Annotated in this window: 53 protein-coding genes and 1 pseudogene (1 of these 54 running past the window's edge); 29 read left to right on the forward strand and 25 right to left on the reverse strand. The window is 70.7% G+C overall.

The window, feature by feature from the left end; translation table 11 throughout:
* Positions 1-260: 260 nt before the first annotated feature.
* Entirely contained in the window at positions 261-1,391 is a 1,131-nt protein-coding gene (locus ADK36_RS07330; protein ID WP_053196799.1) for an adenylate/guanylate cyclase domain-containing protein, read from the reverse strand.
* Between the two features lie 98 nt (positions 1,392-1,489).
* Complete coding sequence (locus ADK36_RS07335; protein ID WP_048586844.1) at positions 1,490-2,359, reverse strand: biotin--[acetyl-CoA-carboxylase] ligase; 870 nt, start codon at positions 2,357-2,359, stop codon at positions 1,490-1,492.
* Positions 2,360-2,469: 110 nt separating this feature from the next.
* On the opposite strand from ADK36_RS07335, the gene ADK36_RS07340 reads away from it, so the two are divergent.
* Positions 2,470-4,092 carry an acyl-CoA carboxylase subunit beta gene (locus ADK36_RS07340; protein ID WP_048586843.1) on the forward strand — a complete coding sequence of 541 codons (1,623 nt, stop codon included), beginning with the start codon at positions 2,470-2,472 and terminating at the stop codon, positions 4,090-4,092.
* A 17-nt stretch (positions 4,093-4,109) separates the two neighbouring features.
* Positions 4,110-4,319: an acyl-CoA carboxylase epsilon subunit gene (locus ADK36_RS07345; protein ID WP_048586842.1), complete on the forward strand. Its 210-nt coding sequence runs from the start codon at positions 4,110-4,112 to the stop codon at positions 4,317-4,319.
* Here the strand turns inward: ADK36_RS07345 and ADK36_RS07350 are convergent.
* Complete coding sequence (locus ADK36_RS07350; RefSeq protein WP_048586841.1) at positions 4,316-5,446, reverse strand: SGNH/GDSL hydrolase family protein; 1,131 nt, start codon at positions 5,444-5,446, stop codon at positions 4,316-4,318. The two genes, ADK36_RS07345 and ADK36_RS07350, sit on opposite strands and share 4 nt — an antisense overlap.
* A 120-nt stretch (positions 5,447-5,566) precedes the next feature.
* Here ADK36_RS07350 and mmpB point away from each other — a divergent pair, with 120 nt between their 5' ends.
* Positions 5,567-5,695 carry a morphogenic membrane protein MmpB gene (gene mmpB, locus ADK36_RS50925; RefSeq protein WP_093747104.1) on the forward strand — a complete coding sequence of 43 codons (129 nt, stop codon included), beginning with the start codon at positions 5,567-5,569 and terminating at the stop codon, positions 5,693-5,695.
* A 31-nt stretch (positions 5,696-5,726) separates the two neighbouring features.
* A complete protein-coding gene (locus ADK36_RS07355) occupies positions 5,727-6,347 on the forward strand; it encodes a Maf family protein (protein WP_048586840.1) in 621 nt (206 codons plus the stop codon).
* Here ADK36_RS07355 and ADK36_RS07360 read toward each other — a convergent pair.
* On the reverse strand, positions 6,316-6,837 hold the full coding sequence (locus ADK36_RS07360) for a hypothetical protein (protein ID WP_078942548.1): 522 nt from the start codon (positions 6,835-6,837) through the stop codon (positions 6,316-6,318). The two genes, ADK36_RS07355 and ADK36_RS07360, sit on opposite strands and share 32 nt — an antisense overlap.
* A gap of 418 nt (positions 6,838-7,255) precedes the next feature.
* On the opposite strand from ADK36_RS07360, the gene ADK36_RS07365 reads away from it, so the two are divergent.
* Together ADK36_RS07365 and ADK36_RS07370 are read left to right on the forward strand one after the other, a co-directional pair.
* Entirely contained in the window at positions 7,256-9,028 is a 1,773-nt protein-coding gene (locus tag ADK36_RS07365) for an acetyl/propionyl/methylcrotonyl-CoA carboxylase subunit alpha (RefSeq protein WP_048586838.1), read from the forward strand.
* Between the two features lie 98 nt (positions 9,029-9,126).
* Positions 9,127-9,696: a TetR/AcrR family transcriptional regulator gene (locus ADK36_RS07370; RefSeq protein ID WP_048586837.1), complete on the forward strand. Its 570-nt coding sequence runs from the start codon at positions 9,127-9,129 to the stop codon at positions 9,694-9,696.
* 112 nt (positions 9,697-9,808) lie between these two features.
* On the opposite strand, the gene ADK36_RS07375 is transcribed toward ADK36_RS07370, so the two are convergent.
* Both ADK36_RS07375 and ADK36_RS07380 read right to left on the reverse strand, forming a co-directional pair.
* Complete coding sequence (locus ADK36_RS07375; protein ID WP_078916739.1) at positions 9,809-10,765, reverse strand: DeoR/GlpR family DNA-binding transcription regulator; 957 nt, start codon at positions 10,763-10,765, stop codon at positions 9,809-9,811.
* A gap of 166 nt (positions 10,766-10,931) precedes the next feature.
* Positions 10,932-12,395: an NAD(P)H-quinone dehydrogenase gene (locus ADK36_RS07380; RefSeq protein ID WP_267887391.1), complete on the reverse strand. Its 1,464-nt coding sequence runs from the start codon at positions 12,393-12,395 to the stop codon at positions 10,932-10,934.
* Between the two features lie 81 nt (positions 12,396-12,476).
* Between ADK36_RS07380 and ADK36_RS07385 the strand changes: the two genes are divergently transcribed.
* The 5 genes from ADK36_RS07385 to ADK36_RS07405 all read left to right on the forward strand — a co-directional run bounded on the left by ADK36_RS07385 (position 12,477) and on the right by ADK36_RS07405 (position 17,414).
* Positions 12,477-12,914 (forward strand): gamma-glutamylcyclotransferase, encoded by a 438-nt coding sequence (locus ADK36_RS07385; RefSeq protein ID WP_048586849.1) that lies wholly within the window; start codon positions 12,477-12,479, stop codon positions 12,912-12,914.
* 25 nt (positions 12,915-12,939) lie between these two features.
* Entirely contained in the window at positions 12,940-13,221 is a 282-nt protein-coding gene (locus ADK36_RS07390) for a hypothetical protein (protein WP_234329703.1), read from the forward strand.
* Between the two features lie 106 nt (positions 13,222-13,327).
* Positions 13,328-14,152 (forward strand): purine-nucleoside phosphorylase, encoded by an 825-nt coding sequence (locus tag ADK36_RS07395; RefSeq protein ID WP_048586834.1) that lies wholly within the window; start codon positions 13,328-13,330, stop codon positions 14,150-14,152.
* Between the two features lie 255 nt (positions 14,153-14,407).
* On the forward strand, positions 14,408-16,039 hold the full coding sequence (locus ADK36_RS07400) for a phospho-sugar mutase (protein ID WP_053196838.1): 1,632 nt from the start codon (positions 14,408-14,410) through the stop codon (positions 16,037-16,039).
* Positions 16,040-16,205: 166 nt separating this feature from the next.
* The gene (locus tag ADK36_RS07405; protein ID WP_048586833.1) at positions 16,206-17,414 is read left to right on the forward strand and encodes a membrane protein; all 1,209 of its coding nucleotides are present in this window, start codon (positions 16,206-16,208) and stop codon (positions 17,412-17,414) included.
* A 321-nt stretch (positions 17,415-17,735) separates the two neighbouring features.
* Here the strand turns inward: ADK36_RS07405 and ADK36_RS07410 are convergent, their stop codons facing one another.
* Positions 17,736-18,431 carry a PH domain-containing protein gene (locus tag ADK36_RS07410; RefSeq protein ID WP_048586832.1) on the reverse strand — a complete coding sequence of 232 codons (696 nt, stop codon included), beginning with the start codon at positions 18,429-18,431 and terminating at the stop codon, positions 17,736-17,738.
* 107 nt (positions 18,432-18,538) lie between these two features.
* On the opposite strand from ADK36_RS07410, the gene deoC reads away from it, so the two are divergent.
* From deoC to ADK36_RS07435, 5 genes are all read left to right on the forward strand, one after another.
* Positions 18,539-19,507, forward strand: coding sequence for a deoxyribose-phosphate aldolase (gene deoC / locus ADK36_RS07415; RefSeq protein WP_048586831.1), 969 nt, complete (start codon positions 18,539-18,541; stop codon positions 19,505-19,507).
* 5 nt (positions 19,508-19,512) lie between these two features.
* Positions 19,513-20,970, forward strand: coding sequence for an aldehyde dehydrogenase family protein (locus tag ADK36_RS07420; RefSeq protein ID WP_048586830.1), 1,458 nt, complete (start codon positions 19,513-19,515; stop codon positions 20,968-20,970).
* Positions 20,971-21,888, forward strand: coding sequence for an aldehyde dehydrogenase family protein (locus ADK36_RS07425; protein WP_048586829.1), 918 nt, complete (start codon positions 20,971-20,973; stop codon positions 21,886-21,888).
* A gap of 207 nt (positions 21,889-22,095) precedes the next feature.
* On the forward strand, positions 22,096-22,731 hold the full coding sequence (locus ADK36_RS07430; protein WP_234329704.1) for a uridine kinase family protein: 636 nt from the start codon (positions 22,096-22,098) through the stop codon (positions 22,729-22,731).
* A gap of 59 nt (positions 22,732-22,790) precedes the next feature.
* Positions 22,791-23,141, forward strand: coding sequence for a DUF6281 family protein (locus ADK36_RS07435; protein ID WP_048586827.1), 351 nt, complete (start codon positions 22,791-22,793; stop codon positions 23,139-23,141).
* Positions 23,142-23,334: 193 nt separating this feature from the next.
* Here ADK36_RS07435 and ADK36_RS07440 read toward each other — a convergent pair whose 3' ends face one another.
* On the reverse strand, positions 23,335-24,081 hold the full coding sequence (locus tag ADK36_RS07440) for a SigE family RNA polymerase sigma factor (RefSeq protein WP_048587508.1): 747 nt from the start codon (positions 24,079-24,081) through the stop codon (positions 23,335-23,337).
* Positions 24,082-24,347: 266 nt separating this feature from the next.
* Here ADK36_RS07440 and afsQ1 point away from each other — a divergent pair, with 266 nt between their 5' ends.
* From afsQ1 to ADK36_RS07465, 5 genes are all read left to right on the forward strand, one after another.
* Positions 24,348-25,025: a two-component system response regulator AfsQ1 gene (gene afsQ1, locus ADK36_RS07445; protein ID WP_031477770.1), complete on the forward strand. Its 678-nt coding sequence runs from the start codon at positions 24,348-24,350 to the stop codon at positions 25,023-25,025.
* Entirely contained in the window at positions 25,022-26,596 is a 1,575-nt protein-coding gene (locus ADK36_RS07450; protein ID WP_048587509.1) for a sensor histidine kinase, read from the forward strand. Before afsQ1 ends, ADK36_RS07450 begins: the two co-directional genes overlap by 4 nt.
* On the forward strand, positions 26,593-27,198 hold the full coding sequence (locus ADK36_RS07455; protein WP_048587510.1) for a hypothetical protein: 606 nt from the start codon (positions 26,593-26,595) through the stop codon (positions 27,196-27,198). Before ADK36_RS07450 ends, ADK36_RS07455 begins: the two co-directional genes overlap by 4 nt.
* A gap of 410 nt (positions 27,199-27,608) precedes the next feature.
* Positions 27,609-28,160: a VanZ family protein gene (locus ADK36_RS07460; protein ID WP_048587511.1), complete on the forward strand. Its 552-nt coding sequence runs from the start codon at positions 27,609-27,611 to the stop codon at positions 28,158-28,160.
* A 106-nt stretch (positions 28,161-28,266) separates the two neighbouring features.
* Positions 28,267-28,473, forward strand: a complete 207-nt coding sequence (locus tag ADK36_RS07465; RefSeq protein WP_048587512.1) for a PspC domain-containing protein — start codon at positions 28,267-28,269, stop codon at positions 28,471-28,473.
* Positions 28,474-28,527: 54 nt separating this feature from the next.
* On the opposite strand, the gene dnaN is transcribed toward ADK36_RS07465, so the two are convergent.
* Positions 28,528-29,694, reverse strand: coding sequence for a DNA polymerase III subunit beta (gene dnaN / locus ADK36_RS07470; protein ID WP_053196802.1), 1,167 nt, complete (start codon positions 29,692-29,694; stop codon positions 28,528-28,530).
* 129 nt (positions 29,695-29,823) lie between these two features.
* On the reverse strand, positions 29,824-31,098 hold the full coding sequence (locus tag ADK36_RS07475; protein WP_048587071.1) for an MFS transporter: 1,275 nt from the start codon (positions 31,096-31,098) through the stop codon (positions 29,824-29,826).
* A gap of 63 nt (positions 31,099-31,161) precedes the next feature.
* Here ADK36_RS07475 and ADK36_RS07480 point away from each other — a divergent pair, with 63 nt between their 5' ends.
* The gene (locus tag ADK36_RS07480) at positions 31,162-32,112 is read left to right on the forward strand and encodes a LysR family transcriptional regulator (protein ID WP_048587072.1); all 951 of its coding nucleotides are present in this window, start codon (positions 31,162-31,164) and stop codon (positions 32,110-32,112) included.
* 94 nt (positions 32,113-32,206) lie between these two features.
* Here ADK36_RS07480 and ADK36_RS07485 read toward each other — a convergent pair whose 3' ends face one another.
* Positions 32,207-32,962, reverse strand: coding sequence for a dienelactone hydrolase (locus tag ADK36_RS07485; RefSeq protein WP_048587073.1), 756 nt, complete (start codon positions 32,960-32,962; stop codon positions 32,207-32,209).
* Positions 32,963-33,138: 176 nt separating this feature from the next.
* Between ADK36_RS07485 and ADK36_RS07490 the strand changes: the two genes are divergently transcribed.
* The 3 genes from ADK36_RS07490 to ADK36_RS07500 all read left to right on the forward strand — a co-directional run bounded on the left by ADK36_RS07490 (position 33,139) and on the right by ADK36_RS07500 (position 36,033).
* Positions 33,139-34,302, forward strand: a complete 1,164-nt coding sequence (locus ADK36_RS07490) for an adenosine deaminase (protein ID WP_048587074.1) — start codon at positions 33,139-33,141, stop codon at positions 34,300-34,302.
* Between the two features lie 137 nt (positions 34,303-34,439).
* Entirely contained in the window at positions 34,440-34,814 is a 375-nt protein-coding gene (locus ADK36_RS07495) for a hypothetical protein (RefSeq protein ID WP_048587075.1), read from the forward strand.
* A gap of 202 nt (positions 34,815-35,016) precedes the next feature.
* Complete coding sequence (locus ADK36_RS07500) at positions 35,017-36,033, forward strand: sigma-70 family RNA polymerase sigma factor (RefSeq protein ID WP_048587076.1); 1,017 nt, start codon at positions 35,017-35,019, stop codon at positions 36,031-36,033.
* Here the strand turns inward: ADK36_RS07500 and ADK36_RS45940 are convergent.
* Positions 35,917-36,303 carry an STAS domain-containing protein gene (locus tag ADK36_RS45940; RefSeq protein WP_159029333.1) on the reverse strand — a complete coding sequence of 129 codons (387 nt, stop codon included), beginning with the start codon at positions 36,301-36,303 and terminating at the stop codon, positions 35,917-35,919. The two genes, ADK36_RS07500 and ADK36_RS45940, sit on opposite strands and share 117 nt — an antisense overlap.
* A gap of 171 nt (positions 36,304-36,474) precedes the next feature.
* Here ADK36_RS45940 and ADK36_RS07505 point away from each other — a divergent pair, with 171 nt between their 5' ends.
* Positions 36,475-37,395, forward strand: coding sequence for an AEC family transporter (locus ADK36_RS07505; RefSeq protein ID WP_048587077.1), 921 nt, complete (start codon positions 36,475-36,477; stop codon positions 37,393-37,395).
* A gap of 3 nt (positions 37,396-37,398) precedes the next feature.
* On the opposite strand, the pseudogene ADK36_RS45945 reads toward ADK36_RS07505, so the two are convergent.
* From ADK36_RS45945 to ADK36_RS07550, 9 genes and pseudogenes are all read right to left on the reverse strand, one after another.
* Positions 37,399-37,957 (reverse strand): annotated as a pseudogene (locus tag ADK36_RS45945) (Uma2 family endonuclease).
* A gap of 95 nt (positions 37,958-38,052) precedes the next feature.
* A complete protein-coding gene (locus ADK36_RS07515) occupies positions 38,053-39,330 on the reverse strand; it encodes a thymidine phosphorylase (protein WP_199830131.1) in 1,278 nt (425 codons plus the stop codon).
* Positions 39,331-39,429: 99 nt separating this feature from the next.
* Complete coding sequence (locus ADK36_RS07520) at positions 39,430-39,837, reverse strand: cytidine deaminase (protein ID WP_078916774.1); 408 nt, start codon at positions 39,835-39,837, stop codon at positions 39,430-39,432.
* Positions 39,834-41,108 (reverse strand): ABC transporter permease, encoded by a 1,275-nt coding sequence (locus ADK36_RS07525; protein ID WP_048587080.1) that lies wholly within the window; start codon positions 41,106-41,108, stop codon positions 39,834-39,836. Before ADK36_RS07525 ends, ADK36_RS07520 begins: the two co-directional genes overlap by 4 nt.
* Positions 41,105-42,229, reverse strand: a complete 1,125-nt coding sequence (locus ADK36_RS07530; protein ID WP_048587081.1) for an ABC transporter permease — start codon at positions 42,227-42,229, stop codon at positions 41,105-41,107. The genes ADK36_RS07525 and ADK36_RS07530 overlap by 4 nt, the downstream gene beginning before the upstream one ends.
* The gene (locus ADK36_RS07535; RefSeq protein ID WP_048587082.1) at positions 42,229-43,863 is read right to left on the reverse strand and encodes an ABC transporter ATP-binding protein; all 1,635 of its coding nucleotides are present in this window, start codon (positions 43,861-43,863) and stop codon (positions 42,229-42,231) included. Before ADK36_RS07535 ends, ADK36_RS07530 begins: the two co-directional genes overlap by 1 nt.
* A gap of 229 nt (positions 43,864-44,092) precedes the next feature.
* On the reverse strand, positions 44,093-45,142 hold the full coding sequence (locus ADK36_RS07540; RefSeq protein ID WP_048587083.1) for a BMP family lipoprotein: 1,050 nt from the start codon (positions 45,140-45,142) through the stop codon (positions 44,093-44,095).
* A gap of 387 nt (positions 45,143-45,529) precedes the next feature.
* The gene (locus ADK36_RS07545) at positions 45,530-46,582 is read right to left on the reverse strand and encodes a BMP family lipoprotein (protein ID WP_048587084.1); all 1,053 of its coding nucleotides are present in this window, start codon (positions 46,580-46,582) and stop codon (positions 45,530-45,532) included.
* Between the two features lie 347 nt (positions 46,583-46,929).
* Complete coding sequence (locus tag ADK36_RS07550; protein WP_053196805.1) at positions 46,930-48,150, reverse strand: M20 family metallopeptidase; 1,221 nt, start codon at positions 48,148-48,150, stop codon at positions 46,930-46,932.
* A gap of 1,028 nt (positions 48,151-49,178) precedes the next feature.
* On the opposite strand from ADK36_RS07550, the gene ADK36_RS07555 reads away from it, so the two are divergent.
* Positions 49,179-49,889, forward strand: coding sequence for a class I SAM-dependent methyltransferase (locus tag ADK36_RS07555; protein ID WP_234329705.1), 711 nt, complete (start codon positions 49,179-49,181; stop codon positions 49,887-49,889).
* A 13-nt stretch (positions 49,890-49,902) separates the two neighbouring features.
* On the opposite strand, the gene ADK36_RS07560 is transcribed toward ADK36_RS07555, so the two are convergent.
* From ADK36_RS07560 to ADK36_RS07575, 4 genes are all read right to left on the reverse strand, one after another.
* Positions 49,903-50,970 carry a hypothetical protein gene (locus ADK36_RS07560; protein WP_048586944.1) on the reverse strand — a complete coding sequence of 356 codons (1,068 nt, stop codon included), beginning with the start codon at positions 50,968-50,970 and terminating at the stop codon, positions 49,903-49,905.
* 261 nt (positions 50,971-51,231) lie between these two features.
* Positions 51,232-52,170, reverse strand: coding sequence for an N-acetylneuraminate synthase family protein (locus ADK36_RS07565; protein WP_048586943.1), 939 nt, complete (start codon positions 52,168-52,170; stop codon positions 51,232-51,234).
* Positions 52,171-52,183: 13 nt separating this feature from the next.
* Positions 52,184-53,488 carry an N-acylneuraminate cytidylyltransferase gene (locus ADK36_RS07570; protein ID WP_048586942.1) on the reverse strand — a complete coding sequence of 435 codons (1,305 nt, stop codon included), beginning with the start codon at positions 53,486-53,488 and terminating at the stop codon, positions 52,184-52,186.
* Positions 53,489-53,520: 32 nt separating this feature from the next.
* A complete protein-coding gene (locus ADK36_RS07575; protein WP_048586941.1) occupies positions 53,521-54,843 on the reverse strand; it encodes a DUF6716 putative glycosyltransferase in 1,323 nt (440 codons plus the stop codon).
* Between the two features lie 198 nt (positions 54,844-55,041).
* Between ADK36_RS07575 and ADK36_RS07580 the strand changes: the two genes are divergently transcribed.
* Positions 55,042-56,019 (forward strand): glycosyltransferase family 2 protein, encoded by a 978-nt coding sequence (locus ADK36_RS07580; protein ID WP_048586940.1) that lies wholly within the window; start codon positions 55,042-55,044, stop codon positions 56,017-56,019.
* Positions 56,016-57,035 carry the 5' portion of a polysialyltransferase family glycosyltransferase gene (locus ADK36_RS07585; RefSeq protein WP_048586939.1) on the forward strand. It continues 315 nt past the right edge of the window, so only the first 1,020 of its 1,335 coding nucleotides appear in the window; its start codon is at positions 56,016-56,018; the stop codon falls past the right edge of the window. Before ADK36_RS07580 ends, ADK36_RS07585 begins: the two co-directional genes overlap by 4 nt.

Consider the following 57,035-nt stretch of genomic DNA (forward strand, 5'->3'; position numbering starts at 1 on the left):
CCGCCCACCAACGCAGACCAGCCAGACACCCCGACCGACCCCGCCCCCCGGCCGACCGACGACAAGTCCCCCGACCCCACAGCCGGATCACCCCGACGAGGACTCAGTCTGCGTACCGGTCATCGGCCTGTGCGTAGACCGTCTGACCGACGGCAACTGAGAAACGCCGAGCACCGCATCGCCGCCAGGGGGCGCGGGGAACTGCGCGACAAGCCACAGCGCAATCCGCAGCCGGCCAACGACCACGGCCCCAACGGCGCTCACTCGCCCCCGCCGGACACCCTCCGCGTCAAGAGCCAAGGCTCCACCACGCCAAGCCCTCGCACCGGCCGCTGCCACATCGGCTGCAGCGCGAACCGGTAGACCGGGGGCTCCTCGCCCTCCTTCTCCGCGGCGGCAGCGGCCTCCGCCGCCTCCGCCTCCGACGCCGGCGCCTCACCCGTTCGGATGAGTTCCTCCGCGAAGGCGCTGTCGACGAGGACGGCGTCACGCGGCGCTATCGACGTCAGCCGGGAGGCGAGATTCACGGTCGTGCCGAAGACATCGCCCATTCGAGTGGTCACCGTGCCGAACGCGATGCCGACGCGCAGCTCGGGCATCGTCTCGTCGCCCGCCATGGTCTCGATGAGCCGCAGGGCGATCTCCGCGGCGACCGCCGCGTCGTCGGCCGCGTACAGGACCTCGTCACCGAGCGTCTTGACCAGTCGCCCGCCGCGCGCGGCCACCAGGTCGGCCGCCGTGGTCTCGAAGGCCTCGACGAGTTCGCCGAGTTCCTCCTCCTCCATCCGGCGGGTCAGCCGGGTGAAGCCGACCAGGTCCGCGAAGCCCACGGCCAGGCGCCGGTCGACCATCTCCTCGTCGTCGGCGGCCTGGATGACCCGCCCGGCCGAGGCGGCGAGCTGGCGGCGCCAGACGTAGACGAGGAACTCCTCCAGTTCGGGCAGGAGCAGCTCGATGATCGGGTACGTCACCTCGGTGCGCGTCATGCCCGGCTCCGGCGGCTCGGTCAGCCCCTCCAGGAAGGAGTCGATCTGCCACTCGGCGAGCCGCGCCGTGGTCTGTCCGGTGGACCTGGCCACCTGCACGGCCATGGCCTCGCTGAGCAGCCCCGCCTCGACGAGACCGGCGAGGCGCCGGAGCGCCAGTACGTCGGCCTCGGTCAGCGCCTTGGCCTGCCCGATGTCGGCGAACCCCATGGCCCGCCAGAACCTGGACGCCAGCTCCATGGAGACACCGGCGCTGCGGGCCGCCTGAAACGGTGTGTAGCGCCGCTCCGCACCGAGGATGAGGCCTTCGAGGCGCAGGGCGAGCGGATCGTCGCCGGATTCGGCGGCATGGGGGTCCACCCGGCCGTCCGCGCCCGTGCCGGAGCCCGAATCGTCGACGGTCACGCCTGCTGCCCTTCCGATCTGCCGCGGTCAGTAATCGACCGGCCTTCACTTTACGGCAGGTGTGGGCCACCTCACTCCGGAAGGCCGGGGAGCAGGACTCACACCGGCCGCAGGTGCACGATGTCCCCCGCACCCACGGGTTCCTGCACGCCTTCCCCGGTGGCCAGCACCAACCGCCCGTCACCGTCGATCGCGACGGCCTCGCCCTTGATCGACCGGTCCCCCGGCAGCTCGGCCCGTACGACCCTCCCCAGCGTCGCGCAGCCCGCCGCGTACGTCTCCTGGAGCTCGCTCACCACCGGGTCCCCCGCCGCGGCCCGCCACCGCCCGTACCACTCCTCCAGCGAGCGCAGGATGCCCCGCAGCAGGGGGTCCCGGTCGGTACTGACGGCCCCGGCGAGCGCCAGCGAGCCCGCCTGGGGCACCGGCAGCTCGTCCTCACGCAGCGTGACATTGATGCCGATGCCGATCACCACGCCCGCGTTCCCGGCCCGCTCCGCCAGGATCCCGCCGGCCTTTCGCTCCTCGCCACCGACGGTCACCAGCAGGTCATTGGGCCACTTGAGTGCCGTATCGACGCCCGCGGCCCGCGACAAGCCCGTCGCCACAGCGACACCCGTGAGCAGCGGCAGCCAGCCCCAGCGGGCCGCCGGCACCTCGGCCGGGTTCAGCAGCACCGAGAAGAACAGGCCCGAGCGGGCCGGTGCCGTCCACTGCCGGTCCAGCCGCCCCTTGCCGGCCGTCTGCTCCTCGGCGACGAGGACGGCGCCCTCCTCCGCCCTGCCCTCGGTGGCCAGGGCCACCAGGTCAGCGTTGGTGGAGCCGGTGCGCTGCACGACCTCGATGTCGCAGTAGAGCCCGCCGTGTCCGCCGTCCTTGACCAGCCCGCGCCGCAGCGCGGCGGCGTTCAGCGGCGGACGGTCCAGGTCGGACCAGCGGCTGTCGTCTGATGCATCTCGCGGCGTCATGCAAGCCACCCTAGGTGTGTGAAACGCCGCACTGCTGATTCGTAGGCCCCCCACTACTCTACGGATGAGTAACCGTCCCCCCTTTTGAGCAGGCAGGGAGCGCCATCCCGATGTCCGAGCCGGAAGAGCGTCACGAGATCCAAGAGACCCAAGGGATCGACATCCACACCACCGCGGGCAAGCTCGCGGATCTCCAGCGCCGTATCGAGGAAGCGACGCACGCCGGCTCCGCTCGCGCCGTCGAGAAGCAGCACGCCAAGGGCAAGTTGACGGCCCGTGAGCGCATCGAGCTCCTCCTCGACGAGGACTCCTTCGTCGAGCTCGACGAGTTCGCCCGGCACCGCTCCACCAACTTCGGCCTGGAGAAGAACCGCCCGTACGGCGACGGCGTCGTCACCGGGTACGGCACCGTCGACGGCCGCCCCGTCGCCGTGTTCTCCCAGGACTTCACCGTGTTCGGCGGTGCGCTGGGCGAGGTCTACGGCCAGAAGATCGTCAAGGTCATGGACTTCGCGCTGAAGACCGGCTGTCCGGTCATCGGCATCAACGACTCCGGCGGCGCCCGCATCCAGGAGGGTGTGGCCTCGCTGGGCGCGTACGGCGAGATCTTCCGCCGCAACACGCACGCGTCAGGGGTCATCCCGCAGATCTCGCTCGTCGTCGGGCCGTGTGCGGGCGGTGCGGTGTACTCCCCCGCCATCACCGACTTCACGATCATGGTCGACCAGACCTCACACATGTTCATCACCGGCCCGGACGTCATCAAGACCGTCACCGGCGAGGACGTCGGCTTCGAGGAGCTGGGCGGCGCCCGCACCCACAACTCCGCCTCCGGCGTGGCGCACCACATGGCCGGCGACGAGAAGGACGCCATCGAGTACGTCAAGCAGCTGCTGTCGTACCTGCCGTCCAACAACCTGTCCGAGCCCCCGGCGTTCCCGGAGGAGGCGGACCTCGCGATCACCGACGAGGACCGCGAGCTGGACACGATCGTGCCGGACAGCGCGAACCAGCCGTACGACATGCACGCGGTGATCGAACACATCCTGGACGACGCCGAGTTCTTCGAGACGCAGCCGCTGTTCGCGCCGAACATCCTCACCGGCTACGGCCGGGTCGAGGGCCGCCCGGTCGGCATCGTCGCCAACCAGCCGATGCAGTTCGCCGGCTGCCTCGACATCCAGGCCAGCGAGAAGGCGGCCCGCTTCGTGCGGACCTGCGACGCCTTCAACGTGCCGGTGATCACCTTCGTCGACGTCCCCGGCTTCCTCCCGGGCGTCGACCAGGAGCACGACGGCATCATCCGCCGCGGCGCCAAGCTGATCTACGCCTACGCCGAGGCCACGGTCCCGCTGATCACGGTCATCACCCGCAAGGCCTTCGGCGGCGCCTACGACGTCATGGGCTCCAAGCACCTCGGCGCCGACCTCAACCTCGCCTGGCCGACCGCCCAGATCGCCGTCATGGGCGCCCAGGGCGCCGTCAACATCCTGCACCGCCGCACCATCGCCGAGGCGGAGGCGAACGGCGAGGACCTGGAGGCGGTGCGGGCCCGGCTGATCCAGGAGTACGAGGACACCCTCCTCAACCCCTATGTCGCGGCCGAGCGCGGCTACATCGACTCGGTGATCATGCCGTCCGACACCCGCCGTCACGTCGTCCGCGGCCTGCGTCAGCTGCGTACCAAGCGGGAATCCCTGCCTCCGAAGAAGCACGGCAACATCCCCCTCTAGGCCCGCTGGGAGCCGTCATGAACATCAAGGTCCTACGGGGCAACCCGACACCGGAGGAGCTGGCCGCCGCACTGGCGGTGGTCCGAGCCCGCGCCGCGGCGGCGAGCACCCTGCCGCCCGGCGCGCCCACCCCGCGCGACTCCTGGTCCGACCCGTCCCGCATCGCGGCGCAGCGGGTGCCGCAGCCGGGTCCGACGACGTGGGCGCGCACCTACTGGCCCGGCTAGAGGAGCGGTGACACGGCTTCGGCCATCGCCTCGTACCCGGCGCCGTTCGGATGCAGGTGATCGCCGAAGTCGTACGACGGGGGCAGGCGGTCCGGGTCCCCGGGATCGGCCAGCGCCCGGTTGAGGTCCGCCACCGCGTCGTACTCCCCCGAGCAGCGGATCCACTCGTTCAGCTCGTGACTCACCTTGGCCGCGTGTTCACCCCAGTGGTCCGACCCCCCGAACGGCAGCAAGGTCGACCCGATCACCCTCAGCCCCGCCGCCCTGCCCTGCCGTATCAACTCCCGGTGTCCGGCGATGAGTTCCTCGGCCTCGACCACCGGCGCCGGCTTGTACGTCGGCTGCTCGTCCGTCTCGCTGAAGCCGATGTCGTTGAGGCCGAGGAGCACGACGAGCGTGTCCACGCCGGGCCGGTCGAGGACGTCCCGGCGCAACCGGCGGACGCCCCGCTCGCCGTACCAGGCGGAGTCGTTCAGCAGCAGGTTCCCGCCGATCCCCGCGTTCAGGACGGGCCGTCCCGTGCGCTCGGCGAGGACGTCCGACCAGCGCCGGTCCGCGCCCGGCGTCGACCCGAACCCGTCCGTGATCGAGTCGCCGAAGAGGGCGACGGCGTCCGTGCGCCCGGCGTCGACCTCCACCGCCGACAGGAAGTACCAGGACTCCGTCGCCGCGTCGAAGCCCGCGCCGCCGGCGTCCGCCGACCGGTCGCCCTGGCTCCGATAGCTGGTCGTGAAGGCCTGGGCGTGGAAGGTCGCGGGGCCGGTGGCGGTGTCGAAGTACAGCGTGACGGTCACCGACTCCCCGGCGGCTACGGCGAGCGGGATGTCGTCGCTGACCAGTTCCCCGCGCGCCGGTATCGACGCGTCCCCGGCACCGCCGAAGGTGAGCCGCGTGAGCGACCCCGGCTGCACGCCCGCCCCCGCGGCCGTACGCCCCGCGCTCGCACCGGCGAGACGGACGGGCGAAGTGCCGTACGCGTTGGTCAGCCGCACCCGCATCCGGGCACCTCCCGCCGACAGCCGTACGACCTGCCGCAGTGACTGGCGCCAGAAGCCCTCGCGGGACCAGTTGGGCGTGAAGCCCTCGCTGGGCGGCTGCGGTGACGCGATCCAGGAAGCGCTGAACATGAGACATCCCCCAAACGGAGCTGTAGACCCTTTAGCTAATGGAACGGTAGCACCGTTTAAGGGAAAGTTGAGTATGCGTACTCAGGCGCCGCCACGGACCCCCGACCGACGATGGAGGGCATGCTGTGGTCCGACCCCGAGAACGAGCCGCCCAAGGAACTGCGCGACATGCAGGAGATGTTGCGGCGGCTGGGCGTTCTCATGGCGCTGGCCATGGTGCTCACGATGATCGTGCTCGGGCTGAGGTGAGCCCGGACGGGCACGCCGATACGCTGACCGCATGACTGATCAGCCGCGCCGCCGACTCGTCCTCGCCTCCCAGTCCCCCGCCCGGCTCAACCTGCTCCGCCAGGCCGGGCTGGCCCCCGAGGTGATCGTGAGCGGCGTCGACGAGGACGCCGTCACCGCACCCACACCCGCCGAGCTGGCGCTGGCCCTGGCCGAGGCGAAGGCCTCCGTCGTGGCGGCGAAGCCCGAGGTCAAGGGCGCGATCGTGATCGGCTGCGACTCGGTCCTGGACCTGGACGGCCAGGCCCTGGGCAAGCCGGCGGACGCCGAGGAGGCCACGGCCCGCTGGAAGTCGATGCGCGGCCGGGCGGGCACACTCCAGACCGGCCACTGCGTCTACGACACCGTCACCGGCCGGTACGCCTCCGCCACCGCCTCCACGGTCGTACGGTTCGGCGAACCGACCGACGAGGAGATCGCCGCGTACGTCGCCTCCGGCGAACCGCTCTACGTCGCCGGGGCGTTCACCCTCGACGGCCGCTCGGCTCCGTTCATCGACGGCATCGACGGCGACCACGGCAATGTGATCGGCATCAGCCTGCCGCTGGTGCGACGACTGCTGGGGCAACTGGGCATCGGCATCACGGAGTTGTGGGCGCCGGCGGAGGCGTGACCGGGGAGCCGCCTGCCGGAGAACCGCCCACCGGGGAGCCCTCGCCGCCCGTACCCCCGCCGGGGGCGGCGTCGACGGGCTCCTCGGAGCCGGGCGCGCCCTGGGCGTCGTACGTCATGAGCAGCAGCACTATCAGTGCCAGTACGACGACCATGAACAGGAACGCCGTCCAGCCCACCAGCCCCCAGGCGAACGCCCCCAGCAGCGCGTGCACCACGGCCGCGCTGATCAGCAGGATGCGGCCCAAGCCGGCCGGCGCGCGGTCGCGCAGGGCCACGAGCAGGGCGACCAGGCCGCACAGCGCGAAGTAGGCGCCGAAGACGACCCCGCCGATCTTCGAGGACAGCGACATCACGTCCGGGTCGAGACCCGCCAGGGACATGTCCTGGCGGTCGACGACGACACCGAGGAACCACTGAAGCGCCGCGATGCCCAGCCCCTCGACGAAGAGCACGACCGCCACCACCCACGCCACCGGTCTACGCACCACCGGTCCCCACCCACTTCCGAGCTACGCCCTGTTACCCCAAGTACGCCCACCCGCCGCCCGACCGCCACCCCTCAAGGAGGCCCTCCGGGCCGCTGCGTTTGATTCAGCATCGCGAACGCTACTAACGGGTAAACCCCGGGACAAGGGTTCGGGCGCCAGCAAAGAATCATTGGGCCATTCGTAGGGATTCCACAAAGAAACCGAGTGGCCCGCAGCACGTGATGACAGAGACCTTGACCACAGCGGAGGGCTAGGGTTTTCCGGGAGAGACCTGCGTGCCGAGGCGCGACATGGGATTTCGCAGGTCGAGCAAGCCTGGAATCACGCTCCGTGTGGGCAAGCTCACCACTGGGGACGGGTCGATGTGGCGTGTCGGCAGTCCCTAAACTCGGCTTGTTTCAAGGAGGGAGCCTCAATCGTGCGCAAGGTGCTCATCGCCAACCGTGGCGAAATCGCTGTCCGCGTGGCCCGGGCCTGCCGGGACGCCGGGATCGCGAGCGTGGCCGTCTACGCGGACCCGGACCGGGACGCATTGCATGTCCGCGCCGCGGATGAGGCGTTCGCCCTGGGCGGTGACACCCCGGCCACCAGTTATCTGGACATCGACAAGGTCCTCAAGGCCGCCCGGGAGTCCGGCGCGGACGCCATCCACCCCGGCTACGGCTTTCTGTCGGAGAACGCCGACTTCGCCCAGGCCGTCCTCGACGCCGGCCTGATCTGGATCGGCCCGCCCCCGCAGGCCATCCGCGACCTCGGAGACAAGGTCGCCGCCCGCCACATCGCCCAGCGCGCCGGCGCCCCGCTCGTCGCCGGCACACCCGACCCGGTCTCCGGCGCCGACGAGGTCGTCGCCTTCGCCGAACAGCACGGCCTGCCGATCGCCATCAAGGCCGCCTTCGGCGGCGGCGGACGCGGCCTGAAGGTCGCACGGACGCTGGAAGAAGTGCCCGAGCTGTACGACTCCGCCGTCCGTGAGGCGGTGGCCGCCTTCGGCCGCGGCGAGTGCTTCGTCGAGCGCTACCTCGACAAGCCCCGCCACGTCGAAACCCAGTGCCTGGCCGACTCCCACGGCAACGTGGTCGTCGTCTCCACCCGCGACTGCTCGCTGCAGCGCCGCCACCAGAAACTGGTCGAGGAAGCCCCCGCCCCCTTCCTGTCCGACGAACAGGTCGCCGAGCTGTACTCCTCCTCCAAGGCCATCCTCAAAGAGGCCGGCTACATCGGCGCCGGCACCGTGGAGTTCCTCGTCGGCCTGGACGGCACCATCTCCTTCCTGGAGGTCAACACCCGCCTCCAGGTCGAACACCCCGTCACCGAAGAGGTCGCCGGCATCGACCTGGTCCGGGAGATGTTCCGCATCGCCGACGGCGAAGCCCTCGGCTACGACGACCCGCCCCTGCGCGGCCACTCCTTCGAATTCCGCATCAACGGCGAAGACCCCGGCCGCGGCTTCCTGCCCGCCCCCGGCACCGTCACCGCCTTCACCGCCCCGACCGGCCCCGGCGTGCGCCTGGACGCAGGCGTGGAATCCGGATCGGTGATCGGCCCCGCCTGGGACTCCCTGCTCGCCAAGCTGATCGTCACCGGCGCCACCCGCGAGCAGGCTCTCCAGCGCGCCGCCCGCGCCCTGGCCGAGTTCCACGTCGAGGGCATGGCCACCGCCATCCCCTTCCACCGCGCGGTCGTCACCGACCCCGCCTTCGCACCCGAACTCACCGGCAGCCAGGCCCCGTTCACGGTCCACACCCGCTGGATCGAGACCGAGTTCGTCAACGAGATCAAGCCCTTCGCCGCCCCCGCCGACACCGACGCCGACGAGGAGACCGGCCGCGAGACCGTCGTGGTCGAGGTCGGCGGCAAGCGCCTGGAGGTCTCCCTCCCGGCCTCCCTCGGCATGACCCTGGCCCGCACCGGCCTCGCCGCGGGCGCCAAGCCCAAGCGCCGCGCCGCCAAGAAGTCCGGCCCCGCCGCCTCCGGCGACACCCTCGCCTCCCCCATGCAGGGCACCATCGTCAAGGTCGCCGTCGAGGAAGGCCAGGACGTCAAGGAAGGCGACCTCGTCGTCGTACTCGAAGCCATGAAGATGGAACAGCCCCTCAACGCGCACAAGTCCGGCACCATCAAGGGCCTGTCCGCCGAGGTCGGCGCCTCCCTCACCTCCGGCGCCCCCATCTGCGAGATCAAGGACTGAGCCGTACGACGTCCTGAGGCGCCCGGCGGACTGAGCGATCAGCCCGTCGGGCGCTTCTCGGTGAGGGAACCTCAGTGAGGGAAGGGGAGGTGAGCCCGATGGTCCGGCCGCCGGCAGGGATGCGTGCGGACGCCCGCCGCAATCACGAGCGCCTGGTCACCGAGGCCCGCGCCGCCTTCGCCGAGCACGGCACGGACGCGTCCCTGGAGGACGTGGCCCGCCGCGCGGGCGTCGGGATCGGCACGCTGTACCGCCACTTCCCCAACCGGGACGCCTTGCTGAGCGCGGTCTTCGAGGACGCGGTCGGCGACCTCCTGAGCCGCTCCCACGAACTCCTCGACGCCCCGGAACCCTGCGCGGCCCTGGTGACCTGGCTGCGCGAGATGGTCACCCATGCGGGTGAGTACCGCGGTCTGGCCAGGTCCCTGATGTCCGTCTCGTACGACACCACCTCGGCCCTGGCCCGATGCAGCGGCCCGATCAGGGATGCGGGCGGGGCGCTGCTGACGCGGGCTCAGGAGGCGGGCGCGGTCCGGGAGGGCGTGGCGATCACCGACCTCCTCCAACTCACCCACGCAATCGCATTGGCGGCGGAGGAAACACCGGGAGACCCGGACCTGGCGGACAGACTGCTGCACTTGACGTTGCGGGGACTCAAGCCCACCTAGGGGCGCGGGGCTGCGTCGATATGCGGCTCCGCCGCGTGGGCGCGACAAGCCGCAAACGACCGGCACTCGCACACCACCACAACCTCCTAGGGCGAAGAGGCGAACGGCGAACCTAACGCCGCCGCAAGTCCGCAACCCGGGCCCGCTCCCGCTCCGCCCCTTGCTCACCCAGCACCGCCGCGGCGGACCGCAACCCCGGCGCGCCCCCCGGCACCTGCCCCCGCCGCGGTCCCGGCAGCGCGCGCTGCTGGCGCCGCGCCGGGACCTCGTCACCCCCCGGGCTCCCGGTCGCCCCGGCCACGGCGATCTGCACCCCCTGGTCGGCGAGGGCCTGGAGCTCGGTGTGGGCGCGGTCGTCGTGGACCGGCGGCTCGTCGGTGACCAGCCGTGTGATGACATCGGTGGGCACCGTCTGGAACATCGTGTCGGTGCCGAGCTTGGTGTGGTCGGCGAGGACGACGACCTCCGCGGCCGCCTGGACGAGGGCCCGGTCGACGGACGCCGAGAGCATGTTGGACGTGGACAGCCCACGCTCGGCGGTGAGTCCGCTCCCGGAGAGGAAGGCCCGGGACACCCGCAGTCCTTGGAGGGACTGCTCGGCGCCACTGCCCACCAGCGCGTAGTTCGACCCGCGGAGCGTGCCGCCGGTCATCACGACCTCGACCCGGTTGGCATGGGCCAGCGCCTGCGCCACCAGGAGGGAGTTGGTGACGACGGTCAGTCCGGGCACCCGGGCGAGCCGGCGAGCCAGCTCCTGCGTGGTGGTCCCCGCCCCGACGACGATCGCCTCGCCCTCTTCCACGAAATTCGCGGCGAGGTCGGCGATGGCCGTCTTCTCGGCGGTCGCGAGATGTGACTTCTGCGGAAAGCCGGACTCCCGCGTGAACCCGCCCGGCAATACCGCACCGCCATGCCGGCGGTCGAGGAGTCCTTCTGCCTCCAGTGCGCGCACGTCCCGCCGTACGGTCACTTCGGAGGTCTGGACGACGCGGGCGAGCTCACGGAGCGACACGGCTCCGTTCGCTCGCACCATTTCGAGGATCAATTGGCGACGTTCTGCAGCGAACACGAAACTGACAGTAACCCCAACGACCGTCTGGTTTCAGCAGTTTGCGCCGAATAACAGAAGTTGTTCGCACGCCAGGGCGAGAAGTGGTATAGAGCCTAGTCCGGCCGCCTATGCCGCACGCATGCTCGACAACTCCCCGTGACCAGCGGGGAGTTGGTTCCGGTCGTCAGAGTTCGCCGCCGGACTTCCGAGTGTGCAGCTGTCGTGCCACCTCGGCGATCGAGCCCGAAAGGGAGGGGTACACGGTGAAGGCGTTCGCGATCTGTTCGACCGTCAGATTGTTGTCGACCGCGATCGAGATCGGATGGATCAGTTCCGAGGCGCGCGGCGACACGACCACACCGCCGACCACGATGCCCGTGCCCGGCCGGCAGAAGATCTTGACGAAGCCGTCCCGGATGCCCTGCATCTTGGCGCGCGGGTTGCGCAGCAGCGGCAGCTTGACGACCCGGGCGTCGATCTTGCCCGCGTCCACGTCCGCCTGCGTGTAGCCGACGGTCGCGATCTCGGGATCGGTGAAGACGTTCGACGACACGGTCTTCAGGTTCAGCGGGGCCACCGCGTCGCCGAGGAAGTGGTACATGGCGATACGTCCCTGCATCGCCGCGACGGAGGCGAGAGCGAACACGCCGGTGACGTCACCGGCGGCGTACACACCGGGAGCCGTGGTCCTCGACACCTTGTCGGTCCAGATGTGCCCGGACTCGCGCAGCTTGACGCCGGCCTCCTCCAGGCCCATGCCCGCGGAGTTCGGGACGGCGCCGACGGCCATCAGGCAGTGGCTGCCGCTGATGACACGCCCGTCGGCGAGGGTGACCTCCACCCGGTCGCCGACCCGCTTGGCGGCGGCGGCACGCGAGCGCGCCATGACGTTCATGCCACGCCGCCGGAACACGTCCTCCAGGACGGCCGCGGCGTCCGGGTCCTCACCCGGCAGCACCCGGTCCCGGGACGACACGAGGGTGACCCGCGACCCGAGCGCCTGGTAGGCGCCGGCGAACTCGGCGCCGGTGACACCGGAGCCGACCACGATGAGTTCCTCGGGCAGCTCGGTGAGGTCGTAGACCTGGGTCCAGTTGAGGATGCGCTCGCCGTCGGGCTGGGCGTCGGGCAGCTCGCGCGGGTGACCGCCGGTGGCGATCAGGACGGCGTCCGCGGTGAGGGTCTCCTCGGTGCCGTCGGCGGCGCGGACGACGACCTTGCGGGACCCGTCGAGGCCCTGCATGCCCTCCAGCCGGCCGCGGCCGCGCAGGACCCGGGCGCCGGCGCGCGTGACGGAGGCCGTGATGTCGTGGGACTGGGCGAGCGCGAGCCGCTTCACACGCCGGTTGACCTTGCCCAGGTCGACGCCGACCACCCGGGCGGGCGTGTCGATGTGCGGCGTGTCGTCGGCGACGATGATGCCCAGCTCCTCGTACGAGGAGTCGAAGGTGGTCATCACCTCGGCCGTGGCGATAAGGGTCTTCGACGGCACGCAGTCGGTGAGCACCGACGCCCCGCCCAGACCGTCGCAGTCGACGACGGTCACCTCCGCGCCGAGCTGGGCGGCCACCAGGGCCGCCTCGTATCCGCCGGGTCCGCCACCGATGATCACGATCCGAGTCACGTACTCCATTGTCCCGCACGCCACACGGTGGCACTGCCCGGGGGCCCGCCCGAGACACCACTGTTACTGGAGGGGCGGACGATGCACCTGCCGTACCCTCTCCCCATGTCGCTCTACGCCGCGTACGCCGGCAATCTCGACGCGCGGCTGATGACCCGCCGCGCCCCCCACTCGCCGCTGCGCGCCACCGGCTGGCTGAACGGGTGGCGGCTGACGTTCGGGGGCGAGCAGCTGGGCTGGGACGGCGCGCTGGCGACGCTCGTCGAGGAGCCGAAGGAGCAGGTCTTCGTCGCGCTGTACGACATCGCCCCGATGGACGAGGAATCCCTGGACCGCTGGGAGGGCGTCGGCCTCGGCATCTACCGGCGGCTGCGGGTACGGGTGCACACCCTGGAGGGCGAGGAGCCGGCGTGGGTGTACGTGCTGAACGCCTACGAGGGCGGGCTGCCGGCGGCGCGGTACCTCGGGGAGATCGCGGACGCGGCGGAGTCCGCCGGTGCGCCCCACGATTACGTGATGGAGCTGCGGAAGCGGCCGTGTTGAGGGAGGTACGCGGAGAATCCCTTACGTGATCGCTCCCCTCGCCCACGAACTCCTGTACACCGAGCAGGCCGCCGCGGCTCGTGACCGGCTCGACGCCCCGCGACGCGCCGCGTTCGACAGAGGACCCGGCGCCCCGGCCCAGGATCCGTTTCCTTCCGTGTCCCGGGCGGGCGACCCTGCGCGGGCCACCCGAAGGATCCGGCTCTCCAAGGACGCTCTGGTCGAGTACACGGTCAGCCTGCGACGCCTGGTCATCATCGACGTGACGCTCTTCGACGACGCCGGCATCCTCGTCCCGGATGCCTGACGGCCCGCGAGGGGCACCGCTTCGTCGGAAACAACAAGACAACGATCGCCATCCCGTGAGCTCTGTCATCTACGCGCGTAGGCCCAAACCGGCTACCCTCAGTCGCGTGAACGCATCTCTTCTTCCGGACGACATCCAGAGCGACCCCCACGCCGCCGCCGACGCCGCCGCCACGCGCCTGCGCGAACTCACGGGCGCCGAGACCCACGACGTCGCCCTCGTGATGGGCTCCGGCTGGGCACCGGCCGTGGACGCCCTCGGCGCACCCGAGGCCGAGTTCCAGGTCACCGAGCTGCCCGGTTTCCCGCCGCCGGCGGTGGAAGGGCACGGCGGCAAGATCCGCTCCTACCGGATCGGCGACAAGCGCGCGCTCGTCTTCCTGGGCCGTACCCACTACTACGAGGGCCGCGGCGTGGCGGCGGTGGCCCACGGCGTCCGCACCGCCGTGGCGGCCGGCTGCAAGACCCTGGTCCTCACCAACGGCTGCGGCGGTCTGCGCGAGGGCATGCGCCCCGGCCAGCCGGTCCTGATCAGCGACCACATCAACCTCACGGCGACGTCCCCGATCGTCGGCGCGAACTTCGTCGACCTGACGGACCTGTACTCGCCGCGCCTGCGCGCCCTGTGCAAGGAGATCGACCCCACGCTGGAGGAGGGCGTCTACGCCCAGTTCCCCGGCCCGCACTACGAGACGCCTGCGGAGATCCGGATGGCGCGGGTCATCGGGGCGGACCTGGTGGGCATGTCGACGGTGCTCGAGGCCATCGCCGCGCGTGAGGCCGGGGCCGAGGTCCTGGGCATCTCCCTGGTGACGAACCTCGCCGCCGGGATGACGGGCGAGCCCCTCAACCACGAGGAGGTTCTGCAGGCCGGGCGCGACTCGGCGACGCAGATGGGTTCGCTGCTGGCGCAGGTGCTCGGCCGGCTGTAGGGCGTTCCTCGCCCCCGCCGCCCCTACCCGTCCCATCCTCCTGGGGTTCCGCCCCAGACCCGCCCCTCAAACGCCGGAGGGGCTGGATTCGCCAGGCGTTTTCAGCCCGTCCGGCATTTGAGGACGAGGCCCGAAAGGCCGACAGCGGGGGTCTGGGGGCGCAGCCCTCAGGGACGGGACGGGTAGGGGCGGCGGGGGCGAAAACCCCTCCCAGCCCGCCCCGCTCCGAACGACACGAACGAGAGGTTGACCGACGTGCACGACGATCTCATCGCCCGGGCCCAGGCATGGCTCGCCGAGGACCCGGACCCGGAGACCCGCGACGAGCTCGCCAAGCTCATCGACGCCGCGGACACCGACGAGCTCGCCGCGCGCTTCAGCGGCACCCTCCAGTTCGGCACCGCGGGCCTGCGAGGCGAAATCGGCGCGGGCCCGATGCGCATGAACCGCACCGTCGTCATCCGCGCCGCCGCCGGCCTCGCCGCGTACCTCAGGAAGCAGGGCCACGAAGGCGGCCTCGTCGTCATCGGCTACGACGCCCGCCACAAGTCCGAGGACTTCGCCCGCGACACGGCCGCCGTGATGACGGGCGCGGGCCTGCGCGCCGCCGTACTCCCCCGCCCGCTCCCCACCCCCGTCCTCGCGTACGCCATAAGGCACCTCGGCGCGGTCGCCGGCGTGGAGGTCACCGCCAGCCACAACCCGCCCCGCGACAACGGCTACAAGGTCTACCTCGGCGACGGGTCCCAGATCGTCCCGCCCGCGGACGTCGACATCGCGGACGAGATCGCCGCCGTACCGTCCCTCACCGTCGTACCCCGCCCGGCGGAAGGCTGGGAGATCCTCGACGACAGCGTCCTGGACGCCTATCTCGCCCGCACCGACGCGGTCCTCGCCCCCGGCTCCCCGCGCACCGCCCGCACCGTCTACACGGCGATGCACGGCGTCGGCAAGGACGTCCTCCTCGCCGCCTTCGCCCGCGCCGGCTTCCCCGCCCCCGCCCTCGTGGCCGAGCAGGCCGAGCCGGACCCGGACTTCCCCACCGTCGCCTTCCCCAACCCGGAAGAGCCCGGCGCGATGGACCTGGCCTTCGCCAAGGCCCGCGAGACCGACCCCGACCTCGTCATCGCCAACGACCCCGACGCCGACCGCTGCGCCGCCGCCGTCAAGGACGGCCAGGACTGGCGGATGCTGCGCGGCGACGAGGTGGGCGCCCTGCTCGCCGCACACCTCGTCGACCGCGGAGCACAGGGCACCTTCGCCGAGTCGATCGTCTCCTCCTCCCTCCTCGGCCGTATCGCCGAGAAAGCGGGACTGCCGTACGAGGAGACCCTCACCGGCTTCAAGTGGATCGCCCGTGCCGACGGCCTGCGCTACGGCTACGAGGAGGCCCTCGGCTACTGCGTCGACCCCGATGGCGTACGCGACAAGGACGGCATCACGGCCGCCCTGCTGATCACCGAGCTGGCCTCCGTCCTCAAGGCCGAGGGCCGCACGCTCCTCGACCTGCTCGACGACCTCGCCGTGGAGCACGGCCTGCACGCCACCGACCAGCTCTCGGTCCGCGTCCAGGACCTGTCGGTCATCGCCGACGCCATGCGCCGGCTGCGCGAGCAGCCGCCGACCGAGCTGGCCGGCCTGGCCATCACCCGTGCCGAGGACCTCACCCGGGGCACCGACACCCTCCCGCCCACCGACGGCCTGCGCTACACCCTGGAGGGTGCCCGCGTCATCGTCCGCCCCAGCGGCACCGAGCCCAAGCTGAAGTGCTACCTGGAGGTCGTCGTCCCGGTCGCGACGCACGCCGGCCTCCCGGCCGCTCGCACCAAGGCCGCCGACCTGCTCTCGACGATCAAGCGGGACCTGTCGGCGGCGGCGGGCATCTGAGCCGTACGCGACGGTCCGGTCGTTCCTGAAAGGGTGCCCTGCCTCCGGTTGGGGGCACCCTTTCGGGCGTACTTCTCCGGGCGGTTGACCTCCCTCCCCGTCCCGCCTCCTCATCCGGGCAACGGTGGACGGGAAAGCGAATCAGCGAGCCGCCTGGAGCCGCGCCGTGGCCACGACCGCATCCCGGCAGACGACCCGAGCGACCTCCGCCCCCGGAAACCACGTCCGCCCCGGTTCACGCCCCCCAGGGCCCCCACGCGCCCTCCCCGCATCACTGCGCGCCCTGCGCCACGCGGCCCCCGCCCTCCTCGCCTATCTCGCCGTACGCGGCACCGGCCTGCTGCTCCTCACCGTCTGGGCGCACCGCCAACAGCACGGCGTCTGGCCGATCCTGGCGACGCAGTGGGACGCCGACTGGTACCTCGGTATCGCCGACCACGGCTACGCGCACGAACTCGGCACCGCGGAAAACGCCAACAACCTGGCCTTCTTCCCGCTCTACCCGGCCTTGGTCAAGGCGGTCGCGGCCGTCACCCCGGGCACCCGCGCCAGTACCGGCCTCGCCCTCGCCGTGGCCGCCTCCCTCGTCGCCGCTTGGGGCGTCTTCGCGGTCGGGGAGCGGCTGCACGGACGCCGGGTCGGCGTCCTCCTCACGGTCCTGTGGGCCGCGCTCCCGGTCGGCCTCGTGCAGTGGATGGGCTACACCGAGTCCCTGTTCACGGCGCTCGCCGCCTGGTCCCTGTACGCCGTGCTCACCGGCCGGCTCCTGACCGCGGCCTGCCTCGCCGCGCTCGCGGGCCTGACCCGCCCGACGGGCGTCGCGGTGGCGGCGGCGGTCATGGTCGCGGCCCTGCTCGCGCTGCGCCGCCGCTTCGGCCCGCGTACCCTCGCGGCCGCCGTGATCGCGCCGCTGGGCTGGTGCGGATACGTCGGCTGGGTGAGCCTGCGCGTGGGCCGCTGGGACGGATACTTCGCCGTACAGCGGCTGTGGCACAACGAGCTGGACGGCGGCCTCGAAACCCTGCGCCAGATGCGGCGGCTCCTGGTGTACGACCCGAGGCCCGGGCTGTTCCTGGTGATGGTGACGCTCACGCTGATCGGTTCGGTGGTGCTGTTCGGGCTGGCGGTGTGGGACCGGCAGCCGGTGCCGCTGCTGGTCTTCACGGCCGTACTGCTGGCGATCGTCCTGGGCAGCGGCGGCGTCTACTTCCCGCGCGCCCGCTTCCTGCTGCCCGCCTTCCCGCTCCTGCTCCCCCTCGCCCTGCATCTGGCCCGCGCCACCCGCCGCTGCCGAGCGCTGGCCCTCGCGGCGGCGGTCACCGGCTCGGCGTACTGCGGCGCGTACATGGCGCTGGTGTATCCGGGCGCGCCCTGATCACCACCGAGCCCCCGCGGACCTCCCGAACGATCCGCCGGCCGACCTCCCAGCCCGCCGCAGGCCAGCCCTTACAGGTGAGCCCCCGCCGATCCGCCGGCAGGCCTCTCAGCCCACCGCAGGTCAGCACCCACAGGTGAGCCCTCGCAGGTCAACCCCCGCCGATCCGCGCCACAAGTCAGTCCACCGCCGGTCAACCCCGCCGGTCATGCCACCGCCGGGTCAGCCCCACAAGTCAGCCCACCGCCGGTCAACCCCGCCGATCCGCCCCACAAGTCAACCCACCGCCGGTCAGCCCCCGCCGGGTCAGCCCCCGCCGGGTCAGCCCACCGCCAGCAGGATCAGCAGCACCACAGCCCCCGCGATCGCCGGTCCCGCCACCTCATAGGCCCACCGCACGGTCACCTCGCCCTGCGCGGACTCCGCCTTCTCCCGGTGCTCCAGCAGTTCCCGCAGGTCGTCCATGACCTTGTCGGTCTCGGCCCGCATCGGGCCGTCCGTGTCGGCCTCGCCGCGCGGTGCCCCGAACCCGAGCCCTCCGGCCCCCAGGCCGCCGCGCCCACTCCGCTCACCCCGCGCGGCGGCGCTCCTCTCGGCCGCCGCCCGGGCCGTGCGCCGCGCCGCCTTCTTGCGGGCCCGCAGCGAGACGGGGACCGCCCAGAGCTGGAACTTGGTGCCGGACTTGGTGACGACCTCGTTCGAGTAGCCGGACCGCAGGGCGGCGATCTGTCCCCAGGGGAGCACGATGACGCGGAGCGGGTTGCGGATGCGGAGCCGGTCCTCGTTGGCGTACACGGCGGGCCGCAGCGTGAACGCGGCGGCCAGCGGCACGATCAGGATCAGCGCCGCGAGCGCGAGCCACTGCGTGCGGCTCTCGCCGCGCACCAGGGCGTCGACGCCCAGCCATAGCGTGATGGCGAGCAGCGCGACGCCGCCGACGATGCCCATGGGCGAGCGGTAGACCCGGTCCTTCGACACGGGGTCCGGGGTGGGCGGCTGGTGGTCCGGGGTCGTCATGGCCCCGATTGTGCCCGACGCCTCGGACGGCGCTCATACGCACCACCCCCGCACAAGATGAGCATCCGGGCCTGTACAGCCGCTACGCGCGTAGATATGCTCGTCTGGTGACCATGCCCACCAATGCATCTGCCGCAGCACACGCCCTCACGGACGTCACCGCGTCCGACAGCACGCTGCGCCGCTTCCTCCACGGGCTGCCCGGTGTCGACGCGGTCGGCCTGGAGGGGCGTGCGGCGTCCCTCGGTACCCGTTCCATCAAGACGACCGCCAAGGCGTACGCCATCGACCTCGCCATCTCGATGGTCGACCTGACGACGCTGGAAGGCGCGGACACCCCGGGCAAGGTCCGGGCGCTCGGCGTCAAGGCGGTCCACCCCGACCCCACCGACCGGACGACCCCGGCGACCGCGGCCGTCTGTGTCTATCCCGACATGGTGGCCACCGCCAAGGAGGCCGTCGCCGGGTCGACCGTGAAGGTCGCCTCGGTCGCCACCGCCTTCCCGGCGGGCCGCGCCGCGCTCGCCGTCAAGCTGGCGGACGTGCGCGACGCCGTGGCGGCGGGCGCCGACGAGATCGACATGGTCATCGACCGCGGGGCGTTCCTCGCGGGCAACTACATGAAGGTGTACGACGAGATCGTCGCCGTGAAGTCGGCCTGCGGGACGAGCGCCCGCCTCAAGGTCATCTTCGAGACCGGCGAACTGTCGACGTACGACAACATCCGCCGTGCCAGCTGGCTCGGCATGCTGGCGGGCGCGGACTTCATCAAGACGTCCACCGGCAAGGTCGCCGTGAACGCCACTCCCGCGAACACCCTCCTTATGCTGGAAGCGGTACGCGACTTCCGTACCCAGACCGGCATCCAGGTCGGCGTGAAGCCGGCCGGCGGCATCAGGACGACCAAGGACGCCGTCAAGTTCCTCGTCCTGGTCAACGAGACCGTGGGCGAGGACTGGCTGGACAACCACTGGTTCCGCTTCGGCGCCTCCTCGCTCCTGAACGACCTGCTGATGCAGCGTCAGAAGCTGGCCACCGGCCGCTACTCCGGCCCCGACTACGTGACGGTGGACTGATCACCATGGCATCGGTATTCGAATACGCACCGGCCCCCGAGTCCCGCTCGATCGTCGACATCGCGCCCTCGTACGGCCTGTTCATCGACGGCGAGTTCGTCGAGGCGGCGGACGGCAAGGTCTTCAAGACCGTCTCCCCGTCCACCGAGGAGGTCCTCGCCGAGATCGCCCAGGCCGGCGAGGCGGACGTGGACCGCGCGGTGAAGGCCGCCCGCAAGGCGTTCGAGAAGTGGTCGGCGCTGCCCGGCTCCGAGCGCGCGAAGTACCTGTTCCGCATCGCCCGGATCATCCAGGAGCGGGCCCGTGAGCTCGCCGTCCTGGAAACCCTGGACAACGGCAAGCCGATCAAGGAGACCCGCGACGCCGACCTTCCCCTGGTCGCCGCGCACTTCTTCTATTACGCGGGCTGGGCCGACAAGCTGGAGCACGCCGGCTTCGGCGCCAGCCCCCGGCCGCTGGGCGTCGCGGGCCAGGTCATCCCCTGGAACTTCCCGCTGCTGATGCTGGCCTGGAAGATCGCCCCGGCGCTCGCGACCGGCAACACGGTCGTGCTGAAACCGGCGGAGACGACCCCCCTCTCGGCCCTGTTCTTCGCGGACATCTGCCGCCAGGCGGGCCTGCCCAAGGGCGTCGTCAACATCCTTCCCGGATACGGCGACGCGGGCGCCGCGGTCGTCGCGCACCCGGACGTGAACAAGGTCGCCTTCACCGGCTCCACGGCCGTCGGCAAGGAGATCGCCCGGACCGTCGCCGGCACCCGCAAGAAGGTCACGCTCGAACTCGGCGGCAAGGGCGCCAACATCGTCTTCGACGACGCCCCGATCGACCAGGCGGTGGAGGGGATCGTCAACGGGATCTTCTTCAACCAGGGCCAGGTCTGCTGCGCGGGCAGCCGCCTCCTCGTCCAGGAGTCGATCCAGGACGAGCTGCTGGACTCCCTGAAGCGCCGCCTGTCGACCCTGCGCCTCGGCGACCCGCTCGACAAGAACACCGACATCGGCGCGATCAACTCCGAGGAACAGCTCACCCGCATCACCTCCCTCGTCGAGCAGGGCGAGGCGGAGGGCGCCGAGCGCTGGTCCCCGGCGTGCGAGATCCCGACCGCCGGCTACTGGTTCGCCCCGACGCTCTTCACGAACGTCACCCAGGCGCACACCGTCGCCCGTGACGAGATCTTCGGCCCGGTCCTGTCGGTCCTCACCTTCCGCACCCCGGACGAGGCCGTCGCCAAGGCCAACAACACCGCGTACGGCCTGTCGGCGGGCATCTGGACGGAGAAGGGGTCGCGGATCCTCGCCGTGGCGAACAAGCTCCGTGCGGGCGTCGTCTGGTCCAACACGTTCAACAAGTTCGACCCGACCTCGCCGTTCGGCGGCTACAAGGAGTCGGGCTTCGGCCGCGAGGGCGGCCGCCACGGCCTGGAGGCGTACCTCGCCCCGTCGAGCCCGGAGGGCGAGCGATAAATGAGCGCAGTTGACAAGAACGACAAGACCGAGCACGCCGAGCGGCTCTCCGTCTTCAAGACCTACAAGCTGTACGTCGGGGGCAAGTTCCCCCGCTCCGAAAGCGGCCGGGTGTACGAAGTGACCGACTCGAAGGGCAACTGGCTGGCCAACGCGCCCCTCTCCTCCCGCAAGGACGCCCGTGACGCGGTGGTCGCCGCGCGCAAGGCATTCGGCGGGTGGTCCGGCGCCACGGCGTACAACCGGGGCCAGATCCTCTACCGCGTCGCCGAGATGCTGGAGGGCCGCCGCGAGCAGTACGTCCGTGAAGTCGCCGACGCCGAGGGCCTGTCGAAGGCGAAGGCGGCGGCGCAGGTCGACGCGGCGATCGACCGCTGGGTCTGGTACGCGGGCTGGACCGACAAGATCGCCCAGGTGGTCGGCGGCGGAAACCCGGTCGCGGGCCCGTACTTCAACCTCTCCTCCCCCGAGCCGACGGGCGTGGTGGCGGTCCTGGCCCCGCAGGAGTCGTCCTTCCTGGGCCTGGTCTCGGTGCTGGCGCCGGTGATCGCCACGGGCAACACGGCGATCGTGATCGCCTCCGAGAGGTCCCCGCTCCCCGCCCTCTCCCTCGGCGAGGTCCTGGCCACCTCCGACCTGCCCGGCGGCGTCGTCAACGTCCTGTCCGGCCGTACGGCGGAGATCGCGACGCCGCTGGCCGCGCACCAGGACGTCAACGCGATCGACCTGGCCGGCGCCGACGACGTCCTGGCGAAGGAGCTGGAGATCGCCGCGGCGGACAACCTGAAGCGCGTCCTGCGTCCACAGCCTGTGGATTATTCGGCGGCTCCCGGCATCGACCGCATGACGGCGTTCCTGGAGACGAAGACGGTCTGGCACCCGACGGGTTCGCTGGGCGCGTCCGGCTCGTCCTACTGACACCGGCCCACAGACCAGAGGGCCGTGCCTCCTCTCCGTCCGGAGGAGACACGGCCCTCTTCCTCTGCCGCTTCCTCGGCCACTCGCCGCGGGTCCGTCACGAGCACGCCCAACAGGCTGCTTCACGGTGGTCAGAATGTGACGCACGCTTCAATCTCCGTCCACCGGGTCGTTCCCGGCCCGGCCCATGCCTCACACTGGTGTCCCGTGAGTTCCCATCCGCCCATACCGACGCGAGTCGTGCTGCTCTGCGGCCCTTCCGGCTCCGGCAAGTCCCTTCTCGCGGCCCGTTCCGGTCTTCCGGTCCTGCGGCTCGACGACTTCTACAAAGAGGCCGACGACCCGACCCTGCCGCAGGTCCCCGGGAGCGCCGACATCGACTGGGACCACCCCGACTCGTGGGACGCCGACACGGCGATAGCGGCGATCACCGACCTGTGCCGCACGGGCCGTACGAACGTCCCGCTGTACGACATCTCGCTGAGCGCCCGCACCGGCGAGGAGACCGTCGAGATCGGGCGGACGCCACTGTTCATCGCGGAGGGCATCTTCGCGGCCGAGATCGTCTCGCGCTGCCGGGAACTCGGTGTGCTGGCCGACGCGCTCTGCCTGAGCCGCGGCCCGGTGACGACCTTCCGCCGCCGCTTCCTGCGCGACCTGAAGGAGGGCCGCAAGTCGGTGCCCTTCCTGCTGCGCCGCGGCTGGCGCCTGATGCGCCTGGAGCAGTCGATCATCGCCCACCAGACGTCCCTGGGCGCCCACGCCTGCGACCGCGACGAGGCCCTCGGCCGCCTCACCGCGGCCGCCGCGGGCCGCCGCCCGGCGGCGACACCGGCCGGCTGAACGAAGACGGCGCCCTCTCCGTCGTAGGACCGCGAAACGGTCCCGTGGAAAGGAAGCCGATGACGACTGCTCTCCAGGCCGGCCGACGGCTGATCACGGCGTCCCTGCTCCTCGCGGCGGCTGTCGGCTGCGCGGAGCCGGGCGGTACGGGCGGTTCGGCCGCGGCGTCGTGTGCGTACCTGGTCACCTACGACGGCCGCACCTACCTGGATGTCGCGAACGTCGACTTCACCGTCGGCGAGAAGCTGGGCACCGCCACGATCCCGGCGTGCGACGACACCCCGAACGATGCCGGGGACACCGTGCCCGAGCGCAGGATCACGGCGTACGAGGTCGAGGGAACGGACCCGGCCGTCGCCGTCGCCGTGGGCGACACGCCCGCCGAAGCGGCCCTCATGAGAGTCCGCTGACCGCACAGCGAAGCGGGACTGGACGGACCCCCCGGCCCTCCAGCCCCGCTGTCGTTGTGCTCCACCGCTTCCCCCGTGGTGGAGCACCCCCCGTTTCCCCCGTTGGTCCCCCGTGGGCCCCCCGGCCCCGTGGGTCCCCCCACTTCTTACCGCTCCCCCGTTGCATCCCCCCGGATGCGGTCCCCCCGGACCTTCAGGCGACGAGCTCCCCGAAGGCGTCCTCCTCGTCACGGCCGAAGCTGAGGACCTCGTCCTCGCGCAGCCGGCGGAGCGACCGCCAGATGCTCGACTTCACCGTGCCGACACTGATGTCGAGGATCTCCGCGATCTCCGGGTCGGTGCGGCCCTCGTAGTAACGGAGGACCAGCATCGTCCGCTGGAGTTCGGGGAGGCGGGCGAGCGCCTGCCACAGGACCGCGCGCAGCTCCGTGCCGCGCATCGCGTCCATGTCGCCGGGCGTCTCCGGCAGCTCCTCGGTCGGGTACTCGTTCAGCTTGCGGCGGCGCCACGCGCTGATGTGCAGGTTGGTCATGGTCCGCCGCAGGTAGCCACCCACAGCGGCCTTGTCACTGATCCGGTCCCATGCCTTGTACGTCGAGAACAGCGCGCTCTGGAGCAGGTCCTCGGCCTCGAATCGGTCACCGGTCAGGTGGTAGGCGGTTGCGTACAGGGAGGCGCGGCGCTCCTGGACGTAGGCGGTGAACTCCGCCTCCGACAGCGAGCGACGACGCTCCCCCGAGTCCTCCCTGTACGCGGATCCCCCGTGCGTTTCCCCTGTGAAACCGTCAACCACCGTCATGTACGCGGTGTGCTGACGCCCGGCGCCGCGAGCGCACCCCCGCCCGCTCACGGCACCGGACCTCTCGGAACCCCGGCCCCCGTTCACGTCGTGCAGACGCGTGATCACTGCGCTGTTGCTGGTGCCGTGCAGCGTGTTCATCTCGCGCCCCCCGTCGTGGACTTCCGGTGTTCTGCTCGTTCGTCTTGCTGTGGTGCGACTTGCTGTCCTGCCTGTGCCGAAAAGCTTGCCCGGGCACCTTCATGGACGTGTCCGCCGACTGTCACAGACCTGTCACAGGGGCCTGTCTCGTAGGCCGCCCCCAGGCGCGCGACAGCCCGCACACAGGCATGAGCGCTACGTGCGCGTATGCGTACTGCTCGTACAGGTGTCGAAAGACCAGGCCCGCATGGGCCAGAATGAGCCCCGTGCCTTCCCTGTTGCTGATCGAGGACGACGACGCCATCCGCACGGCCCTGGAGCTCTCACTGACGCGCCAGGGACACCGTGTGGCCACGGCTGCCACCGGCGAGGACGGCCTGAAGCTGCTGCGTGAGCAGCGGCCGGACCTGATCGTGCTGGACGTGATGCTGCCCGGCATCGACGGGTTCGAGGTGTGCCGGCGCATCCGGCGCACGGACCAGCTGCCGATCATTCTGCTGACCGCGCGCAGCGACGACATCGACGTCGTGGTCGGACTGGAGTCCGGTGCCGACGACTATGTCGTCAAACCCGTCCAGGGGCGGGTCCTCGACGCCCGGATCCGTGCCGTGCTGCGCCGCGGCGAGCGCGAGTCGAACGACGCGGCGACCTACGGCAGCCTCGTCATCGACCGTGCCGCGATGACCGTGACGAAGAACGGCGAGGACCTCCAGCTCACCCCGACCGAGCTGCGCCTGCTCCTCGAACTGAGCCGCCGGCCGGGCCAGGCCCTGTCCCGTCAGCAACTCCTGCGCCTCGTCTGGGAGCACGACTACCTCGGCGACTCACGCCTCGTCGACGCCTGCGTCCAGCGCCTGCGCGCCAAGGTCGAGGACGTCCCGTCGTCCCCCACCCTCATCCGTACCGTCCGTGGTGTCGGCTACCGCCTGGACGCGCCTCAGTGACAAAGGCACAGGGGGGTTTCCGCGGCTGGCTCGCGGCTCGCAAGGGAGTGTGGTCACGGCTGCGCTTCACCAGTCTTCGACTGCGCCTGGTGGTCGTCTTCGGCCTGGTGGCGCTCACGGCCGCCGTGTCCGCGTCCGGGATCGCCTACTGGCTCAACCGCGAGGCGGTGCTCACCCGCACCCAGGACGCGGTGCTGCGCGACTTCGAGCAGGAGATGCAGAACCGCGCGGGCCTGCTGCCCGAGGAGCCGACGCAGGACGAGCTCCAGCACACCGCCGGCCAGATGGCCAACAGCAGCCAGCGTTTCTCCGTCCTGCTGGTCGCCCAGGACGCCGACGGCACGCCCGCGTACGGCAGTTCCGGCGGCCTGGACGGCTTCACCCTCGCCGACGTGCCGAAATCCCTGCGCACGGCCGTGAACGAGAAACAACAGGTCAACTCCTCCAACAAGGCCGAGTACCACCTGTACTGGCAGCGAGTGGTGGAGGACGACACCCCATACCTGATCGCCGGTACGAAGGTGATCGGTGGCGGGCCGACCGGCTACATGATGAAGTCCCTTGAGCAGGAGGCCAAGGACCTCAACTCCCTGTCCTGGTCTCTCGGCATCGCCACGGGCCTCGCGCTGATCGGCTCCGCACTGCTCGCGCAGGCCGCCGCCACGACCGTACTGAAGCCGGTGCAACGGCTCGGCGTGGCCGCCCGCCGCCTGGGCGAAGGCAAGCTGGACACACGCCTGAGAGTCTCCGGCACGGACGAACTGGCCGACCTCTCCCGCACCTTCAACAACGCCGCCGAGGCACTGGAGAAGCGCGTCGCCGACATGGCCTCACGCGACGAGGCGTCCCGGCGCTTCGTGGCCGACATGTCCCACGAACTGCGCACCCCGCTCACCGCGATCACCGCCGTCACCGAGGTCCTGGAGGAGGAGCTGGAGGCGGACACCGGATCCATGGACCCGATGATCGAACCCGCCGTACGCCTCGTCGTCAGCGAGACCCGCCGACTCAACGACCTGGTCGAGAACCTGATGGAGGTCACCCGCTTCGACGCGGGCACCGCACGCCTCGTCCTCGACCACGTCGACGTCGCCGACCAGATCACCGCCTGCATCGACGCCCGGGCCTGGCTGGACGCGGTGGACCTCGACGCCGAGCGCGGGATCATGGCCCGCCTGGACCCCCGCCGCCTGGACGTCATCCTGGCCAACCTCATCGGCAACGCCCTCAAGCACGGCGGCTCCCCGGTCCGGGTCTCGGTCCGGGCGGCGGAGGACTCGGTGACCATCACGGTCCAGGACCACGGCCCCGGCATCCCCGAGGACGTACTCCCCCACGTCTTCGACCGCTTCTACAAGGCCAGCGCCTCCCGCCCCCGCTCCGAGGGCAGCGGCCTGGGCCTGTCCATCGCCTTGGAGAACGCCCACATCCACGGCGGCGAGATCACCGCCGCCAACTCCCCCGAGGGAGGCGCGGTGTTCACCCTGCGCCTGCCCCAGGACGCCTCGGAACTGGCGGAACAGACCAACGGCCAGGGCGCCGACGGCCCCAAGAAGGGGGACGCCCGATGAACGTACGCGGCCTGCTGGCACTCTCCCTGACGGGCGCCGCGCTCCTGGCCGGATGCGGCATCCGATCCACGGAAGTACCGACCAACTTCGGCCCCGCCCCCTCGCGCGTGCACTGCTCCCTCTCCGAACCCGACGTCTCGACGCAGGCCGCGCGCGGCCTCCCGGTCCAGGTCTTCCTCCTGTGCGGCTCCCAACTCGTGGCGGTCGACCGCACCGTGCGCGTCCCCGACGGCACGGCGGACTCGGCACGCCGCGTCCTCGTGGCCCAGGGCCTGCTCGACGAGCTGGAGGCGACCCCGTCGACGGCCGAGAAAGAGGCCGGCTACACCACAGACGTCCGCGGCGCGATGGGCGTGACCGGCCCACGCCGCAACGACCCCGACGAGACCCTGCGCCTGAGCACCCCGCCCGACGACCTCACGTCGTACGCCCTCGCCCAGATCGTCTGCACCTTCTCCGACTCGACAGCCGCGGAGGGCGACGGCTCGGTCATCCTTGGCGGCCCGTCCAACGACCCACCACGCCGCTACGAGTGCACAGACGAGGTCCGCACCCGACCGGGCAGCAACGAGCCCCCGTCCACGGACGTATCGGACGGCTGAAACCACACCACGGGGCGTACCCCCACGAGCCCGCAGCCGCGTACGGCGGCGAGGGGGCGCGTCGGGGGGTGTCCGCCCGCAGAGTCCGGTGTCAAGTAACAGGACCTCCTGGCAGTACACCAGCCACCGGACCGAGGACGGACACCCCCCGACGCGGCCCCGCCCCACGACGAACCCGCAGGCGCTACGCGAACCCCCGCCGAAGCCGCACAGGCGCCGCAGGCACAGACGCGAACGCCCACCCACCGCAACGAGCCGCCGCAGCGGCGTGGCGCGCACCCCCACCGACCGGCAGCAGGCCGCCGCAGGCACCCCACCCGCCCAACCGCCGGAGGCCGCTGTGGCGGACGCCTCACCCCATTGCGCCCCACCCCGGAACCGATCCTGCCGGGGGGCGCGTCTAGGGGGGCGTGCAGCGTCAAGGCTCCATCGGCGGCAGCGCCGCGATCCGCATCCGTGCGACGGGGGGTGTCCTCCTGGTCGCGCACCTCGCGTTCGTCGCCTGGCTCACGCTGCGCCCCCTGGACGTCCCCTGGGTGATGCCGGCCAACCTCAGGCCGTTCGCCGGCATCAGAGCCGACCTGGCGCTGGGCTGGCAGGAGGCCGCCCGGCACCTCGTCGAAGGACTCGCGCTGCTCGCACCGCTGGGAGTGCTGATCCCGATGGCACACGGAAGGATCAGCGTCTCCCCGCTCGGCTCCCTGGTCCGTACGGTCGCCGCCGGCGCCCTGATCTCGCTGGGCATCGAGCTGTTGCAGACCGGCGTACCGGGCCAGATCGTCGACGTCGACTCACTGCTGCTGAACACGGTGGGCGTGGGCCTGGCGCACGCCACGGTCGTCCCCGCGGCCCGCGCCCGGCTCCGCCGCAGGTCGGAGCGAGCACACCGGGCGACCGTCCCCCAGGAGGAGCTCTCTCAGGGTCGGACCCCGACGATTCCCAGGGTCGGGATAGCTCCATAGAGTGACGCTTTGCCCGGTTCGTCGCCGTAGCGTGGATGTCAGTTGAGGAAACCCCTCACGAGGCCCCACAAGAGGGGTCGACCGACGCTCGCGAAGGAGCCGCACCATGACCGCGCTCGCCCGACCCACCCACGGCCGCATGATCGGCGGAGTGTGCGCCGCGCTGGCACGGCGCTTCGGCACCTCCGCGACGACCATGCGCGTGATCTTCCTGATCTCCTGCCTGCTCCCCGGACCGCAGTTTCTCCTCTACATAGCCCTCTGGATCCTGCTGCCCTCCGAGGACAAGGCGAAGACGCGCACAGCCTGGTAACCCAACAAATCCAGTGCGCCCCGCCATCCCCCCGGCGGGGCGCACTCGCGTCTGTCAGACCAACTGCTTCACGGACATGAGCAGATGCCGATGCGCCTCCCCCGGCCCACCGCCCTCCTCCTCCACCCCGCTCAACAGCACCCGCTGCCCCGCCCCGACCATCTCCAGCCGCAGCCGGTCCGCCGCGAAGGAGTTCAGCGCGTCCAGCAGATACGCCGGATTGAACGCCACGGTGACCTCCTCCGCACCGCTGAGCACGGCGGGCAACCGCTGCGCGGCCACGTCGTCCCCGTACCCGGCCCGTAGCAGCACCGATCCCTCGGCCGAGAAGTCCAACCGCACCGGACTGCTCGCCTCGGCCACCACGGCCACCCTCCGCACGGCCTCCGCGAACACCCCGCACTCCACCTCGGCGACGGCCGCCCCGGCCATGTCGAACAACGACCCGTACGCCGGCAGCCGCCCGTCCAGTAGCCGGACGACGCTCCGCATGCCCCCGCCCTCGAAGCCGACCAGCCCGCCACCCGCCGCCGTCTCCAGCCCGACCCGCACGCCCCCGCACCGCGCCAGCGACCGCGCGGCGTCGAGCAACCGCCGAGCCGGCACGAGCGCCTCCACGACACCGCCGGCACCCCCAGCACCGTCGGCAAGGCCCTCCCCGCCCCCTCCCTCCGGCTTCCACCCCACCCGTCGCACGGCGTAGCGATACCGATCCGAAGCCGACAGAGTCATCGAGTCGCCGTCCAGGCGCAGCTGGACTCCGGTCAACACCGGCAGCGTGTCGTCCCGCCCGGCCGCGACGGCCACCTGCCCGACGGCCGTGGCGAAGGCGGCGGCGTCCACACTGCCGTAGGGGGCGGGCTGTGGCGGCAGAGCCGGGTACTCCTCGCGCGGCAGCGTGGACAGCCCGAACTCGGTGCCGCCGGCCGCCACCGTGAACCGCGTGCCCTCCAGGGAGCAGCTCACCGGCCCGTCCGGCAGCACCCGGCAGATGTCCAGCAGCCGGCGCCCCGGTACGAGCACCTCACCGGCCGCCCCGGTCTCGGCGTCCACCTCGGTCCGCGCCGCCGCCTCGAAGTCGAACCCGGACGCGGTGAGCCGCCCCGCGCCCGCCGCCAGCAGCAGACCGCCCAGCACCGGCACCGGCGTACGCGAGGGCAGGGCGCGCCCCGCCCAGCCGACGGCCTCGGCGAAGGCGGCGCGTTCGATCCTGAACTCCATGAAAATCCCCCTGCCCGGACCCGGTCATCAATGCTCGCGGAGGCTATCCGCAGCCACTGACAACCGGCCCCGACCAGGGGAAACAAGCCCTACGACCGATCACCACCCGCATGGCCGGCCACGACCGGCTCAGGCAGCCGTAGCCAACTGCTGCCGCTGGAGCCGCGCCGCCCGCGTCCCGAACACGGTGATCGTCACGACGCCGAGCACCGCCAGCAGGCCGACCCCGACCGTCCCGGCCCAGCCGCCCGCGTGGAAGGCGACGGCGCCGACCGTGCTGCCCGCGCTGGAGCCGATGTAGTAGGCGGACTGGTACAGCGCCGAAGCCTGGGCGCGGCCCTGTGTGGCCGTCTTGCTGACCGCCGAGGACGCCACCGCGTGCCCCGCGAAGAAGCCGCCGGTGATCAGGACCAGGCCGAGCAGGACCAGCGGGAGCGAGCCCGCCAGGGACAGCAGCAGACCCGCGGCCGTGGTGCCGCCCGCCGCGTACAGCGCGCCCCTGCGCCCCAGCCGGCCCACCAGGCGTCCCGCCGTCGAGGCCGACACCGTACCGACCAGGTACACCAGGAAGACCGAGCCGATGACGCCCTGCGGCAGCGAGAACGGCGCCTCCGTGAGGCGGTAGCCGATCACCGTGTACACGCCGCCGAAGATCGTCATGAACAGGGCGCCGATGGCGTAGAGGCGGCACAGCAGCGGGTTGGCGAGGTGGTCACGCACCGTACGCGCGAGGACGCGCGGCCGCAGCGAGCCCGGCTTGAAGTGGCGCGGTGCCGGGAGTAGCAGCCGGAAGGCCACGGCGCACGCGACCGCGATCACGCCGATCACGCCGATGGCGACCCGCCAGCCCCACTCCTGCGCGACCCAGCCGGTGATGACCCGGCCGCTCATGCCGCCGACGCTGTTGCCCGCGACGAACAGGCCGATGGCCGTGACCAGCGCCTTCGGCCGGACTTCCTCGGCCAGATAGGCCGTGGCCGACGCCGGAAGCCCCGCCAGGGCAGCTCCCTGGACCGCCCGCAGCACGACGAGGGCGGTCAGGTTGGGGGCGAAGGGGACCAGCAGTCCGACGGTCACCGCGACCGCCAGCGAGGCCGTCATGACCGTACGGCGTCCGAAGCGCTCCGACAGCGCGCTCATGGGGAGCACGAACAGGGCCAGACCGCCCGTCGCGGCCGCCACCGTCCAGCTCGCCTCGCTCGCCGCCACCCCGAACTCACCGGAGATCAGCGGCAGAAGGGCCTGTGTGGAGTAGAGGAGCGCGAAGGTCGCGACGCCGGCGAGGAAGAGGGCGAAGCTCATCCGGCGGTAGCCGGGGCCGCCCGGGGCCATGCGGGAGTCGACGACAGGGACTGCGGGTGCGGCGTCCACGGTGGTGGACGCCCCGGTACTGGCGGGAGACATGCTTCGAAGCTACGTACGCCCCCACTGTTCCGTCCAATGCATGGATTGGCCATAATCGTTCCCATGGCGCATCAGTACAGCTCACAGCCTCGACTGTCACCATCCAGTGACACAGAAGACATGACGATGTTGCTCGCTCCGCGCCTCGCCCACTTCGCCGGCGTGGCCCGTACCGAGCATGTCACCCGGGCCGCCCAGGAGATGCGGGTCCCGCAGTCCACGCTCTCGCGGGCCATGGTCCGGCTGGAACAGGACCTGGGCGTCGACCTGTTCGCCCGCCACGGCCGTACGGTCTCCCTGACCCCCGCCGGCCGCACCTTCCTCACCTCGGTCGAACGCGCCCTGGCCGAGATCGCGCGCGCCGCCGACGAGGTCCGCGCCGACGCCGACCCGGCCACCGGCAAGGTCGCCTTCGGCTTCCTGCACACCATGGGCGCGGAAACGGTCCCGGGCCTCCTGCACGCCTTCCGCGCCGACCACCCACGCATCCGCTTCAGCCTGGTTCAGAACTACGGCGAGGCGATGCTCGAACGCCTGCGCGCGGGCGAGCTGGACCTCTGCCTCACCTCCCCGGTCCCGGACGCCCCCGACCTGGTCGCCCGCCGCCTGGACGAACAGAAACTCCGCCTCGTCGTCCCCGCCGACCACCGCCTGGCCTCCCGCAAACGCATCCGCCTGGCGGAGGCCTCCGACGAGATCTTCGTAACCCTGGAGCCCGGCTACGGCATGCGCCGCATCACCGACGACCTCTGCCAGGAAGCAGGCTTCAAGCCCCGTATCGCCTTCGAGGGCGAGGAGGCGGAGACCCTGAGGGGCCTGGTGGCGGCCGGTCTGGGAGTGGCTCTGCTGCCGCCCCCTGCGGTGCCCCGCCCGGGAGTGGCGGAGCTGACGGTCACAGCTCCGAGAGCGGCACGGGAAATCGGCGTCGCATGGCTGGCCGACCGCCCGGACACACCCCCGGTGGCGGCCTTCAAGAAGTTCCTGCTCTCGAGAAGGGGAAGCCTGTTGCCCTAGGGGCGCGGGGCTGGATCGATATGCGGCTCCGCCGCGTGGGCGCGACCAGCCCCCGCCGCCCCGCAGCCGCCAACGGGACAGATACCCAACGGCGCTACCGCCTCCGCCCGAAGCCGGAGGCCAACGGCATCCGCAACCCCAAGGGAGGCGGCGCCGCGAACGCGTCGGCGACCGGCCGCGAGAACGCCCTCCCGAACAACACCCCCATCACGAAGTCCTCGGCCAGCGAAAGGACTTCGTCCCGATGCTGCTGCAACCCATGCCGGTCGGAGTGCACTTCGAACCGGCACACGTCCCGGTTCGCCTTCTTCGCCCGCGCCGCCAACCGGAACGACAGCTCGGGATCGGTCCGCTCGTCGTTCGTGCCGTGCACGATCATCACCCGCCGTCCCCCGAGCTGTCTCACCGGTTCGGGTGACGCCGCCACGTCCTCCTCCGGCAGCCAAGGAGCGATCGCCAGCACGGAGTTGACGGCCTCGTGGCCACCCGCCCGCAGGGCGGCCCGCCCGCCCATGTCGACCCCGGCGAGACACACGGGGACGTCGCCATAGCGCCGTACGACCTCGTCGGCGGCCCACAACGCGTCGCTCACCTGGTTCGCGTCACTGCCGTTCCACCCGCGAAAGCGGTAGTGGACGACATGCGTGACGAGCCCCTCCGCCCGCCCCGTGCGCATCAGACGGCGCCCGAGGGTCCGTACATAGGAGGTCGCCAGCAAGGTCGCCGGCTTGCGATGTGATACTTCGTCACCTCCGGGAAGCAGAAGTACCACTCCGCTCACCGCCGTCGGCTCCGGCCCGATCGCCTTGCCCAGCCGGACCCTGCGCACCGGCGTCGCTTGCTGTGCCATGACAGAACAGTGTCAGAAGCGCGGGTGTACGCGACCCGTCCGTGGGGTCACCGTTACGTATCGACGGATGTGTAAAGCACAAATCGAGACGAGCGACGGACCAGGGACGAACCAGCCGCGATGAACGAGTCGCGATGAAACGAGCCCTCTACGCGCGTAGGCGTTAGAGTGCGGAAATGACGAGCCAGACTGCTCAGAAGGCGAACATCCCGAGCTCGGACCAGATCCGCCGGGCGCCGAAGGTTCTGCTGCACGACCACCTCGACGGCGGGCTCCGCCCCGGCACGATCGTCGAGCTCGCCCGCGAGGCGGGCTATTCCCAACTCCCCGAGACCGACCCCGACAAGCTCGGCGTCTGGTTCCACGAGGCCGCCGACTCCGGGTCTCTGGAGCGGTACCTGGAGACCTTCTCCCACACCGTCGGCGTGATGCAGACCCGCGACGCCCTGGTCCGGGTCGCACGCGAGTGCGCCGAGGACCTCGCGGAGGACGGTGTCGTCTACGCCGAGGTGCGCTACGCGCCGGAACAGCACCTCGAAGGCGGGCTCAGCCTCGAAGAGGTCGTCGAGGCCGTCAACGAGGGCTTCCGGGAGGGCGAGGCGATCGCGCGGGAGAACGGCCACCGCATCCGCGTGGGCGCCCTGCTCACCGCGATGCGGCACGCCGCCCGCGCGCTGGAGATCGCCGAACTCGCCAACCGCTACCGCGATCTGGGCGTCGTCGGCTTCGACATCGCGGGCGCCGAGGCCGGCCACCCGCCGACCCGGCATCTCGACGCCTTCGAGTACCTCAAGCGGGAGAACAACCACTTCACCATCCACGCGGGCGAGGCGTTCGGCCTGCCGTCCATCTGGCAGGCCCTCCAGTGGTGCGGCGCCGACCGGCTCGGGCACGGGGTGCGCATCATCGACGACATCCAGGTGCACGCCGACGGCTCGGTGAAGCTGGGCCGGCTCGCGTCGTACGTACGGGACAAGCGCATCCCACTGGAGCTGTGCCCCAGTTCCAACCTCCAGACGGGCGCCGCCGACTCGTACGCCGCGCACCCCATCGGCCTGCTGCGCCGCCTGCATTTCCGGGCCACCGTGAACACCGACAACCGCCTCATGTCCCACACCAGTATGAGCCGGGAATTCGAGCACCTTGTCGACGCATTCGACTACACGCTCGACGACATGCAGTGGTTCTCCGTCAATGCGATGAAATCATCGTTCATTCCTTTCGATGAACGACTCGCGATGATCAATGACGTGATCAAGCCCGGATATGCCGAACTCAAGTCCGAATGGCTGTTTCGGCAGACCACCTCTACCAGCGGTTCTGAGGCCGAGGAGGGCTGATCGGGGATCCCCCGCGCACACGGAATGCGGACGCCATTCACAATCCGTCCGCATTTCGATGTTTGCGGTGGCATGCGGGGCGTGTTTACGGTCGAGAACCGCTCAACCCCGTAACGAATTTTCGAGGACTTACTTTCATGAAGCAGTCTGCTGCCAAGACCCTCGGTGTCGCCGCTCTCGGTGCCGCCTTCGCCGCCGCGGGCGCGGGTGCCGCGAACGCCGCTCCGGTCGCCCCGGACGCCGCGGGCGCGGCGCTGGGCACCGTGACCAGCGCCCTCCCGGCCGAGCACCTCTCGCAGGCGGGTCCCGCCGCCGGTGCGGGGCTGGCCCAGGGCGGTGCGGGCCTGGCCCAGGGGCAGGAGGCACTCACGACCGGCGTCGCCGCCGCGCAGCCGGCTGCGGAGCAGGCGCTGGCCGGGGGCCCGCTCGCCGTGGCGGAGGGGCTGCTCGGCGGTCTGCCGATGCAGGGCCTGCCCACCCAGGGCCTGCCGGTGAACGGGCTTCCGGTCTGATCCACCTCTCCCGCACCACGCCGCTGGGGCGCACCCTTGGGACACGGGTGCGCCCCAGCGGCGTGTCCGTCCCGTGGCGACCATTTCTGACCTGCTGCTTTGTCCGCTCCGGGGGCCATTGTCAGTGGGCTGCGGTAGCTTCCGGGGTGTTGGGCGCGATGAGGCGCACGACGGGAGATACGGCCACAGGGGTGGGTGGACGATGAGCGACGGCACGGCGACTACGACGGACCTCGACGTCAGGCTGGAGAAACACCGCGTCGAACTGACCGGGTACTGCTACCGCATGCTCGGCTCCTCATTCGAGGCCGAGGACGCGGTGCAGGACACGATGGTGCGCGCCTGGCGGAGTTACGACAAGTTCGAGGGGCGCTCCAGTCTCCGGTCGTGGCTCTATCGCATCGCGACGAACGTGTGCCTGGACATGCTGACCGCGGGCAACAAACGGGCCAGGCCCATGGACCTCACGGAATCGACGCCGCTGGCGCGGGCGGCGCTCTCCCCCCGGCCGGACAACACCTGGCTGGAGCCGATGCCGGACAGCCGGGTGCTGCCCACGACCGACGACCCGGCGGAGGCGGCGGTCGCCAAGGAGTCGGTGCGGCTCGCCTTCATGGCGGCCCTCCAGCAGCTGCCGCCCAAGCAGCGGGCGGTGCTGATCCTGCGCGAGGTGCTGGCCTGGAAGGCCAGCGAGGTCGCCGAGCTGCTCGGCACCACGGTCGCTTCGGTCAACAGCGCGTTGCAGCGGGCGCGTGCGACGCTCGCCGAGCAGCAGCAGCCGGGCAGTGACGCCGCCGCTTCCGATCCGCTGGACGAGGAGCAGCAGAAGCTCTTGGAGCGGTATGTCGCGGCCTTCGAGGGCTATGACATGACGGCGCTGACGGCACTGCTGCACGAGGACGCCGTCATGACCATGCCGCCGTTCGACCTGTGGCTGACCGGCGTCCAGGACATCACGGGCTTCATGACGACCCTCGGCGCCCCCTGTGCGGGCTCACGTCTGGTGCCGGTCCAGGTCAACGGGCTGCCGGGCTTCGCCCAGTACAAGCCGGACCCGGAGGCGGGCGGCTTCAGCCCGTGGGCGGTGCAGGTGCTGGAGATCTCAGACGGCCGGATCACCGGGTTCCACTGCTTCCTCGACACCAAGCGCTGGTTCCCGCTGTTCGACCTCCCCCTCCACCTCGAAGCGGAGGCCGACCAGGTCGAGGAGAGCGTGTAGCGCGGGATCCGGGTCGCGCAGCCGTATCCGGCCCCCGGCCCGCCGGGCGGCGAGCTGGAGGCGCGCCAGCAGGTCCACGACGCCCAGTCCCGGCGGCCCGAGCCCTCCCACATCGCACACCACGACTCTCGCCCCGGTCGCCTCCAGCCGTGCCCGCACGTCGTCGCACAGCCCGGCCACCTCTTCCCGGGTGACGGGGCCGGCCAGCACGAGTACAGCGGGTGTCATGGCATCCACGATCGGTAGACCGGGCAGGCGGGCGTAACTCATCGGGCCGGGCGCCGGTCGACGGTTTCCGCTGCTCATCGCCCTTGCACGGGGTGTCCGCCGACCGAGATCACGTTGACCCGCTCCCCTCCTTCCCCAGAGGGTTTGCTGTATGCCCCACGTATCAGCACCTCCCCAAATACCCAGCGGCCTCCTCCCCGCCGTGGAGGCGCCGTGCAGGGGGTGCTGACCGGCTTCGCGGTGATCGCGGTCGTCATCGGGGTGGGGTACGTGATCGGCCGGCGCGGCTACCTCGGCGCCCACGGTCGTGAGGTCCTCACCAAGCTGGCCTTCCATGTGGCGTCCCCGGCCCTGCTGTTCACCACGCTCGCGCAGACCGACCTCTCGGTGATCTTCTCCAGCCGCCTTCTGGTCACGGCCCTGAGCACGGCCGCGGCGGCCGGCGTCTTCGTCGCGGTCGGTGTCGTACGGCGCTGGGGCGTGGGCCGAACCACGATCGGCGCGCTCTGCTCCAGCTACGTCAACTCCGGCAACCTCGGCATCCCGATCGCGGTGTACGTCCTGGGCGACGCCTCACTGGTCGCGCCCGTCCTGCTCTTCCAGCTGGTCGGCGTCACGCCCATCGCCCTGACGATCCTCGACCTGTCCGGCGGGGGCGAGAAGGGCCCCTTGTGGCGTCGCCTGCTGACCCCGTTGCGCAACCCGATCGCGGTCGGCTCACTGGCGGGCGTGGCGGTGTCGGCAGCGGGGCTGAAGGTCCCGGCCCCCGTCCTGGACCCGCTGACCCTGATCGGCGGCATGTCGGTCCCGGCGGTCCTGCTGGCCTTCGGCATCTCCCTGTGCGGCAGCACGATGCCCGGCCGGGGGCCCGACCGTCAGCCGGTGTTCCTCTCGGTCGCCCTCAAGTCGGTGGGCCAGCCGGCGGTGGCCTGGGCGCTGGCGGCGGGGGTGTTCGGCCTGCGGGGCGCTCCGCTGCTGGACGTGGTGGTGACGTCGGCGCTGCCTGCCGCGCAGAACCTGTACACGTACGCGTCGAGCTACCGGGTGGGCGAGCGGTTGGCCCGGGACTCGATTCTGCTGTCGACGGTGATTTCGGTGCCGGTGCTGGTGGTGGTGGCGGCGTTGCTGGGCTGACGGTCAATCGACGGGGAGCTCGCTGGTGTCGATCGTCACGTCGAACGGCTCCGGCAGCTTGATGGGGTCACCGAACTTCACGGCGCTCAGCACACGGTAGACGTCGCCCTTCGGCTCGCCGAAGAGCGTGGCGGTGGGCCCTCCGGGGCCCAGCGGTCGATCAACAGATAGAGCGGGATCCCGGCGGTGGCACAGGCGGCGGGCTTGCTGACGCGGTCGTGGTGGGCGTTGGACTTGGAGGTCACCTCGACGACGAGTTCGGCCAGGGCCGCCGGGATGTGGGAGTCCGCCTCCGCGCACTCCTGGACAGGAGCCACGAGCAGATCCGGGATGAGCATGCCCAGCCGTGACGGCACGGCGATCGCCAGTGTCTGGAAGATCTCCCATTCCTCGGGGATCACGGAGTAGAGGCGACGCTGGATGCGGGCCGCGATCACGTTGTGGTGATGATCCCCTCAATGATCTCCACCTTGCTGCCCTCGGGCCATTCCATCTCCTCCCAGTACCGGACGAGGTCGTCCCAGTTCTGGTCGGGGTCCTGGCTCACGGTGAGTGCGCTCATGGCGGTCTCCTATCGGTGCGTCACCGATCCCAGCATGCCGAACGGGACCGGCAGGGGTCTACCGATCCCGTTCACCCGAATGGGGAAACCCCAGGTCAGGCAATCCGCTCCAGCACCACCGGCGACGCCGTGAAGTCTGTCCCCGCCGCCGCGATGTCGTACGAGCCCTCCACCGACTGGAGCGCGTACTCGAAGCGCTCCGGGGTGTCCGTGTGCAGGGTCAGCAGGGGCTGGCCCTCGGTCACCGTGTCGCCCGGCTTGGCGTGCAGTTCGATGCCCGCGCCGGCCTGTACCGGGTCCTCCTTGCGGGCACGGCCGGCACCGAGGCGCCAGGCGGCGACGCCGATGTCGTAGGCGTCGAGGCGGGTCAGGACGCCGGAGGACGGGGCCTTGATCACGTGCTGCTCGCGGGCGACCGGCAGTACCGCGTCCGGGTCGCCGCCCTGGGCCGCGATCATGCGCCGCCAGACGTCCATGGCCGAGCCGTCGGCCAGGGCCTTCGCCGGGTCGGCGTCCTTGACGCCCGCCGCGTCCAGCATCTCCCTGGCCAGGGCGATCGTCAGCTCGACCACATCCGACGGACCGCCGCCCGCCAGGACCTCCACCGACTCGCGGACCTCCAGCGCGTTGCCCGCCGTGAGGCCGAGCGGGGTCGACATGTCCGTGAGGAGCGCGACCGTCTTCACGCCGTGGTCCGTGCCCAGGCCCACCATCGTGGACGCCAGCTCACGCGCGTCCTCGATGGTCTTCATGAAGGCGCCCGTGCCGACCTTCACGTCCAGGACGAGCGAGCCCGTGCCCTCCGCGATCTTCTTCGACATGATCGACGAGGCGATCAGCGGGATCGCCTCGACCGTGCCGGTGACGTCCCGGAGCGCGTACAGCTTCTTGTCCGCCGGGGCCAGGCCGTCGCCCGCCGCGCAGATCACCGCGCCGGTGGTGTCCAGGACGTTCAGCATCTCCTCGTTGGAGAGGAGGGCGCGCCAGCCCGGGATCGACTCCAGCTTGTCCAGGGTGCCGCCGGTGTGGCCGAGGCCCCGGCCCGACAGCTGGGGGACGGCGGCACCGCAGGCCGCCACGAGGGGGGCCAGCGGCAGGGTGATCTTGTCGCCGACACCGCCCGTGGAGTGCTTGTCGGCCGTCGGGCGGGACAGGGACGAGAAGTCCATGCGCTCGCCGGAGGCGATCATCGCGGCCGTCCAGCGGGCGATCTCCCGGCGGTTCATGCCGTTGAGCAGGATCGCCATGGCGAGCGCGGACATCTGCTCGTCGGCGACCTCCCCGCGGGTGTACGCGTCGATGACCCAGTCGATCTGTTCGTCGCTGAGCTCACCGCGGTCCCGCTTGGTGCGGATGACGGAGATGGCGTCCATGGCCATGGCTTGGCTTCCTTCCGAGGATTCCAGAAGCCGTACGGCCCCTCCGAGCCGGTCGCGTGGAGCAACTCGGAGGGGCCGCACGGGAGTTACGACTTAACTGCGGAGGTGGCCCGGCCCGAAGGCCTGGGGCAGCATCTCCGAGAGCGGCAGGATGCCCGCCGGGGTTTCCAGGAGCAGGTCCGGGCCGCCGAACTCGTGCAGCAGCTGGCGGCAGCGGCCGCACGGGACGAGGATGTCGCCCTTGCCGTCGACGCAGGTGAAGTGCGTCAGCCGGCCGCCCCCCGTGTTCTGGAGCTCGGAGACCAGTCCGCACTCGGCGCACAGGCCGATGCCGTACGACGCGTTCTCGACGTTGCAGCCGGTGATCGTACGGCCGTCGTCGACGAGGGCCGCGACGCCGACCGGGTAGCCGGAGTACGGGGCGTACGCGCGGGACATGGCGTCCCGGGCCGCCGCGCGCAGCTTGTCCCAGTCGACGTCGTGGGAGGCGGCCGACGTCACTTGCCCTGCCCCTTCCGGTACGGCAGGCCGTCCGCCTTCGGCATCCGCAGGCGTTGCGCGGACAGCGTGAGGACGACGAGCGTGACGACGTACGGCGTGGCGGAGACGACCTGGTTGGGCACCTCGTTGGTGGTGGCGTACCAGGTGTACACCAGGGCGCCGACCACCGCGGTGATCATCGACGGGGCGTACTTCTTGCGGATCACCAGCCAGATGGCGCCGATGATCAGCAGGAGCGCGCCGAGCAGCAGCAGGGCGTGGACGTTCGTGGAGCCGCCACGCAGGTTGAGGCTGTCGGTGTAGCCGAACAGGCCGGCGCCGAGGGCGAGGCCGCCCGGCATCCAGTTGCCGAAGATCATCGCGGCGAGTCCGATGTACCCGCGGCCGCTGACCTGGCCCTCCAGGTAGAAGGGGTTGGCGACGATGGACAGGAAGACACCACCGAGTCCGGCCAGGCCGCCGGAGATGATCACGGCGATGTACTTGTACTTGTAGACGTTCACGCCGAGGGACTCGGCCGCGACCGGGTTCTCACCGCAGGAGCGCAGGCGCAGACCGAAGGCCGTACGCCACAGGATCCACCAGGTCGCCGGGATCAGCGCCACGGCGATCAGGGTCAGCCAGGAGACGTTGGTGACCAGGCCGCCGAGCAGACCGGCGATGTCGGAGACGAAGAACCAGCCCTGGTTGTTCAGGTCCCGCAGCCCGTCGGACAGGCCCGGCACGGTGAAGTGGCCGAGGGAGTCGATCGCCGGGGACTGCTTGGCGGAGCCGCCCGCGTGGCCCTCGAAGGCGAGGGGCGCGAGGTAGCGGGTGATGCCGAGGGCGAGGATGTTGATCGCCACACCGGAGACGATGTGGTTGACCCGGAAGGTGACGGTGGCGATGGCGTGCAGGATGCCGCCGATGCAGCCGCCGATGATGCCGACGACGACACCGGTCCACGGGCCCCACTGGAAGCCGGCCCAGGCGCCGAACCAGGTGCCGAGGATCATCATGCCCTCTAGGCCGATGTTGACGACGCCCGCCCGCTCGGCCCACAGACCGCCGAGACCCGCGAGGCCGATCGGCACGGCGAGCTGGAGGGCGGTGGACATCTGGCTGACGTTGGTGATGCCGTCGGCGCCGGTGATGATGCGGACGATCGAGGTCAGCGCCAGGGCTCCGGCGATGACCAGCAGCAGCACGGGCCACGACAGTCGGCGGCCGGTCGGGGCCGCGGGCTGCAGCGTGGGCTGGTTGACATCAACCGCTGAGGTCGGGGCAGTCATCGGCCAGCCACCTCCTTCGTGGTGTTGTTGTCGGCGCCGAGCACGTGACCGGCGGCCAGTTCCGCGCCGACCCGGCGCTGCTGGCGGCGCAGGCCCCATTCGCGTACGGCCTCGTAGGAGACGACGACCGAGAGCACGATCAGGCCCTGCATGATGACCGCGATCTCCTTGTCGTAGCCGTGGAAGTCCAGCTCGGGCGACGCCTTGTCGAGCCAGGCCCACAGCAGGGCGGCGAACGCGATGCCGACGGGGCTGTTGCGGCCGAGCAGGGCGATGCCGATGCCGAGGAAGCCGATGCCGGTGGGGAAGTTCAGGCTGTACGTGTGGGTGTCGCCGAGCAGGATCGGCAGACCCGCCAGACCCGCGATACCGCCGGAGAGCAGCATGGCGGTGAGCACCATGCGCTTGGGGTCCACGCCGCTGGCCGCGGCAGCCGACTCCGAGGCACCGGAGGCGCGCAGGTCGAAGCCGAACCGGGTGCGGTTGAGGACGACCCAGTAGGCGATGCCGAGCAGCACGGCGAGGAAGACCAGGCCGTAGATCTCGCCGGCGTCGCCCATGTTGATGCCGGGCACCCAGCCGGACTCGTGCATCTCACCGGTGGTGTTGTTGTTGCCGACCTTGACGCCGAAGACGTCCGGCAGCCACAGGTAGGCGATGACGGAGGTCGCGATCGCGTTGAGCATGATCGTCGCGACGACCTCGCTGACCCCGCGGGTGACCTTGAGGACACCGGCGATGCCGGACCAGAAGGCGCCGGTGCAGACCGCGGTGAGGAGCAGCAGCGGGATCTGGATCGCGGCCGGCAGGTCCACGTGGGCGCCGACGATGGCGGCCATCATGGCGGCGAGCTGGTACTGGCCGTCGACGCCGATGTTGAACAGGTTCATCCGGAAGCCGATGGCCACCGCGAGGGCCGCGATGTAGTACATCGAGGCCTGGTTGATGACCAGCACCTGGATGTCCGAGAAGCCGATCTGCTCGAACATCAGGGTGTACGGCTCGACCGGGCTCTTACCCGAGGCGAGCAGCACGATCGCGCTGAGCACGAAGGCCACGGCGAGCGCGATGACCGGTCCGGCCACCGCGAGGAGCACACGCTCCCTGTCGAACTTCTTCATCAGCGGGCCTCGTCTTCCGGAGCCTCGGGAGACTTGCGGATCTCGGGGGTGTCTGCGCCGGGCTCGGCGTTCTCGTCGTGTTCCAGGTGGCCGGTCGCGGCACCGGTCATGGCCGAGCCCAGCTCCTCCGGCGTGATGGTGGCGGGATCGGCGTCCGCGACCAGCTTGCCGTTGTAGATCACCCGGAGGGTGTCGGACAGGCCGATCAGCTCGTCCAGGTCGGCGGAGATCAGCAGCACGGCCAGGCCCTCGCGGCGGGCCTCGCGGATGTGGTCCCAGATCGCGGCCTGCGCGCCGACGTCGACACCACGGGTGGGGTGCGCGGCGATCAGGAAGCGCGGCTTGTGGCTCATCTCGCGGCCGACGATCAGCTTCTGCTGGTTACCGCCGGACAGGGAGGCGGCGGTGACGTCGATGCCGGGCGTGCGGACGTCGTACGCCTCGACGATGCGGCGGGTGTCCTCCTGCGCGGCCTTCGGGTCCAGCCAGACGCCCTTGGCGAGGGGCTTCTCGGTGACATGGCCGAGGATGCGGTTCTCCCAGAGGGGGGCCTCCAGGAGCAGACCGTGCCGGTGGCGGTCCTCGGGGATGTAGCCGATGCCCTGCTCGCGGCGCTTGCGGGTGGTCCAGCCGGTGATCTCCTCGTCGATCAGCGAGATCGTGCCGGAGTCGGCGCCCTTGAGGCCGATGAGCGCGTCGACCAGCTCGGTCTGGCCGTTGCCCTCGACGCCGGCGATGCCCAGGACCTCGCCCGCGTGGATGGTGAAGGTGATGTCGTCGAGCAGGGCCTTGCCGCCGGCCGCCTCCAGGCGCAGCTTGTCCACCGTGATGACGGGGCGGTCGGTGACCGTGGACTCGGCGGTCTCCGGCGTCGGCAGTTCGCTGCCCACCATCATCTCGGCGAGCTGGCGCGGGGTCGTCTCGGCGGGGACGGCCGTACCGACCGTGGTGCCGCGGCGGATGACGGTGATCTCGTCGGCGACGGAGAGCACCTCGCCCAGCTTGTGGGAGATGAAGATGACCGACAGGCCCTCGGCCTTCAGCTCGCGCAGGTTGTCGAAGAGCGCGTCGACCTCCTGCGGCACCAGGACGGCCGTGGGCTCGTCGAGGATCAGCGTGGTGGCGCCGCGGTAGAGGACCTTGAGGATCTCCACGCGCTGGCGGGCGGCGACACCGAGCTCCTCGACGAGGCGGTCGGGCTCCACACCGAGGCCGTAGCGCTCGGAGATCTCCTTGATCTTCCGGCGGGCCTTGGCGCCGATGCCGTACAGCTTCTCGCTGCCGAGGACGACGTTCTCGAGCACCGTGAGGTTGTCGGCGAGCATGAAGTGCTGGTGGACCATGCCGATGCCGCGGACGATGGCGTCGGCCGGGGACGAGAAGGTGACCTTCTCGCCGTCGATCGCGATGGTGCCCTCGTCCGGCTTCTGCATGCCGTAGAGGATCTTCATCAGCGTCGACTTGCCGGCGCCGTTCTCGCCGACGAGGGCGTGGACGGTGCCCTTGCGGACGGTGAGGTGGATGTCGTGGTTGGCGACGACACCGGGGAATCGCTTGGTGATCCCGGCGAGTTCGACGGCGGTCGCCTGACCGTTGACCGCCGCGCCGGCCGGAGGGCTGCTGGACGCGTTGATGGCGCACTCTCCTGGGGACGGGGGTCGTCTACGCGCGTAGCGCCCCTATGGCCTGACAGGGGCCGACGCACCGCGACCAACGGGGTACGGGGACAGCCCTTGGAAAGCCTCCCCGTACCCCGTTGAGCGGACGTAACCCCGGGGTTACCGCTGCTCAGGGTGTTGGGACGGGTCTCATGGATCCTGCCGGCGTCGCGGGCCTGATCCATGAGACACCTCCCAGCCGTACTCAGCTGGACTTGACCTTGATCTCGCCGCTGATGATCTTCTCCTTGGCCGTCTTGAGGGCGTCCTGGAGTTCGGTGTTGTCCGCGAACTTCGGGTTGGAGTTCGACAGGCTCACCTCACCCGTCTTCAGATCGCCACGAACGATACCGGTCTCGGGCTTGCCGTTCTCGACCGACTTCGCCAGGTTGTACACCGCCTTGGCGACGTCCTTCATCGCCGAGGTCAGGATGGAGTCCTTGTACTTGGCAAGGGCTTCCTGCTTGTACTGGTCGGAGTCGACGCCGATGGCCCACACCTTGTTGGCGGCGGCGGCCTCGATGACGCCCTGGCCGGAGAGACCCGCGGCCGCGTAGACGACGTCGGCCTTCTTCTCGATCTGGCCCTCGGCGGCCGACTTGCCCTTGTCCGGGCTGGCGAAGCCACCCTCCTCCGCGGTCTGCGTGAGGTACTGGGAGAGGACCTTGACCTTGGGGTTGGTGTCCTTGACGCCCTGCTCGAAGCCGGCCTGGAACTTGTGGATCAGCGGGATGTCCACGCCGCCCACGAAGCCGACCGTGTTCGTCTTGGTGCTCTTGGCGGCGGCGATGCCGGCCAGGTACGAGGCCTGCTCCTCGGAGAAGACCAGGTCGGCGACGTTCTTCGACTCGACCGTGGAGTCGTCCACGATGCCGAAGGTGGTGTCGGGGAACTTCTCCGCGGCCCCCTTCACCGCGGCGGCGTACGCGTAGCCGACGCCGATGACCGGGTTGTAGCCCTGCTTGGCCAGCGACACCAGTCGCTGCTCCTTGTCGGCGTCCGTCTCACCCTCGGTGGGCTCGACGTCCTGCGTGTCGTACTGGAACTCCTTCTTCGCCTGCTCCAGCCCCGCGTACGCGGCGTCGTTGAAGGACTGGTCGCCCTTGCCGCCGACGTCGTACGCGATGGCGAGGCCCTTGTCGCCCTTCGAGTCCGACGACGAGGCCGAAGTCGAGGTGCCGCCGCAGGCGGAGAGCGCGAGGGCCAGAGAGGCGGTCGCTGCGCCTGCGACCGTGATCCGGGAAATCCGGCGCATGTGTAGAGCTCCTGTCGTACGTGGCGGGGCGGCGTGGTGCGTGCCTGCACTTCCCCGGGGTCGCCCAGCGCCGGACGGTACTGCTTCACAGGTACTGCTTCACACGTACAGCTTCACAGCTACGGCGCTGGCTTCCGCCGCAGAGTAACGCGCGTAGACCTGCCGGGAAACCCCTTCTGTCCACCTTGTTATGCGCCCGTGGCCAACAGCACGTCAGACCTTGACCAAGGGCTTGCCGACAGCAAAGGGAGGGTGGCGGTGGGTGACGTGGCGTCGTTCGGCGACGACGACCTGCGACGGCCTGCGACGGCCTGCGACGACGAAGCGGGCGGGCATCCTCCGATGCCCGCCCGCTTCCAGGCGTACGACTTCCAGGTACGACCGCGACTACTCGGTCTTGACCTTGATGGTGCCGTCGATGATGCCTTCCTTGGCCTTCGCCACCGCGTCCGTGAGACCCGCGATCTTGGCGAACTCCGGGTTGGACTCGGACAGGCCGACGCCGTTGACCTTCAGGTCGAAGGTCTGGGTGCCGGTCAGCGGCTTGCCGTCCTCGACGGACTTGGCCAGCGCGTAGACCGCGCCGCCGACGTCCTTCAGGGCGGAGGTGAGGATGTAGCTCTTGTACGAGGCCAGCGCGGCCTGCTTGTACTGGTCGGAGTCGACGCCGATCGCCCAGACCTTGGCCTTGGCGGCGGCCTCGATGACGCCCTGGCCCGACAGACCGGCCGCCTGGTAAACGACGTCGGCGTTCTTCTCGATCTGGCCCTCGGCGGCGGCCTTGCCCTTGTCGGGGCTGGCGAATCCGCCTTCCTCGGCAGTCTGGGTCAGGTACTGCGACAGGACCTTGACCTTGGGGTTGGTGTCCAGGACACCCTGCTTGTAACCGGCCTCGAACTTGTGGATCAGCGGGATGTCCACGCCACCCACGAAGCCGACCGTGTTCGTCTTGGTGGCCTTGGCGGCGGTGACACCGGCGAGGTAGGAAGCCTGCTCCTCGGCGAAGATCAGTGAGGCGACGTTGTCACCCTCCACCGTGGAGTCGACGATCCCGAAGGTGGTCTTCGGGTACTTCGCGGACACGGCCGTAATGGCGGGGCCGTAGGCGTAGCCGATGCCGATCACCGGGTTGTAGCCCTGCTTGGCCAGGGAGGCCAGGCGCTGCTCCTTGTCGGCGTCCGTCTCGCCCTCGGTGGGCTCGATGTCGGCGGTCTTGTAGTTGAACTCCTTCTGAGCCTTCTGCAGACCGGCGTACGCGGCGTCGTTGAAGGACTGGTCGCCCTTGCCGCCGATGTCGTACGCGATGGCGAGACCCTTGGTGTCGCCGCTGCCGTCGCTGTCGCCGCCGCTGTCACTGCTGGTACCACCGCACGCCGTGGCGGCCAGCGCGATCGACGCGACCCCCACCGCGACACGGGTCAGTCCGGATATCCGACGCATCGTGAAGTCCCCATTCTCCAAGCCCCGCAGTGGGTGCTGAGTTCGGCGCACATTAACGCGCGTAGACACTCCTGGGAACGGGGTTTCGTCTTGCCGTTATCCATTCGTGCCGATGGCCGGTTACGTCCTTGTGAACCATCGGATCGAAAGGCGCGCATGGGGCGACTGCACCCGCCGCGCGCCGCGCACTCCGGTAACCACGCGCACCAGGGACGCCTTGACCGTGATGGCGCTCAGGACCGCCCGCCATGGGGTCAGACTCCCTCCGCTTCGCGAGGGCCGCAAGCGGAGGGGACGGAAGGAGGCGGGAGGAGGACGGGGAGGCGGGAGGGGCGGGGGGCGGGGGGCTAACCGGCGGTGTCGAGGAGCGCGGCCGCCGTGAAGAGTTCCACGCCCACCGTGATGGCGGACTCGTCCACGTCGAAGTCGCCCTGGTGCAGATCCCGCCCGATCCTGTCACCCGGGTGACGGACGCCGAGGCGGGCCATGGCGCCGGAGATGTGCTCCAGGTACCAGGAGAAGTCCTCGCCGCCGAGGCTCTGCTCGGTGTCCTCGACGGAGTCGGCGCCGCGGCGGGCGGTCATGGCACCGCGCAGCAGTTCGGTGGCGTCCGGGGCGTTGACGACGGGCGGGACGCCGCGGACGTAGTTGATCTCCGACTTGGCGCGGTGGAGGTTGGCGATCTCGTCGATGGCGGCGACCACGAGATCGGGCGCCTGCCGCCAGGTGTCGAGGTTCAGGCACCGCACGGTCCCGGAGAGCTCGGCGTGCTGCGGGATGACGTTGGGCGCGTGGCCGGACTCGATCCGCCCCCAGGTCACGGAGAGGCCGCTGCGGGCGTCGGCACGCCGGGCGACGATCGCGGGCACGTCGGTGACGACCCGGGCGGCGGCGGTGACCAGGTCGGTCGTCAGATGAGGGCGGGCGGTGTGCCCGCCGGGCCCGTCGAGGGCGATTTCGAGCCGGTCGCAGGCGGATGTGATCGGGCCCTGCCGCAGGCCGATCTTCCCGGCGTCCACCTTGGGGTCGCAGTGCACGGCGAGGATCCGGCCCACTCCTTCGAGCGCCCCGCACTTGATGGCGTCGAGGGCGCCGCCGGGGAGTACTTCCTCGGCGGGCTGGAAGAGCAGCCGGACGGGGCGGGGCAGCTGGCCGCGCCGGTGCAGGTCGGCGAGCACCAGTCCCGCGCCCAGCACCACGGTCGTGTGGACGTCGTGTCCGCAGGCGTGCGCCCGGTCCGGCACGGTGGAGCGGTACGGGCAGTCACTCTTCGTGTCCGGGATGGGCAGGGCGTCGATGTCGCCGCGCAGGGCGAGCACGGGCTGCTCGCCGTCCCACTCCCCGATGTCACAGATGAGCCCGGTTCCGGAGTCGAGCACGCGGGGCTGGAGGCCGGCCTTCTCCAGGCGGCCCTTGATCGCGGCGGTGGTCCGGAACTCCTGGTTGCCGAGCTCCGGGTGCATGTGCAAGTCACGCCGGAACGCGACGAGTTCGGCACGGAGCGCCTCCGGCAGGATGCCGGGAAGTGCGGCTTCCCCGGGGTGATCGGCCTCGGACTCTTGGGACATCAGTTGGTTCACCCTCTACAGGGTAGGACGCCGGGGTGGCCAACTGACCCTCGATCAACAAAAGTTCAGCCCGTTAGGGGAAGAAAATCTGGCCGCCCGACGCATGGGTGCGGGTTGAGATGGGTAAACACTTCGTTTCTCTACGCATACCACGCTCCCCGCCCCCTCGGCGGTTCTGTTCATCTGGTGGGATCGCGGCGCCGGGGGGCGAGGGCTCCGTCACGCAGCGCACACGGCCGGTGCTCGTGAGGTGAGATCGAGGCTAGCGTGCGTCCGTCCAGGCCCTCACGATATGGCAGTTGTAGCTGTCCCCGAACACGGTTGAATTACCGCCCGGAACGCCCGACCTTTTCGTTACCGTCGACCCATAGATCGTGATCGAGTAGGGATAATTCGGCGAGTCACACTGCGCCGCCGCCCGATATGTTCCGAACCCGCCCTGGCAATTTGCGGTAGCCCAGTTCGCCGTGGTGTTTTTCCTTGACGAACAGTCGCTCACAGCCGCCTGGGCCGGGCCGCTGAACACACTCAGCAGGCCCCCGGCGAGCGCCGTGACCATAAGGATTCTTGAGCCTGTCGCGTACTTTCCGATTCTGCCCAACCGAAGCCCCCGTACGGGTGAAGTGGTCGGTCCATCGCGCGTGAAGAGCCCAGGGCTCAAACCGCCCGGGAAGCTTAACCGGGTTGATCGAATCCGACCAAGTCTTTTCGAACTCAACTTCCCTGTTGCCATGGGTAGTTGCGGGTTGTTTTCCGTGCCCCCGGCGCCGGGTGAGTCAGTGGGTTTCGTGATGGCGTCTGGTGCGGAACGGTCATGGTTCGGTCACGTTCGCCGCGCGGAGCGGTCATGGGCCGCTGTGAGCCTCCTGTGTGTCCCCGCGACAGGTCCGGGGAAGGGGCACCCAGCCGCTGTGTGTGAGGGCGGGCGGCATCTGACCCGCTTCCCCGCGCCCGCTCCCGGCTCCGCCACACGCGTGAGGGCCGGGAGCGGGGGCGGCGGCCCCTCCGGCCGCACTAGGGTGCGCCCCGTGACCGCCGAGAACCCCCAGAGCCACGCGATCGCCGAGTACGCCGAGTACACCGACTTCCTCCAGGCCACCCGTGCCTCGTACGACGCGATAGCCACCACCTACACCGACCGCTTCTCCGACTGGCCGGCCGACAGCCACCCCCTGGACCGCTCCCTGTTGGCCACCTTCGCCGAGCTGGCCCACGCCCACGCGCCGGCCCCCGTCGCGGACCTCGGCAGCGGCCCCGGCTCCATCAGCGCCCACCTCCACCGCCTCGGCCTACCGGTCTTCGGCGTCGACATCTCGCCCCGGATGGTGGCCCTGGCCCGCCGCGCGCACCCCGAACTCCGGTTCCACGTGGGTTCGATGACGTCGCTGGACCTCCCCGACGAGACCCTGGGCGGGATCGTCGCCCTCTACTCGATCATCCACATCCCGACCGAACACCTCGCCGCCACCTTCGCCGAGTTCCGCCGCGTCCTGGTCCCCGGCGGCCACGTACTCCTCGGGTTCCAGTCCGCCGGGCCCGACGGCGACGAGGAACACCTCCACCTCGCGGAGCGCTTCGGGCACGAGATCTCCCTCGACTACCACTGGCGCACCCCGGACACGGTCGCCGCACACCTGGCCGAGGCCGACCTCCAGCTCCAGGCCCGCGTCCTGCGCGAACCGTCCGGCGAGGAGACGCGCCCTCGCGCGTACATCCTGGCGGGCAAGCCCCCGGGTTGATCTGGCCGAGTGATCACACGGCCGTAACCGCCGACAGCCGGTGCACATCCCGAGCCGTCCCCGTCACCCCTGACAAGAACCCCTGGGCCCGCGGCGAGGCGTTCTCCGTCAGCCACGCCGGGTCGATGTCGCATACCGCGACCCGGACCTCCGTACCGGTCAGCGCCAGCGGCAGCGTATGCACGACGGTCGACGGGAAGCTCAGGATCGTGCGGCCGATCGGTCCGCGCCGAGCGATCAGCTCCAGCGGCAGATCCGGACGTACGACCTCCAGGCCCGTCTCCACCGCCAGCCGGTGCAGCTTCTCCGTGCTCTCCCTGCGGTGGGCGAAGTAGCGTGTGGCGCCGTGCGTCTTGGCCAGGGAGCGGACGGCCTCCAGGTAGCGGTCGCCGTCCACGACCCCCGTCTCGACCAGCGACGTGCCCACCATGTCCGCGCCCTTGGTGATACGGGGCGGGCCGAAGCGGTCGCGGGTCCAGGCGAAGGTGTTGGCGGTGACCGTCACACCCTGCGGCGTCTCCTCCATCGGCATGGACGAGAAGATCTCGACCGTCCGCCGCTCACTCGGCGTGAGGCGCTTGCGGGCCGCCGACGACACCGGCGCGAAGACCAGGTCGCGGGGGCCGGGGCGGCCGCCCTTGCGGTGCCAGCGCACCAGGCGCTCGCCGCGGGCCAGTTGGGCGACGAACTCCATGGTCGCCGTGCCGTCGTCGACGACGACGATGTCGCGGGCCCGGGTGATGGTCAACAACAACTGCACATACCGGGAGAAGGGGTCGCCGAGGACCACGCGGTCGGCGCGGCGGAGCAGGCCCGTGAGGCCGCCGATCGTCTGGAAGGGCGCGGCCGGACCGCCCCGCGCCTCCTCCCAGCGGACCTCGTGGCCGTCGTTCCGCGCCAGCTCGGCCATCCGCCGCAGCTGGCCGCGGGTCATGGGGTCGATCGGGGACAGGACGACGAGGGTGAGCGCCCCCAGGGCGTGCTCGCGGGCGTGCGCCCACTCCAACACGTTCAGGAGCTGTACCGGGCTCTCGACGAAGGCGAGAGTGCTGGGGCCGGTGTTCCCGGCGCGGTGGCTCATCGGCGTACGACCGTCCCGTCGTAAGGCGCTCATGCGGCGCTCGTATTCAGCTCGTGTTCCGGCTGGGCCGTATCCGCGAAGTCCCGTCGTCCGCCCGAAGGGCGGGTCCCGCGGCGTCTGGAGAGTGCGTGCCAGGCGTCGGGGGCAGGCGGGACTTTGCGGACACGGCCCGGGACTGCCACGAGCCCGAAGGGCGCCGAGCCCGAGCGCTCCTGTTCGGGGCACTCGGGATCGGCGCACTCGGACTCGGTGCCTTCAGGCTCAGACCTGGACCGGCTCGCCCGCCGCGGCGGCGATCTCCGCCTCGGCGACCACACCGGCGACACGGCGCAGCTTCTTCATCGGGCCGAGCTCGGAGTCGTAGACCTTCTTGACGCCGTCACCGAGGGAGGCCTCGATGGTGCGGATGTCGCGGACCAGGCGGGTGAGGCCCTGCGGCTCGACCGAGGCGGCCTGGTCGGAGCCCCACATCGCGCGGTCCAGGGTGATGTGGCGCTCGACGAAGACGGCGCCGAGGGCGACCGCGGCCAGCGTCGTCTGCAGGCCCGTCTCGTGGCCGGAGTAGCCGATCGGGACGTTCGGGAACTCCTTCTCCAGCGTGTTGATCGCGCGGAGGTTGAGCTCCTCGGCCTTGGCCGGGTAGGTGGAGGTGGCGTGGCACATGACGATGTTGTCCGAGCCGAGGACCTCGACCGCGTGGCGGATCTGCTTCGGGGTCGACATGCCGGTGGAGAGGATGACCGCGCGGCCCGTGGAGCGCAGGGCGCGCAGCAGCTCGTCGTCGGTGAGGGAGGCCGAGGCGACCTTGTGGGCGGGGACGTCGAACTTCTCCAGGAAGGCGACGGCCTCGGTGTCCCACGGGGAGGCGAACCAGTCGATGTTCTTGGTCTTGCAGTACTCGTCGATCTGGCGGTACTCGTCCTCACCGAACTCCACGCGGTGGCGGTAGTCGATGTAGGTCATCCGGCCCCAGGGGGTGTCGCGCTCGATGTCCCACTGGTCGCGCGGGGTGCAGATCTCCGGGGTGCGCTTCTGGAACTTCACGGCGTCACAGCCGGCCTCGGCGGCCACGTCGATGAGCTTGAAGGCGTTCTCCAGCTCACCGTTGTGGTTGATGCCGATCTCGCCGCAGATGTAGACGGGCTTGCCCGGGCCGACTTCGCGCGAACCGAAGGAGCGGAGGCGGGAGTTGGTGCTCATGGCAGAGATGTCCTTACTTGGTGAGGGAGTCGAGAGAGGGGCCGAGGATCCAGCTGGCGATCTCTCGGATTGCGCCGTCGCCACCGGGGAGGGTGGTGACCGCGCGTGCGGCGCCGCGCACGACGTCGTGGGCGCTGCCGACCGCCACGGGCCAGCCCACGAGGGCGAAGCACGGGAGGTCGTTGACGTCGTTGCCGACGTAGAGCACGCGCTCAGGCGCGATGCCCTGCTCCTCGCACCACTGCTTCAGCGCGAGGTCCTTCCGGTCGATGCCGTGCAGCACGGGAATCTGCAGCTTCCGTGCGCGGGCGGCGACGACCGGGTTCTGCTCCGTGGACAGGATCAGCATCTTCAGCCCGCTCTTGCGCAGGGCCGCGATGCCGAGGCCGTCTCCGCGGTGCACGGAGACGAACTCCTTTCCATCGGCATCGATCAGCACCCGGTCGTCGGTCTGGGTGCCGTCGAAGTCCAGTACGACCGCGTCGATCTCGTCGGCGGTCGGGAGGGCGCCGGGCCGGTCCGCGTCGAACAGCGGAGCCAGCGCGCGGGCGCGGGCCAGGTCGTGGGGATCGTCGATCTCCAGGACCCGGGCGGGGTCGGTGCGCACGAGTTCGGTGCGGCCGAAGAAGCGGTGCTTGTGCTCGCGGAAGCCGCCGGCGTCCATCGCGTAGGCGGCGCCGGTCTCCAGGAAGTCCTGGGGGCGGTCCTGGCGGCGCGGGCGGAAGGACTTGTCGTGGTTGACGCCGTAGCCGCCGCCCGATGTGGTGGTGCGGGTGGCGACGGTGTCGGTGCCGCCCTCGGCCGCCCGGCGCTCGGCGCGGACGGCCGCGGCGGGCTCGTCGTCGCCGTGGCGCCACACGAAGCCGTGGAAGGGCGCGACGGTCAGGGACGTGTCGGCGCCGTTGGCGACGATCGCCTTGACCACGCCGTCGATGTCCTCGCGGACGATGAACGGGCTGGTGCACTGCACGAGCAGGACCACGTCCACCGGGGAGCCGTGCAGCGCCTCGTGCGCGTCCATGGCGTGCAGTACGGCCGCCTCGGAGGTGGCGGTGTCGCCGGCGATGGCGGCGGGGCGCAGCACGACCTCGGCGCCGGCCTGGCGGGCGGCGGCCGCGATGCCCTGGTCGTCGGTGGAGACGACGACGTCCGTGACGAGTCTCGAAGCCCGGCACTCACGTACGGCGCGCGCCACCAGCGGCACGCCGCCGACGGGCATGAGGTTCTTCGCGGGCACGCCCTTGGAGCCGCCGCGCGCGGGGATCACGGCGAGCACGCGCGGCACCGAAGTGCCTTGACCTGCTTCCGGGTGGGACATGGGTTCTGCTCCTTGACGTGAGGTCTGGCGGCTCACAGCTCGCCCATCCGCCGGATGACCGGCGCCACTCGCTGCACGCCGTGCCGGTAGGCACCGCGCGCCGCCCGGCGCACTATCTGGCGGACCGGGCCGGGCTCCTTGTCGTGGGCGGGGGCGCCGGGCAGCGGGCTGCCGTCGGGGCCGAGGTGGTGGCGGGCGAGGATGCCGGGCAGATAGCCGGGCGCGGTGGCCGGCGTGTAGTACGGCGTGAGGGCGGGCAGTCCGCCGGGCCGCTCCAGCAGCTTGGCGATGCGCTCGCGGGCCGCGTCGAAGGCGGTGGCGTAGGAGCCGTCGGCGCAGACGCCCTGCCGGGACACCCACTCCTCGTCGGGCGTCGGGCGGTGTCCGTCGTCCAGCTGGTCCCAGGAGGCGAGGCAGCCCGAGCCGATGAAGTGGTGGTTGCCGAGCGTCTCGCGCACGCCGAGGTCGGTGAGGACGACGGTGGGGACACGGCGGTGCAGCGACTCCAGCGCCGCCGTGGAGCTGATCGTGACCAGCAGGTCGGTGCGGTCGAGAACCTCGCCCATGTTCCCGTACACCAGACGGAAGTTGGCCGGCGGTTCGAGCCCCTGCACCAGCTTCTGGTACGGCAACTCCTCGATGTGCGTGGTGTGTTCGCCCGGCTTGGAGCGCAGCTTGAGCAGCACCTCGCGCTCGGGGTGCTTGCGGGCGTGCTGGATCAGCCGGTTCAGCAGGTACGTACGGTCCTTGCGGCTGTCCGGCACCGAGGGCTGGGCGGCGAAGACGACCGTGTACGGGTCGCGCTCACCGGCGTAGGGCTCCCCGCCGAGGAACGGCAGCGCCACCTCGGTCACCGCCGAGGCGTCGGCGCCGACCCCCTCGTACACCGCGCGGAACCGCTCGGCGTCCTGGCGGGAGTTGGCGAGGACGAGGTCCGCGCCGTGCCGCAGCAGCAGGCCGTCGGCGAGCTTCTCGTAGACGACGCCGACATAGCCGGTGACGACCACGGGCCGCTGCGACTGTCCCTCCCAGACCCGCTTGAGGCCGTGCAGTACGGCCTGTACGCCCCCGCCGACGAGGGCGAGGACCAGGACGTCGTACGACTCCTGCCCCATGGCACGCAGGAACTCGACGGCGGTCACCTCGCGGAGGGAGTCGGCGTGGACGCCGACCTCCTGGAGCTGGCGAGGGGTGGGGGTGGCCCGGCCGCGCAGGAGATAGCCGTCCAGGCGGATACCCGCCTCGCCCCCGCTCTCCGGGGCGATGCGGTTCGCGGTGAGCGCACCCCACTTCCACCGGGTGTCGGAATCCGCGAGTACGGCGACTCTCAGGCTGTTCGTAGCACTTGCTGGCACGTCGAAGACGCTAGGAAGCGATTCCGAGGTTCCGCCCAACCTGAATGCAACAAACGGTTAACAGCACACCGACGAACGGCGAATCAGGCTCGGATCGCCCCGAGAAAGGCCCTGGTTCACAGATCTGCCACGCGTCGTTCACCTGGTATCAAGCAGACGGTCAAGACGAATGCCGGGCCTGCCCCTAACGTCACCTACGTGGTCAAGCTCTCCGTCATCGTGCCGTTCTACAACGTGCAGCAATATGCGCCCGACACCCTGAAGAGTCTGCGTGCGAACGCCCGCGACGACTTCGAATTCATTCTCGTCGACGACTGCTCGCGCGACGAGACGCCGGACATTCTCGCGCGCGCGGAGCGCGAGCTTCCAGGCGCGGTGTATGTCAGACACGAGCAGAACGGAGGACTGGCGACCGCCCGCAACACCGGGATCGACAAGGCGCGCGGCGAGTACCTCACGTTCCTGGACGGCGACGACTGGCTCGCCCCCGGCTACTACGCGCAACTCGTCTCCGCCATGGAGGAGTTGGGCTGTGACTTCGTACGCACCGACCACGTCCAGTGCACCGCCCGGGCCCGGTCCGTGCACCGTGTCCCGGTCGGTCGCCGGGGCGTGGTGATGAACCCCCGGGACGCGATCCTGCCCGCCGACCGCTCCACCTCCGTGGACTACGCCTTCGCCTGGGCGGGCGCCTATCACCGCCGGCTGGTCGACCGGGGCGTGCTGCACTTCACCGACGGGCTGCGCACGGCCGAGGACCGGCCGTGGATCTGGAAGCTCCACCGGGAAGCGGATTCCTTCGCCGCGGTGGGGCTCCTGGGTGTGTTCTACCGGCGAGGAGTCACCTCGTCGCTCACCCAGATCGGTGACGTGCGACAGCTCGACTTCATTCGCGCGTTCGACCAGGTCGTCCAGGAAACGGCACAGGACCGGAATGCGGACGAACTCCTGCCCAAGGCCGTTCGCACCTACTGCGCAATCATTTCCCATCATCTGGGATCCATCGAAAGGTTCGAGCCCCCGGTGGCGAGAAAACTGAAGTCCATGAGCGCCGCCGCACTGCGCCGGCTGCCGCAGGACGTACTGGACGACGCCCTCGACTCCATGGATGTCCAGCGCGCGTCGAGGCTGCGCCGACTGCGCCGCCGGCCCGCTGCCGCGGGAGCCGCCGCGTGACCACGCAGATCTTCCAGGCGTCCACGCTGTACGGCACCGCCACGCTCGCCGCCGCCCTCGACTCAGGCTGTTTCCGCCCGGCCGACCGGCGCATCCTGCTCGTCTGCAACAACGCGACGACACCGGAGACGACGCCCGGCCTGGACGAGATGCCGGGCTTCGAGCAGTTGCGCGAACGCTTCGACGACGTCGTGTCGTGGAACGAGACGTTCTTCCCCTTCCACCCGGGCGGCTGGGCCCCGCGGCAGGACGACGTCCCGCTGTGGGAACGCTATCTGCGGATGTCCTGGGACCTCGGCGACGACGACGTCGAGGTCGCCGTCGAGTCGATCCAGGTCAACCCCGCGCTCGGCCTCGCGCAGATGTTCACCGGCGCGCCCGTCACGGTCTACGCGGACGGCCTGATGAGCTACGGCCCCACCCGCAACAAGATCGACCCGCTGGTCGGCACCCGCATCGACCGGCTGCTCCACCTCGACCTGGTGCCGGGTCTGAAGCCGCTCCTGCTCACCGAGTTCGGCGTCGAGCCGGAGCTCGTCCCGACCGCGGCCTTCACCAAGGTGCTCGCCGAACTCGTCGCGACCGGGGACGAGTTGCCCGCGATCGACGAACCCGCGCTGCTGCTCGGTCAGTACCTCTCCGCGCTCGGCATCCTCACGGCGGAGCAGGAGGAGGACCTGCACGTCCGGATGCTGAAGGGCGCCTTCGCGCTCGGCCACACCCGGGTGGTGTTCAAGCCGCACCCCACCGCCCCGGCCCGTTTCACCCGCACCCTGGAGCGGGAGGCCGAGAAGCTCGGCGCGGAGCTCACGGTCCTGGACACCCCGGTCCTCGCCGAGGTGCTGTACCAGCGGATGCGCCCCGCCCTGGTGGTCGGCTGCTTCTCGACGGCCCTGCTCACCGCGGCCGAGCTGTTCCGGCTGCCGGTCGCCCAGGTCGGTACGGACATCCTGCTGGACCGGCTGGCCCCGTACGAGAACAGCAACCGCGTACCCGTCACCATCGTCCACGCGCTG

Origin of the sequence: Streptomyces viridochromogenes (assembly GCF_001270495.1) — a bacterium.
Classification (GTDB): Bacteria; Actinomycetota; Actinomycetes; order Streptomycetales; family Streptomycetaceae; genus Streptomyces; species Streptomyces viridochromogenes_A.

Coding starts and splice junctions, on each gene's coding strand:
- ADK36_RS07385 (WP_048586849.1), top strand. CDS start 12,477: ATGTCGCTCTACGCCGCGTACGCCGGCAATCTCGACGCGCGGCTGATG.
- ADK36_RS07425 (WP_048586829.1), top strand. CDS start 20,971: ATGAGCGCAGTTGACAAGAACGACAAGACCGAGCACGCCGAGCGGCTC.
- ADK36_RS07475 (WP_048587071.1), bottom strand. CDS start 31,098: ATGTCTCCCGCCAGTACCGGGGCGTCCACCACCGTGGACGCCGCACCC.
- ADK36_RS07420 (WP_048586830.1), top strand. CDS start 19,513: ATGGCATCGGTATTCGAATACGCACCGGCCCCCGAGTCCCGCTCGATC.
- ADK36_RS07540 (WP_048587083.1), bottom strand. CDS start 45,142: ATGCGCCGGATTTCCCGGATCACGGTCGCAGGCGCAGCGACCGCCTCT.
- ADK36_RS07350 (WP_048586841.1), bottom strand. CDS start 5,446: ATGTTCAGCGCTTCCTGGATCGCGTCACCGCAGCCGCCCAGCGAGGGC.
- ADK36_RS07410 (WP_048586832.1), bottom strand. CDS start 18,431: ATGACGACCCCGGACCACCAGCCGCCCACCCCGGACCCCGTGTCGAAG.
- ADK36_RS07435 (WP_048586827.1), top strand. CDS start 22,791: ATGACGACTGCTCTCCAGGCCGGCCGACGGCTGATCACGGCGTCCCTG.
- dnaN (WP_053196802.1), bottom strand. CDS start 29,694: ATGGAGTTCAGGATCGAACGCGCCGCCTTCGCCGAGGCCGTCGGCTGG.
- ADK36_RS07455 (WP_048587510.1), top strand. CDS start 26,593: ATGAACGTACGCGGCCTGCTGGCACTCTCCCTGACGGGCGCCGCGCTC.
- ADK36_RS07485 (WP_048587073.1), bottom strand. CDS start 32,962: ATGGCACAGCAAGCGACGCCGGTGCGCAGGGTCCGGCTGGGCAAGGCG.
- ADK36_RS07570 (WP_048586942.1), bottom strand. CDS start 53,488: ATGTCCCACCCGGAAGCAGGTCAAGGCACTTCGGTGCCGCGCGTGCTC.
- mmpB (WP_093747104.1), top strand. CDS start 5,567: ATGCTGTGGTCCGACCCCGAGAACGAGCCGCCCAAGGAACTGCGCGAC.
- ADK36_RS07490 (WP_048587074.1), top strand. CDS start 33,139: ATGACGAGCCAGACTGCTCAGAAGGCGAACATCCCGAGCTCGGACCAG.
- ADK36_RS07465 (WP_048587512.1), top strand. CDS start 28,267: ATGACCGCGCTCGCCCGACCCACCCACGGCCGCATGATCGGCGGAGTG.
- ADK36_RS07345 (WP_048586842.1), top strand. CDS start 4,110: ATGAACATCAAGGTCCTACGGGGCAACCCGACACCGGAGGAGCTGGCC.
- ADK36_RS45940 (WP_159029333.1), bottom strand. CDS start 36,303: ATGAGTTACGCCCGCCTGCCCGGTCTACCGATCGTGGATGCCATGACA.
- ADK36_RS07560 (WP_048586944.1), bottom strand. CDS start 50,970: ATGAGCCACCGCGCCGGGAACACCGGCCCCAGCACTCTCGCCTTCGTC.
- ADK36_RS07525 (WP_048587080.1), bottom strand. CDS start 41,108: ATGACTGCCCCGACCTCAGCGGTTGATGTCAACCAGCCCACGCTGCAG.
- ADK36_RS07335 (WP_048586844.1), bottom strand. CDS start 2,359: ATGACGCCGCGAGATGCATCAGACGACAGCCGCTGGTCCGACCTGGAC.
- ADK36_RS07340 (WP_048586843.1), top strand. CDS start 2,470: ATGTCCGAGCCGGAAGAGCGTCACGAGATCCAAGAGACCCAAGGGATC.
- ADK36_RS07545 (WP_048587084.1), bottom strand. CDS start 46,582: ATGCGTCGGATATCCGGACTGACCCGTGTCGCGGTGGGGGTCGCGTCG.
- ADK36_RS07500 (WP_048587076.1), top strand. CDS start 35,017: ATGAGCGACGGCACGGCGACTACGACGGACCTCGACGTCAGGCTGGAG.
- ADK36_RS07440 (WP_048587508.1), bottom strand. CDS start 24,081: ATGAACACGCTGCACGGCACCAGCAACAGCGCAGTGATCACGCGTCTG.
- ADK36_RS07530 (WP_048587081.1), bottom strand. CDS start 42,229: ATGAAGAAGTTCGACAGGGAGCGTGTGCTCCTCGCGGTGGCCGGACCG.
- ADK36_RS07515 (WP_199830131.1), bottom strand. CDS start 39,330: ATGGACGCCATCTCCGTCATCCGCACCAAGCGGGACCGCGGTGAGCTC.
- ADK36_RS07355 (WP_048586840.1), top strand. CDS start 5,727: ATGACTGATCAGCCGCGCCGCCGACTCGTCCTCGCCTCCCAGTCCCCC.
- ADK36_RS07370 (WP_048586837.1), top strand. CDS start 9,127: ATGGTCCGGCCGCCGGCAGGGATGCGTGCGGACGCCCGCCGCAATCAC.
- ADK36_RS07480 (WP_048587072.1), top strand. CDS start 31,162: ATGGCGCATCAGTACAGCTCACAGCCTCGACTGTCACCATCCAGTGAC.
- ADK36_RS07550 (WP_053196805.1), bottom strand. CDS start 48,150: ATGTCCCAAGAGTCCGAGGCCGATCACCCCGGGGAAGCCGCACTTCCC.
- ADK36_RS07565 (WP_048586943.1), bottom strand. CDS start 52,170: ATGAGCACCAACTCCCGCCTCCGCTCCTTCGGTTCGCGCGAAGTCGGC.
- ADK36_RS07495 (WP_048587075.1), top strand. CDS start 34,440: ATGAAGCAGTCTGCTGCCAAGACCCTCGGTGTCGCCGCTCTCGGTGCC.